38 protein-coding genes (1 of these 38 running past the window's edge) are annotated in these 57,671 nt (G+C 41.0%); 15 read left to right on the top strand and 23 right to left on the bottom strand.

The features are described from left to right. From AACW45_RS14115 to rppA, 4 genes are all read right to left on the bottom strand, one after another. Positions 1–941, bottom strand: partial view of a peptide ligase PGM1-related protein gene (locus tag AACW45_RS14115; RefSeq protein WP_190633224.1) — the 5' portion only. The gene continues 667 nt to the left of window position 1, outside the view; the window shows 941 of its 1,608 coding nt (coding positions 1–941); its start codon is at positions 939–941; the stop codon falls past the left edge of the window. Between the two features lie 502 nt (positions 942–1,443). Then, a complete protein-coding gene (locus AACW45_RS14110; RefSeq protein ID WP_190633223.1) occupies positions 1,444–4,749 on the bottom strand; it encodes a CHAT domain-containing tetratricopeptide repeat protein in 3,306 nt (1,101 codons plus the stop codon). A gap of 27 nt (positions 4,750–4,776) precedes the next feature. After that, entirely contained in the window at positions 4,777–5,175 is a 399-nt protein-coding gene (locus tag AACW45_RS14105) for a hypothetical protein (RefSeq protein ID WP_190633222.1), read from the bottom strand. 357 nt (positions 5,176–5,532) lie between these two features. Beyond that, the gene (gene rppA / locus AACW45_RS14100; protein ID WP_190633281.1) at positions 5,533–6,225 is read right to left on the bottom strand and encodes a two-component system response regulator RppA; all 693 of its coding nucleotides are present in this window, start codon (positions 6,223–6,225) and stop codon (positions 5,533–5,535) included. Positions 6,226–6,301: 76 nt separating this feature from the next. Here rppA and hisG point away from each other — a divergent pair, with 76 nt between their 5' ends. Both hisG and AACW45_RS14090 read left to right on the top strand, forming a co-directional pair. Continuing rightward, positions 6,302–6,949, top strand: a complete 648-nt coding sequence (hisG, locus tag AACW45_RS14095; protein WP_190633221.1) for an ATP phosphoribosyltransferase — start codon at positions 6,302–6,304, stop codon at positions 6,947–6,949. Between the two features lie 70 nt (positions 6,950–7,019). Next, positions 7,020–8,369 carry a glutamine synthetase family protein gene (locus AACW45_RS14090; RefSeq protein ID WP_190633220.1) on the top strand — a complete coding sequence of 450 codons (1,350 nt, stop codon included), beginning with the start codon at positions 7,020–7,022 and terminating at the stop codon, positions 8,367–8,369. A 226-nt stretch (positions 8,370–8,595) separates the two neighbouring features. On the opposite strand, the gene AACW45_RS14085 is transcribed toward AACW45_RS14090, so the two are convergent. Next, positions 8,596–8,808, bottom strand: coding sequence for a hypothetical protein (locus AACW45_RS14085; RefSeq protein ID WP_190633219.1), 213 nt, complete (start codon positions 8,806–8,808; stop codon positions 8,596–8,598). 432 nt (positions 8,809–9,240) lie between these two features. Here AACW45_RS14085 and gyrA point away from each other — a divergent pair, with 432 nt between their 5' ends. The 5 genes from gyrA to AACW45_RS14060 all read left to right on the top strand — a co-directional run bounded on the left by gyrA (position 9,241) and on the right by AACW45_RS14060 (position 14,885). Then, positions 9,241–11,841, top strand: coding sequence for a DNA topoisomerase (ATP-hydrolyzing) subunit A (gyrA, locus tag AACW45_RS14080; RefSeq protein WP_190633218.1), 2,601 nt, complete (start codon positions 9,241–9,243; stop codon positions 11,839–11,841). Positions 11,842–12,184: 343 nt separating this feature from the next. Beyond that, positions 12,185–12,475, top strand: a complete 291-nt coding sequence (locus tag AACW45_RS14075) for a nucleotidyltransferase family protein (protein ID WP_190633217.1) — start codon at positions 12,185–12,187, stop codon at positions 12,473–12,475. Next, the gene (locus AACW45_RS14070; RefSeq protein ID WP_190633216.1) at positions 12,472–12,804 is read left to right on the top strand and encodes a HepT-like ribonuclease domain-containing protein; all 333 of its coding nucleotides are present in this window, start codon (positions 12,472–12,474) and stop codon (positions 12,802–12,804) included. The genes AACW45_RS14075 and AACW45_RS14070 overlap by 4 nt, the downstream gene beginning before the upstream one ends. After that, positions 12,801–14,366 (top strand): apolipoprotein N-acyltransferase, encoded by a 1,566-nt coding sequence (gene lnt / locus AACW45_RS14065; protein ID WP_190633215.1) that lies wholly within the window; start codon positions 12,801–12,803, stop codon positions 14,364–14,366. Before AACW45_RS14070 ends, lnt begins: the two co-directional genes overlap by 4 nt. Positions 14,367–14,549: 183 nt before the next feature. After that, on the top strand, positions 14,550–14,885 hold the full coding sequence (locus AACW45_RS14060) for a DUF4870 domain-containing protein (protein WP_190633214.1): 336 nt from the start codon (positions 14,550–14,552) through the stop codon (positions 14,883–14,885). Positions 14,886–14,915: 30 nt separating this feature from the next. On the opposite strand, the gene AACW45_RS14055 is transcribed toward AACW45_RS14060, so the two are convergent. From AACW45_RS14055 to glyS, 3 genes are all read right to left on the bottom strand, one after another. Then, entirely contained in the window at positions 14,916–18,266 is a 3,351-nt protein-coding gene (locus AACW45_RS14055; protein ID WP_190633213.1) for a CHAT domain-containing tetratricopeptide repeat protein, read from the bottom strand. A 1,376-nt stretch (positions 18,267–19,642) separates the two neighbouring features. Then, a complete protein-coding gene (gene murD, locus AACW45_RS14050; protein ID WP_190633212.1) occupies positions 19,643–21,016 on the bottom strand; it encodes a UDP-N-acetylmuramoyl-L-alanine--D-glutamate ligase in 1,374 nt (457 codons plus the stop codon). 88 nt (positions 21,017–21,104) lie between these two features. Beyond that, entirely contained in the window at positions 21,105–23,255 is a 2,151-nt protein-coding gene (gene glyS / locus AACW45_RS14045) for a glycine--tRNA ligase subunit beta (protein ID WP_190633211.1), read from the bottom strand. 246 nt (positions 23,256–23,501) lie between these two features. Between glyS and AACW45_RS14040 the strand changes: the two genes are divergently transcribed. Continuing rightward, on the top strand, positions 23,502–24,431 hold the full coding sequence (locus tag AACW45_RS14040; protein ID WP_190633210.1) for a hypothetical protein: 930 nt from the start codon (positions 23,502–23,504) through the stop codon (positions 24,429–24,431). 904 nt (positions 24,432–25,335) lie between these two features. After that, the gene (locus AACW45_RS14035; protein WP_190633209.1) at positions 25,336–25,530 is read left to right on the top strand and encodes a hypothetical protein; all 195 of its coding nucleotides are present in this window, start codon (positions 25,336–25,338) and stop codon (positions 25,528–25,530) included. A gap of 521 nt (positions 25,531–26,051) precedes the next feature. Here AACW45_RS14035 and AACW45_RS14030 read toward each other — a convergent pair. Further along, the gene (locus tag AACW45_RS14030; RefSeq protein ID WP_190633208.1) at positions 26,052–26,420 is read right to left on the bottom strand and encodes a hypothetical protein; all 369 of its coding nucleotides are present in this window, start codon (positions 26,418–26,420) and stop codon (positions 26,052–26,054) included. Positions 26,421–27,492: 1,072 nt separating this feature from the next. Between AACW45_RS14030 and AACW45_RS14025 the strand changes: the two genes are divergently transcribed. After that, positions 27,493–29,460: a cellulase family glycosylhydrolase gene (locus tag AACW45_RS14025; protein ID WP_190633207.1), complete on the top strand. Its 1,968-nt coding sequence runs from the start codon at positions 27,493–27,495 to the stop codon at positions 29,458–29,460. Between the two features lie 158 nt (positions 29,461–29,618). Here AACW45_RS14025 and AACW45_RS14020 read toward each other — a convergent pair whose 3' ends face one another. Together AACW45_RS14020 and AACW45_RS14015 are read right to left on the bottom strand one after the other, a co-directional pair. Further along, the gene (locus AACW45_RS14020; RefSeq protein WP_190633206.1) at positions 29,619–30,578 is read right to left on the bottom strand and encodes a 50S ribosomal protein L11 methyltransferase; all 960 of its coding nucleotides are present in this window, start codon (positions 30,576–30,578) and stop codon (positions 29,619–29,621) included. A gap of 157 nt (positions 30,579–30,735) precedes the next feature. After that, a complete protein-coding gene (locus AACW45_RS14015; RefSeq protein ID WP_190633205.1) occupies positions 30,736–31,230 on the bottom strand; it encodes a GNAT family N-acetyltransferase in 495 nt (164 codons plus the stop codon). 549 nt (positions 31,231–31,779) lie between these two features. Here AACW45_RS14015 and AACW45_RS14010 point away from each other — a divergent pair. Further along, on the top strand, positions 31,780–32,691 hold the full coding sequence (locus AACW45_RS14010) for a hypothetical protein (RefSeq protein WP_190633204.1): 912 nt from the start codon (positions 31,780–31,782) through the stop codon (positions 32,689–32,691). Positions 32,692–33,106: 415 nt separating this feature from the next. Here the strand turns inward: AACW45_RS14010 and AACW45_RS14005 are convergent, their stop codons facing one another. Continuing rightward, positions 33,107–33,658 (bottom strand): pyridoxamine 5'-phosphate oxidase family protein, encoded by a 552-nt coding sequence (locus AACW45_RS14005; RefSeq protein ID WP_190633203.1) that lies wholly within the window; start codon positions 33,656–33,658, stop codon positions 33,107–33,109. Positions 33,659–33,836: 178 nt separating this feature from the next. Here AACW45_RS14005 and AACW45_RS14000 point away from each other — a divergent pair, with 178 nt between their 5' ends. Then, positions 33,837–34,775 carry a carbohydrate ABC transporter permease gene (locus AACW45_RS14000; protein ID WP_190633202.1) on the top strand — a complete coding sequence of 313 codons (939 nt, stop codon included), beginning with the start codon at positions 33,837–33,839 and terminating at the stop codon, positions 34,773–34,775. 685 nt (positions 34,776–35,460) lie between these two features. Here AACW45_RS14000 and AACW45_RS13995 read toward each other — a convergent pair. From AACW45_RS13995 to AACW45_RS13955, 9 genes are all read right to left on the bottom strand, one after another. Beyond that, positions 35,461–35,838 (bottom strand): response regulator transcription factor, encoded by a 378-nt coding sequence (locus tag AACW45_RS13995; protein ID WP_096647586.1) that lies wholly within the window; start codon positions 35,836–35,838, stop codon positions 35,461–35,463. Positions 35,839–36,023: 185 nt separating this feature from the next. After that, entirely contained in the window at positions 36,024–39,404 is a 3,381-nt protein-coding gene (locus AACW45_RS13990) for a PAS domain S-box protein (RefSeq protein WP_190633201.1), read from the bottom strand. After that, on the bottom strand, positions 39,388–41,388 hold the full coding sequence (locus AACW45_RS13985; protein ID WP_190633200.1) for a sensor histidine kinase: 2,001 nt from the start codon (positions 41,386–41,388) through the stop codon (positions 39,388–39,390). Before AACW45_RS13985 ends, AACW45_RS13990 begins: the two co-directional genes overlap by 17 nt. 8 nt (positions 41,389–41,396) lie before the next feature. Further along, the gene (locus AACW45_RS13980; RefSeq protein WP_190633199.1) at positions 41,397–41,681 is read right to left on the bottom strand and encodes a hypothetical protein; all 285 of its coding nucleotides are present in this window, start codon (positions 41,679–41,681) and stop codon (positions 41,397–41,399) included. Positions 41,682–41,835: 154 nt separating this feature from the next. Continuing rightward, positions 41,836–42,948: a sensor histidine kinase gene (locus AACW45_RS13975; protein WP_199331131.1), complete on the bottom strand. Its 1,113-nt coding sequence runs from the start codon at positions 42,946–42,948 to the stop codon at positions 41,836–41,838. 5 nt (positions 42,949–42,953) lie between these two features. Beyond that, positions 42,954–43,664, bottom strand: a complete 711-nt coding sequence (locus AACW45_RS13970) for a response regulator transcription factor (protein ID WP_190633198.1) — start codon at positions 43,662–43,664, stop codon at positions 42,954–42,956. Positions 43,665–43,795: 131 nt separating this feature from the next. Beyond that, positions 43,796–44,506 carry a LabA-like NYN domain-containing protein gene (locus tag AACW45_RS13965; protein WP_190633197.1) on the bottom strand — a complete coding sequence of 237 codons (711 nt, stop codon included), beginning with the start codon at positions 44,504–44,506 and terminating at the stop codon, positions 43,796–43,798. An 874-nt stretch (positions 44,507–45,380) separates the two neighbouring features. After that, positions 45,381–48,914 (bottom strand): DUF4912 domain-containing protein, encoded by a 3,534-nt coding sequence (locus tag AACW45_RS13960; RefSeq protein WP_190633196.1) that lies wholly within the window; start codon positions 48,912–48,914, stop codon positions 45,381–45,383. Positions 48,915–49,411: 497 nt separating this feature from the next. Next, a complete protein-coding gene (locus AACW45_RS13955; RefSeq protein WP_190633195.1) occupies positions 49,412–50,287 on the bottom strand; it encodes a ferritin-like domain-containing protein in 876 nt (291 codons plus the stop codon). 448 nt (positions 50,288–50,735) lie between these two features. On the opposite strand from AACW45_RS13955, the gene AACW45_RS13950 reads away from it, so the two are divergent. Then, on the top strand, positions 50,736–50,936 hold the full coding sequence (locus AACW45_RS13950; RefSeq protein WP_096642359.1) for a hypothetical protein: 201 nt from the start codon (positions 50,736–50,738) through the stop codon (positions 50,934–50,936). Between the two features lie 253 nt (positions 50,937–51,189). On the opposite strand, the gene glnA is transcribed toward AACW45_RS13950, so the two are convergent. Continuing rightward, positions 51,190–52,605, bottom strand: a complete 1,416-nt coding sequence (gene glnA / locus AACW45_RS13945; protein ID WP_190633194.1) for a type I glutamate--ammonia ligase — start codon at positions 52,603–52,605, stop codon at positions 51,190–51,192. Positions 52,606–52,962: 357 nt separating this feature from the next. Here glnA and apcB point away from each other — a divergent pair, with 357 nt between their 5' ends. Further along, the gene (gene apcB, locus AACW45_RS13940) at positions 52,963–53,472 is read left to right on the top strand and encodes an allophycocyanin subunit beta (RefSeq protein ID WP_096642357.1); all 510 of its coding nucleotides are present in this window, start codon (positions 52,963–52,965) and stop codon (positions 53,470–53,472) included. A gap of 277 nt (positions 53,473–53,749) precedes the next feature. On the opposite strand, the gene AACW45_RS13935 is transcribed toward apcB, so the two are convergent. Next, entirely contained in the window at positions 53,750–54,229 is a 480-nt protein-coding gene (locus tag AACW45_RS13935) for a hypothetical protein (protein WP_190633193.1), read from the bottom strand. 473 nt (positions 54,230–54,702) lie between these two features. Between AACW45_RS13935 and AACW45_RS13930 the strand changes: the two genes are divergently transcribed. Then, positions 54,703–57,671, top strand: a 2,969-nt coding sequence (locus AACW45_RS13930; RefSeq protein WP_190633192.1) for a WD40 repeat domain-containing protein, incomplete at its 3' end; no start/stop codon positions are given.

Raw genomic sequence — 57,671 nt, 5'->3', positions numbered from 1 at the left:
GGTGTAATCCGTCCTTGAACGCTGGGCGATCGCTTATTTTCTCCTTCCACAAAAGCCTCGACAATTGCGCCTAATTCAGAGATGCGTCCGGAAAAATTAGCCCAGGTTTCTTGAGATGCTTGAAAGCGCAAATTTGCAAAGCGATCGCTAATTGCTGCGACTCGTTTAGCACTAGAAGCTTCTCCTGGTGCTACATTCATCATTGGTCGTAAATCTAGTAAAGCATTTCCCTCACCGGAAATCCCTTCATTGAGTTTGACTACCATTCTTTGTAATGTCGGTTGGCGTTCCCACAAATCGCTAGCTGCTTGCGCTAAATCTTGCGCACTCCATACCCTTTGACTACCATCTGGATGAGGTACGCCACTTTCTGCAAATATCTGGCGACTACCACTTTTTGACCCCCAAATCTGCAAATCTGGGGCGGCTGCATACAGAGGTACGCCCAATTTTAACGATAATTCTGCTTCTAATGATGTTGAATTGTAACAAACCATAAAGGCTTGTTCTGGTCTGAAAGCTTGACGAATTCTCTCTAGCAAACGCGGACGTTCTAAAATTTTTTGACTCAGGGGTTTAAGGGAAGAATCGTAAGTAGAAAGTAACAGTAACCGATTCCGGGCGTGGGAAAAAGGAATTCCTGGTAACAGTTGCAAATAGTAATCAATAATACTTGGATGCAACGGCATTGATGTTACATAAATTAACCGAGTGCGAGGATTTCGCAACCGCATTAAAGAAAATAATAATCGTTCTTCATAATGTTCGCAGCCTTCTACTTTTTGTAGTTCTCGCTGGTCAATACTTAAGGAAGGAATAATTAAAATATCGGCTTCGCTGTTGTCAAACAGTTCGATAGTTTTCCAGCGATCGCGCAAAGTTGATTGCAGACGACGAAACCGATCAACTCCATCTATCTCTGACACGTTTAATGTTACCATAACCCCTTCCCTGTCTTGCTTTCAAGACTGCATTATTAATATTTTACATCTTGATGATTGCCGCTAATACAAATAAAAATAACTAAAAAAGTTTAGAAATTGAAATCATGACAAAGACAGATTTTTCTTTCACAATTCTTAACTTATCTGTATATTTCTTAGTCAATTAAGATTGCCGCACAGTCTCATAATTATTGGCATTCTTGGCGTCTTCTTTACGAGATGCTGCACATTAGCGGGGAGCATCAATATGGCTTTATACCATACATTCAGCTTGGTTAATATCCCCATTGAGAGTGATTTAATTACGAATTACAAATTAAGTAACACCAATTTAATATCAAAATGCAAGTAATTATTTTGGCAGATAAGGATCTGAAAAAAACTCCGCGTACCTTTGCGTGAACCTTTGCGTACCTTTGCGTTAAAAAAAATATTACAGACAAGGGTTATCGCCTCTCTAATGATAGCCCTTGCCAGTATTTTCATTACGCCGACCTGCTTAATTCCATTCGCCCAAAAATGTAAACGCCGCCCAATAATTAGGATTACGCCATTTCTCTTGCTCCCACATTTTTAATTGCGTCGCCCGCAATGCCTGAGAAGCTGATTTATTTTGCTGCCACATTTGCTTGTAAAATTCTTGCATAAACTCAGATGTCCCTTCATCGCTGACTTTCCATAAAGACACTAGTAAGCTTTCTGCACCTGCATACATTAATCCCCTTGTCAAGCCTACCAAGCCTTCGCCTTGAATTTCTTTACCTAATCCGGTTTCGCAAGCACTCAAAACAATTAAATCTGCTGGATAATCAAGGTTAAATAAGTCTGTTAATCGCAGATATCCGCGAATATCTTTACCTTGTTCGTTTACCAGGGAAAGTACAATTCCTGATAATTCTGGGTTAGCATCGTTCACAAAGCCGTGGGTAGCAAAGTGTAAAATTCGGAATTGATTGAGATTGCTGCTAGTAGCTGTGGTGTAATTTGCGGCAAAATCTAATAATTGCAGATTTTTGGCATTAGGTACTAGTTTAAATATTGTCTCTGCTTCTGTGCGAGTACCTAAAAGTCGCGTCCAAATATCACGATTTAAAATATCAGCAGAACGCCTGAGTTGAGAACGTTCTAGTTCTAAATTAACAGAATCTTGCTGTTTTTGCTGTTTATTTTGGGCGCTGGTAACTCTTGTATCAGTAGCGTTGTATACTGGGTCAGCGAGGATAGCTAAGGCTTGGGGTGCTTGTGGACGATTGGCGAGTTGTTGGCGTTGAATGGCAATGGTAGATGCGGAAGGTAAGCTGACAATTTCGTGATTTACTAGTAAAGGTTGGTAATTGAAGCTCTGATCGTCAAGTGAGACACAAGGACGAAATATACTTCTATCAGTTTCACAGGAATTTTTGGGTTTATCTTGTTGTTGTGGTGTGGAGCTTGGTTGAAAATTTAAATCAGCCAAGGCGGAAAAGGGAATATATTGCAAAGCACCATCAGCGACAATCACGAGGCGTTTTGTGCCTAATTTATCTTTGACAGGTGCGAGAATCTGTTGACTGAGTTCTGTTGCGGCGACATCAATTTTGCGGTTTTTAATCCCAGTGCAGGGATTTTCTTTGTTAGTTACAGAAGGCGGTTTAGAGGTATTTTCGCTAATTAAACAAAATAAATTGATGGCGCTTTTTTCTATTTCTTGTTTTTTAGGAAGTTCGTAAGTATCGAGGGAATTGGGAGAAACTACCCATAAAAAACTGCGATCGCTACCTAAGGAATATTGTAATAGTAGGGTATCTTTATCGAGTTGTTGCTGAATTTGGGCTAAAGTTAGGGGTTGGGGGTATTTGAGGTTAGCGTATTGTGGGCTAGTTTGGCGGATTTTGGTTTCTAATTCTTTTTGTTGGCGGAGAAGTTCATCAATTTCTGTTTGTAATTTCTCGGCGTTGGTTTTGAAAATTGGGTTGTTAATTTTTTCGCTGTTAACTATTTCAAACCTGACTTTTTCTTTACCATCAATTAAAGCTTGTATGCGGCGTTCTTCGGCTAAAAGTTCGGGGTTTGCACCTTTGCGGATATTGGCGCGGGCTTCGGTTAATAGTTCTACTAGTCCTCTGGCGCGAGATGCTTCGCTTGTTTCGATGGCTTGGGCATTGTATCCTTTTGATGGGTCTTGTTTGTGCAGTTCCATCAATAAATCGATTTGGAATTTATAGTAATTTTGAACTGTGGCGAAGTAGGAAGTACGTAAGTCTGAGTTTTTGACGTTGCTGCGGATATTTTCGATGATTTCGATTGCGGCTTTGATGTTGGTAAGTGCGGTTTCAGGGTTTCCTAGTTTGCGTTGGTTGATGGCGATTAGGTAAAGTGCATCTGCTTCGCCTGTTTTATCTTTTAACTCACGCCGTATTTTCAATTCTTCATTGAGTGTATTTATCGCTTGCTGATAATTGTTTTGTCGTCCATAAATTATACTGATATCGCCTAATATTCGCGCTTCTCGAATGCGTAAGCCGGCTTTGCGATAATGTAACAAAATTTTTTGAGAGATATCTAATGATTTTGTGTAATCACCTTTTGCTCGATATACACTACTAAGAATACTGAGAGAAACTTCTTCTTGAAAAGAGTTTTGGCGTGATAGTGCTAATGCACGATTAGCAAAACCCAATGCCTTATTGTAATTTCTTAAATATATATGTGTTCTCGCCAATCCATGAAGTATGCTGATTTCAGATCGATAATCATCTTTGCCTAATAGTGATAGCGCTTGATTATAAAATTGAATTGATTCATCGTATTTATCTTGTGTTTGATAAACGATACTAATAAACAATAAAGTCCGAATTTGTCCAGTCTTATCTGGTAGACGATTGTATATTTCTAAGGCTTTTTTGTAAGTATCAATACTTAATTTATAATCACCTAGAAATTGTTGAATTAGTGCAATTTTTCCAAGGGTACGAGCTTCCATTCTAGGATTTGGTATTGAATTTGAAATCTTCAAAGCATTATTATACTCATTTAATGCTAATTGGTAATCACCTTGCGATGCATAAATATCAGCTTTTGCGTCAAAAGTAGAAGCTTGTCCATCCTTATCGTTAACCTGAAGAGTAAGCGCTTCATCTAGATAATCTAATGCTTTTTGATAATCTCCTGAAAAAGTTATGTAAAGATTAGCAATCACAAGAATAATGCTTGATTCTAAATATGTATTACCAGCTTTTTGATAAAGCTTTCTAGCTTGCTGATTGTAATAAATTGCTGTTTTATAATCACCCTTTGAAGCATATATAAAACCAATATCTGTTAGGGTACTAGCTTGGTCAGATAATTGAGATCCTGCCTGTTGATGCAGTCTTAATGCTTCTTTTAAAGAGTTTAGAGCATTTTCAATATTTCCTAATTGACCTTGGAGATATCCAATATCACTTATTAGTATAGCTTGTTTTTTTAAATCTCTTCTTTGGCGTTGGATTTTCAAGGCTTGATTGTAATAATTAATAGCTATTATATTTTTACCTGCCATTGAGTATATAAAGCCAATACTAGAAAGCGTGTCTGCCTCTCCAGATAAATCTTTTAGTGTTTCTCGATAAATTTTTAGTGCCTTGTTTAATAAATCTAGAGCCTCTTTTGTATTTCCTAATTTATGCTGAACAGTAGCAAGTCCTTTATAAGTCATTGCTAGTTCATTAATTTGTTGATTTTTTAGAAATATTGACGTTGCCTGTTGGAAATAATTAAGTGCTTTTTCTGGCTCATCAGTATTAGTGTAAACAGCACCAATAGCAACAAAAACTTTTGCTAACAAAATATTATTTTTAATTTCGCGGGAAATTTATAATGCTTGATTAAAATATATTAAAGCATTTTTACGATCATCAATATAATTGTAGGCAGTGCCAATAAAAAATAATATCTCAAATTCATCTTGGAGCAATCTTAATTCCTGAACAATTTTTAAAGCTTGTTGATATTTATTTATCGCCTGTTGATATCCTTCTTTAGTTCCCTTCTTCTTTAACTCCTCTGCTTCTCCAACTAGCTTTACACCCTGTTGGTATAACTTTTGTTGTTCTGCATTCAAGGGAACTGAGGGCGTAGGCGCTGGTTGCTGGGCAATTTTTACGCCATGACTCCCCAAACTAGCGGCTGTTGACTCGGATAATAAAAGCAGGGCGAAAAATAAAGCCGCAGCGCGAGATGCTAAACTAGGAAGTCTTTTAGACTTTTTCATGAGGTTTATACTGATTTTTTCTACAAATCAATATATTTCTCAGTGGTATGAGGTTATGCAAGTTTACAGAAACTTTAAATATAAATGTAGTTATGCCAAATTCCCGTTATTTACCTCTTTATCAAGTTTATTAGCCTGCGTAGGCAGGCTTTGTTTGTATAGCCCCACCCTTGAGGGTGAGGGCGGAATTTCGGGATAAGTGAGGGATATTACCTCTAATATTGCGCTGTTAAGCCCAAAAACTTTAACCTGCGTAGGTTGGGTTGAGGAACGAAACCCAACATTTACGTCACTTCGTTGGGTAGCTTTGTACAGATTTCTATGACTTAATTTTGAATTTTGAATTTTGAATTGGTATTACTCACCTGTAATAACACCAAAGCGATAACCTTTACCATAAACGGTGTGAATTAGCTGTGTTTCGCCTGTAACTTCAATTTTTCGCCGCAAAAGTCGAATTAAGGCGGCAATTACGTTACTGCTTGGCTGCTCTTCATCTGTCCAGAGATTTTCCATAATCTGGGCGTGAGTTAATAATTGTCCGCTATGTTCCATGAAATATTGCAGCAATTGACTTTCTTTTTGCGATAGTTCAATTACTCGTTCTTGACGATAAGCTATTTGATTGTCAATATCTAATTCTAAATCGGCGACGATTAAACGTCCTGTAGGATTACTGTATGTTTCAGCGCCAGCACGACGCAACAAGGCGCGGACTCTGGCTAACAACTCCCGCAATTCAAAGGGTTTGACTAAATAATCGTCTGCACCTGCGTCTAAACCTTCAACTCTGTCATCTAAAGTATCTTTAGCGGTGAGAAACAATACGGGTGTGGTTTTACCTTGGCGGCGTAATTCTTGACAAATTTCTAAACCTGTCTTTCCTGGCATCATCCAATCTAAGATTAACAGGTCATAATTGCCTGTTTGCGCTAAATTACTACCATTGATGCCTTCATCAGCCGCATCTACAATATAGCCCTCACGGGTTAAGACGCGACTCAAGGGGCCAGTTAATTCAATTTCGTCATCAACTAATAAAATTCTCATAATGCTGATGGTGAGCATATCGAGATATTCTCAATATTGATGAACCGCCGATATGCCAAGGATACCAAGAACGATAATGTTGACTGTTGCATTGCCAAAAGGGGAACTACTGAAAAATAGCATCCGCCTACTGCAAGCTGTAGGATTGGATTTTAGCGCTTTTTTAGACTCAGGAAACCGCCAACTTCAAATTGTTGACGCTAGCGGAAAAGCGAAAGGATTATTAGTGCGGGGTCAGGATGTGCCGGTTTATGTTGAATATGGTCAAGCACAAATAGGTATAATCGGTTATGATGTGCTGCGGGAAAAACAACCCCAGGTAGCGCATTTGGTAGATTTGCATTTTGGAGGTTGTCGGATGTCTGTAGCTGTGAAAGCATCCAGCCCTTACAAATCGCCTTTAGATTTACCCGCACATGGTCGAGTAGCTTCTAAATATGTTAACTGTGCCCGTGAATATTTTCAAAGTTTGGATTTACCTGTAGAAATTGTGCCGCTATATGGTTCTGTGGAACTAGGGCCGATTACAGGAATGTCAGAGGCGATTGTGGATATAGTTTCTACAGGACGGACTTTAAAAGAAAACGGTTTGGTAGAAATTACAACTTTGTATGAAAGTACAGCGCGGTTGATTGCTCACCCGTTGAGTTATCGCCTGAATACAGGTAATTTACATCAATTAGTGGAAGATTTGCGATCGCATGTTTTGTCTGCGGTTAGCTAGGGGCTAGCAGAGGACAATTGTACAGACGCGATTCATCGCGTCTCTAACAAATGACTATTGACGAAAAACTATGAGTGGACAATATACGTTTAAAAAAATTAAGAAATCTCTTCAGGAAGCTGGTGTAAAGTTTGTCCGAATTCTGTGGTGCGATAATGCGAATGTTATTCGCGGTAAGGCTGTTCATGTTGAGATGCTGTCTCACTATTTTGAGCATGGTGTGGGCATATCTGCTGGGGAACAGGGGATACCTGTAATGTATGATGCGATCGCACCTGATAGTGGTGTAGCGCCAGTAGGGGAGATTCGCTTAGTACCTGATTGGGCTAGTTTGACGCCTTTGCCTTATGCTCCCGGTCATGCCCGCGTTTTAGGAAATATGATACTTGATGGGCAACCTTGGGCTTTCTGTCCGCGAAATTTCTTAATTCAAATGCTAGAGGCGGCGAAAAATCAAGGTTTGGAAATTCAAGCAGCTTTTGAAAATGAATTTTATCTATTAAAACATACAGATACGGGTATTGCACCGACAGACTCGACAGTATTTGGGGCGACGCAATCAATGGATATTAATCGAGAAGTGATTGATGGTATAGCTGATGCCTTAATTGCTCAGGGAATTCCCGTAGAACAGTATTACCCAGAATCAGGCCCCGGTCAGCAAGAAATTTCTGTACGCTACACTGATGCTTTAGAAGCCGCTAATTGGCAAATAGCTTTTCGAGAAACTGTCAGAGCGATCGCGCGTCAACATCATCTTACAGCTTCTTTTTTACCAAAAATCTTTCCTGATGATGCTAGTAGCGGTTGTCACATCCACCTCAGCCTGTGGCACGATGGCAAAAATTTATTACCTGATACTCAAGGTGTCTGCGGTGTTTCCCAAATAGGTAGAGCGTTTATTGCTGGTATTTTAGAACATTTACCAGCACTGATGGCGTTAACTACCCCTAGTATTAACTCATACCGCCGCATCCGTCCTCATACTTGGAGCGGTGCTTTTCGTTGTTGGGGATTAGATAACCGGGAAGCATCTGTGAGAGTTCCTAGCGATGCGGGTTTGGGTAGTTCGAGTCATTTTGAGGTGAAAACCGTAGATGCATCAGCTAATCCTTTCTTAGCCTTAGGCGCAATCATCGCGGCGGGATTAGATGGTGTACAGCGAGGGTTAGAACCGCCAACCCCAGTGACAGAAGATCCGGGAAACTTATCTATTGAACAACGTACAGCCAATAGTATCGATGCCTTACCGACAAATTTAGGAGATGCGATCGCGCACCTGAAACAGAATAATGTATTATTAAATGCCTTAAATCCCCAACTAGCACAAGCCTTTGTGGCAGTTCGTCAAGCTGAATGGCAAGCAATGAAAGATTGGGAATTAGACGCAGAAGTCAAGCTGTTATTGGAAAGATATTAGTATGGAAAATACTTCCGATTCCGATAGACGGTTAACAGGTTTTCCTAATAATATTCTATTTAGTCACCAATTCCTTTGTGCGCCAAATTAAAGAAGGATAAAAGCCTCTGAATTGATTTATTCCGTGGCAACATTAATTCAATATAGCGGATTTATCCATTTGTTCTTCAATGGGCGGATTTTAGATTTATCCAACTAGCTGGCAATGTTTGAGTCAATCGAATTACTATTCCTGTAAACTTTTCCATAAATTGTGCTTGTCAGCAATATGTTTAGCAATTTGTGCCTGATTTAAAGGTATAACTGTCGTCCCAGGACGAATTGGTTGTAATAGAGAATTTAAACTGCAAGATCTCATACTAGCTTTGCGATATACGCAACCAAAACTGATACCTGGGATGCGAAAATAATCACCAATGTGTAATTGTTGGAATCTCATGGGAGCTTAAACCTATGAAGATAATATTTGCTTAATAATTTAGATATTTATCTAATATTTGCTCGGACATGTCTATAGTTTAGTCAAGATAATTCTTTTGCCAAGGGTCTGATTTATTATCTCTGTGTAGCTATAACGCCTGCTGTATAATCGTTAGCTTATTTTTGGCGGTGAATTTTGAATTCCTTATAGTTGACAGGCTCTTTAGTTAGATGCGCTTAACTATCTGCTAAAACCCTCGCCAGTACGGTCATTGATTATTTTTTCTTTAGGCTGCTTTTTAGCCCTGGGACTTACCTCTCCAGGCAAGAAAAAACAAGATGTGCTAGAATTGTACCAGAATATAGCAATTATTCAAGAGTAAATTAGAATAATTTTGCATTTTGTCAACTATTAGGGCTAAAATCTGCGATTTTTGGAGTTATTTAGGTTATGACAACCTCACAGGAGAGGATTATCCCGACAGATCTGCGGAATGAAATGTCCCGGTCTTATCTGGAATACGCCATGAGTGTGATTGTGGGTCGGGCGCTGCCAGATGCCAGGGATGGTCTGAAACCTGTGCATCGTCGCATCCTCTACGCAATGCACGAGCTAGGTTTAACGCACGATCGCCCGTTCCGTAAATGCGCCCGTGTGGTTGGGGAAGTTCTCGGTAAATATCACCCCCACGGCGACACAGCAGTATATGACGCCTTGGTGCGGATGGCGCAGGATTTTTCCATGCGATCGCCCTTAATCAACGGTCATGGTAACTTCGGTTCCGTCGATAACGATCCCCCAGCAGCAATGCGATACACAGAATGTCGCTTGCAGGCGTTAACAGGCACCGCCTTACTTCATGATATCGAATCGGAAACCGTAGATTTCATCGATAACTTCGATGGTTCCCAACAAGAACCCACCGTTCTCCCCGCCAGAATTCCCCAGTTACTCCTCAATGGTTCCTCTGGGATTGCTGTGGGGATGGCGACGAACATCCCCCCGCACAACTTAGGCGAATTGATTGATGGATTAGTCGCCTTAATTCACAATCCAGAAATCACCAATCTGCAGTTAATGCAGTACATCCCCGGCCCCGACTTCCCTACAGGGGCGCAAGTTTTGGGAACGGGGGCGATTAAAGAAGCTTACACCACCGGGCGCGGTTCCATTACCATGCGCGGTGTCGCGAACATCGAAACCGTTGAACAAAGGGGAAGGCCGGAAAGAGAAGCAATTATCATCACCGAATTGCCTTATCAAACCAACAAAGCGGCATTAATTGAGAAAATTGCCGAGTTGGTAAACGATAAACGCATCGAGGGAATTGCAGATATTCGCGATGAAAGCGATCGCGATGGGATGCGCATCGTTATCGAACTCAAGCGCGATGCTTATCCCAGAGTAGTTTTAAATAACCTTTACAAGCAAACCCCACTGCAAGCCAACTTTGGGGCGAATATGCTAGCTTTGGTGAACGGGGAACCCCAAACCCTCACACTCAAGCAATTTTTAGAAGTTTTCCTCGATTTCCGCATCGAATCGATTAATCGCCGCACCCGCTACGAACTGCGCAAAGCCGAAGAACGCGACCACATTTTACAAGGTTTATTAATTGCGCTGTCGCATTTAGACGCGATTATTAACCTAATTCGTCATGCTTCCGATGCACCCACAGCCAAAGGCGAACTCATCACCACCTATGGACTCTCAGAAGTCCAAGCCGATGCGATTTTGCAAATGCAACTGCGGCGGTTAACAGCCCTAGAAGCCGATAAAATTCGTCAAGAACACGAAGATTTACAAGCGCAAATTGCCGATTTGCAGGATATTTTGGCAAGAAGGGAACGAGTGCTGGCAATTATTGAAGAAGAAATTACCCACATCAAAACCAGCTTCGCCACTCCCCGCCGCACGGTAATTACCCATGCAGAAGGTGAAATTGACGACCTTGACCTAATAGCTAACGAAAAAGTTCTGATTTTGCTCACAGAGCAAGGTTACATCAAACGGATGCCCGTTAGCACCTTTGAAGCCCAAAGCCGCGCCACCAGAGGAAAAGCCGCCGCCAAAGTTAAAGATGATGACACCATTGAGCATTTCTTAACTTGCTGCGATCACGATAGCGTTTTATTCTTTAGCGATCGCGGTGTCGTCTACTGCTTAAAAACTTATCAAATTCCCGTAGGTTCCCGTACCAGTCGCGGTACGCCTATTGTGCAATTGCTACCCATCCCCAAGGAAGAAAAAATCACTTCCATTGTCCCCGTCGATGAATTTAGCAGTGAAGAATTCTTGGTAATGCTCACCAAAGGCGGCAATATCAAGAAAACCGTATTAGAAGCATTTAGTAACATTCGCGCCAACGGTTTAATTGCGATTTCCTTAGAAGAAGGCGATCAACTGCGCTGGGTACGACGCGCCAGGGTAGAAGATAGCGTCATCGTCGGTTCCCGTCACGGGATGGCAATACACTTTAGATGTAACCACGAACAACTGCGTCCTTTAGGTAGGGCGACTCGTGGTGTCAAATCCATGAAACTCAAAGCTGGTGATGAATTAGTCGGGATGGATATCCTTCCCGCAGCGATTCTCGACACCCTCAGTACAGTCACAGAAGGCGAAACCGACATCGAAGAGATCGTAGAAATCGAAGACACCGAGAATGAAGAAATCACAGAACTACCAGCTAACGGTAGTACTGGCCCTTGGGTGTTAGTCATTACAATGGGTGGATATGGTAAGCGCGTCCCCGTCGCTCAATTCCGCTTGCAAAACCGTGCCGGTCAAGGTTTAATGGCTACCAAATTCAAAAACCGCAAAACCAAAGACCAACTAGCCACCTTGCAAATCGTCAATAGCGACGACGAAATCATGATGGTCACCAATCGCGGTATTATAATTCGGCAAGCCGTGAATGCAATTTCCGTCCAATCGCGATCGGCTACAGGCGTCAGAGTACAGCGCCTAGACGAAGATGACGCCATCACCGGAGTAGCCATAGTACCTCCTGATACAGGCGATACAGGCGAATTAGAAGAGGCAGAATAAACCTAATCAAATCAATAGGTGAAGTATCAAACCGCTTGGATGGTGTAGCAGCAAGGTAAACTTCTTGCTGACAACTACCAAGCGGTAATTATTTATTCATTAATACCAATTACAGCAGTTTTCACCTATTTGAACCACATCTGTGGTAGGGAACATCGAAAATCTTGTGGTACATACAATAATTTTACTGGTGCCGTGCCCCTACAGCGTGGTCTATTTACCTGAAAATTGCTGTAAAAAAAGAATGCATCTGATTGTAGGGGTATGGCAATGCCATGCCCTCTAGAATATATTAGTGTGCCGCAAACACTATTATTTCTAAATTTTGAATTGGGATTCAGCTATGGGAATTGATGAAATACTTAAAGCTCATCGCGAAGAGATTTTACAAATTGCTGCTAAATACGGGGCTTATAATGTGCGAGTTTTTGGTTCAGTGGCTAGAAAAGAAGCAACACCAGATAGTGATGTGGATTTTTTAATAGAACTTGAACCACAACGAACCTTATTAGATCAAATTGCGTTGATGCAATCCTTAGAAGAATTGCTGAAGCGTAAAGTTGATCTAACTGAACCTGACAATTTACATGAGTTGATTAGAGAGAAAGTGTTACGGGAAGCCGTGGTTTTATGAGAGACGATCGCTTGTACTTGAGCAATATTAAAGAATGCATTGAACGCATCGAATTTTATACTTGTGATGGTAAAGAAGCATTTTTGCAAACAATAATAATTCAAGATGCAGTAATTAGGAATTTTGAAATTATTGGAGAAGCTACAAAGCGTTTATCTCCAGAAATTAGAGCCGCTAATCCAGATGTACCTTGGCAGCAAATAGCTGGTTTTAGAGATGTGCTCATTCATGATTATTTAAAGGTAAATTTAAATCGAATTTGGGGTGTGATAGAGCAAAATTTGCCTCAACTCAAAACAACTGTTGAAGCTATTTTGCCAGACTTATGAATTATCAAATAAAAAAGCTATTTTCATCTGTTAGCCTTTACATTTTATCCCTCATCAGTGGGGTATTAATGGGGCTGACGGTAGCCCCTTTTGGTGCATGGTTCCTCGCATGGATAGCCCTCGCGCCCCTGTGGGTATTAATTGTCCAACATAACCAAGAATTAGCAGGTAAAAGGCGAAAATTTCTCCTTTTACCTTTATTTTGGGGTATCGGCTATCACGGATTAGCTTTATTCTGGATTACTGGTATACACCCAATGGATTGGCTAGGCGTTCCTTGGTTAGCGAGTTTAGCAATTACCAGTTTTTGTTTGACATTTGTTACCCTTTGGGGTGCCGCAATAGTAGTTACTTGGGCTGCTTTAATGGTGCGTTTTGCCACACAGAAGCCGCTTTTACGAGTGCTAATTGGTACAGCTATTTGGTGCGCCTTAGAAGGAATTTGGAGTGCAGGCGCTTTGTGGTGGAGTTCCCTTTCATACACCCAAAGCCCGTATAATTTAGTAATTTTACACCTCGGTCAACTCGCCGGGCCGAGTACCATCACCGCCGCCATCGTCGCCTTTAATGGCTTAATAGCCGAAACCTGGATTAAATACAAAACCTCCTCCGCGTCCTCTGCGCCTCTGCGGTTCATTAATTCATATCTTTTCTTAGCAGCAGGACTATTCATCACCCTACACCTAATCGGTTTTAGCTTATACAACATTCCCCTCAGCAAAAACCCAGAACAAGCCTTAAAAATCGGCATCGTGCAAGGTAACATTCCCAACATTATTAAACTTAAACCAGAAGGATTACAAAGAGCGATCGCAGGTTACACCAATGGATATTTAACTCTAGCAGATTCGCGAGTCGATGCCGTCCTCACCCCAGAGGGAGCCTTACCATTTTTCCAGCGCGACTTAAGCCGAACCCCCATCATCGCCGCTATCAAAGAAAAAGGCGTAGTTGCTTGGATTGGCGCATTTGGGGAACGAGGACGCAGTTACACCAATAGCTTATTTACCTACACAGCTAAAGGTGAAGCCTTGAGCCGCTACGACAAAACCAAACTAGTACCCCTGGGCGAATATATCCCCTTTGAGGCAATTTTAGGACAAATTATTCAACGCCTATCACCCCTAGACGAACATCAAGTACCCGGTTCGCCAAATCAAGTATTTGATACCCCATTTGGGCGGGTAATTGCTGGCATTTGTTACGATTCAGCCTTTTCTTATCTCTTCCGCCAACAAGCCGCCGCCGGGGGACAATTTATTCTCAGTTCCTCCAACGATGCCCATTATACAGCCGCCATGCCCTACCAACACCATGCACAGGATATCATGCGGGCGATAGAAACCGATAGATGGTCAGTAAGGGCGACAAATACCGGATATTCAGGTTTTATCGACCCTCACGGTAGAACTTTGTGGATATCTGAATATAATACTTATCAAATTCACGCCGAAACCATATATCCCAGACAGACACAAACCTTATATGTGCGTTGGGGAGATTGGTTAACACCCTTGTTATTGGTTTTGAGTTTATTGGGCTGGCTAGGGGTTAGGGGTTAGGGGCTAGCAATGCAAAATATATAAGGTGTTGAGGCGTTGGGTTTCGTTCCTCAACCCAACCTACATTTTCATATTAATTTTGAATTTTGAATTGGTATGAGGGATTATGTTCAGAGAGTGATGGCGATCGCAATTTGGAACAATAAAATCAAAGGGTGAACCAAACTACAGGGATTGTAATTCATGGAAGACTTTCCACAACGGAAGCTGCTATCTGCCCTCAGTCATGGAGCGATATTTTTTAGCTCTACAATTGTTTCTATTGGCATACCCATCGCCATTTTATTGATTAGCAACGACCCAATTGTCAAAGATAATGCCAGAGAATCGCTAAATTTTCACATCAACCTTTATATTTACGGAATTATCTTTGGCTTGCTAGTTCTCGTCGGCATTGGCATTTTTTTATTAGCTGGTTTATGGGTAGTCAGTATAATTATGCCAATTATTGCCATAGTTCAAATTTTAGGCGATCGCAATCTCTCCTACCGCTACCCCTTTATCTTCCGCCTCATATAACAAAAAACACCCCCCTATCCCCCTGCCTCCTCACCTCCACTCCCCCTGCAACGTAAACGCCGCCCATTCATAGGGACTGCGCCCCTCTTGCCATAACTTCAACTGCGCTGCACGTAACGCCTCAGCAGGCTTTTTATTTTGCTGTAACATCTGCTTGTAAAACTCCTGCATTAAGATTGACGTACCCTCATCGCTAACTTGCCACAGCGATACCGCTACCCTTGCCGCACCTGCATACATTAAGCCCCGTGTCAAGCCTACCAATCCCTCACCATTAATATTTTTACCTAATCCAGTTTCGCAAGCACTCAAGACAATTAACTCTGCGGGGTAATCTTGGTTAAATAAATCTGCTAACCGCAAGTAACCGCTAATGGCTTTACCTTGTTGATTAACTAAAGACAGTACAATTCCTGATAATGCTGGTTGGTCTTGATTGACAAAGCCGTGAGTAGCAAAATGTAAAATACGGAATTGATTTAAAGCTTTACTCGTTGCCCAATTGTAGTTAGCATCAAAATTTAAAGCTTCTAAACTGCTTCCTGTGGGAATGAGTTTTAAAATTTCCTTGGCTTCTGTGGCGGTATTGACGAGCCTTTGCCAACCATTGCGGTTTAAACTTCTGGCGGAACGTTCTAAGGCGGAACGTTCGAGTTCTAATTCTAAACTTGATTGAGATTTGTCTGATTTTGTTGATTTTGTTGATGTGGCTTTTAATCGCGGATCGTCAACGCTGTATACTGGGTCAGCGAGGATAGCTAAAGCTTTAGATGCAGGTTGACGGTTAGCGAGTTGTTGACGTTGAAAGGCTATGCTTGATGCTGAAGGTAGACTAACAATTTCATGGTTAGCTAATAGGGGTTGATAATTCCAATTTTGTTGTTCAATTGAGTAACAGGGACGAAAAATACTCCGATTAGAACAGTCATTATCTTTTGGTGTTTCTGTTGCAGGTTTTGGCGTTGTGGAATTTTGGGCAGCATTTAAATCAGCCAACGCCGCAAAGGGAATATATTGTAAAGCACCATCAGCGACAATTACTAAGCGTTTTTTACCGAGTTTATCTTTTACAGGTGAGAGAATTAATTGCGTGAGTTCTTGAGCGGCGATATTAATTTGCTGAGTTTTGAGATTAGCGCAAGGATTTTCTTTATCTGTTGCAGAAGGGGGTTTAGAGCGGTTATCGCTAATTAAACAAAATAAATTGATGGCGCTTTTTTCGATATCTTGTTGTTTAGGAAGTTCGTAAGTATCGAGAGAATTTGAACTTACCACCCACAAAAAGCTGCGTTCTTCTCCTAAGGAATATTGTAAAAGTAAGGTGTCTTGATCTAGTTGTTGTTGAATTTGCGGTAATTTGAGAATATCTTTGTCTGGATCTGGGTTTTTTAATTTCGCGTATGCTGGGTTAGAAGTACTAATTTTTGCTTGAATTTCTTGGTATTGGTTGAGGAGATTTTCTATTTCTGTAGTGAGTTTGGCAATTGCGGTTTTGGTGATGGGATCGTTTTTATTGGTTGAACTTTGTAAATTTATGCGCAGGGTATCTTTAGCATCAATTTGCTGACGTAAATCTTGTTCTTGTGCTAATAATTCTGGGTTTGCGCCTTTGATAATTTTGGCGTTGGCTTCGTTTAATAATTCGATGAGGCTGCGGGCGCGGGAGCGTTCGCTGTAATGTAGGGCTAATGCATCGTATCCTTGTGATGGGGATTTTTTGTGCAGTTCCATCAGCAAATCGATGTGGAATTTGTAATAATTTTGCTTGGTGGCGAAGTAGGATGTACGAAGGTCTTTGCTGTTGATTTTGGTGCGTAAGTCTTCGATAATTTTGATAGCTGCTTCTACATTGGTGCGAGATGCTTGGAGATTTCCGCGACTCCGTTCTAAATAGGCGAGGTTATAAAGTGTAGTAGCTTCCGCGCTCCTGTCGCCCACCGCCCGATATAGTGGGAGTGCATTGTTGAAATATTCCAATGCCTTCTGCTTTTCCCCTAAATCGGAGTAAACTAAGCCGATATTATTCAGGGTTCTAGCTTCCCCAGCCCTGTCGCCCACCGCCTGCCTCAGTGGGAGTGCATTGTTGTAATATTCCAATGCTTTCTGGTTTTCCCCTAAAGCGTTGTAAACTAGCCCGATATTATTCAAGGTAGTAGCAACGCCTGCCCTGTCACCCACCGCCCGATATAGTGGGAGTGCATTGTTGAAATATTCCAATGCTTTCTGGTTTTCCCCTAAAACGGAGTAAACTCGCCCAATATTATTCAAGGTAGTAGCTTCTCCACCCCTGTTGCCCACCGCCCGAAATAGTGGCAGTGCATTGTTGTAAAATTCCAAAGCCTTCTGCTTTTCCCCTAAAGCGGAGTAAACTCGCCCGATATCATTCAAGGTAGTAGCTTCCCCACCCCTGTCGCCCACCGCCCGCCTCAGTGGAAGTGCATTGTTGTAAGATTCCAATGCTTTCTGGTTTTCCCCTAAATTGGAGTAAACTCCCCCGATATTATTCAAGGTAGTAGCTTCTCCACCCCTGTTGCCCACCGCCCGATACACTGGGAGTGCATTATTGTAAAATTCCAATGCTTTCTGGTTTTCGCCTAAAGCGTCGTAAACTCCCCCAATATTATTCAAGGTAGTAGCTTCCCCACCCCTGTCGCCCACTACCCGCTTCAGTGGGAGTGCATTATTGTAAAATTCCAATGCTTTCTGGTTTTCCCCTAAAGCGGTGTAAACTTGCCCGATATTATTCAAGGCAGTAGCCTCTCCACCCCTGTCGCCCACCGCCTGCCACAGTAGTAGTGCATTATTGTAAAATTCCAATGCTTTGTGCTTTTCCCCTAAATCGGCGTAAACTCCCCCAATATTATTCAAGGTAGTAGCTTCCCCACCCCTGTCGCCCACCGCCCGCCTCAGTGGAAGTGCATTGTTGTAAGATTCCAATGCTTTCTGGTTTTCCCCTAAATCGGCGTAAACTTTTCCGATATTATTCAAGGTAGTAGCTTCCCCACCCCTGTCGCCCACCGCCCGAATCAGTGGTAGTACGTTGTTGTAATATTCTAATGCTTTGTGCTTTTCCCCTAAATCGTCGTAAACTTTGCCGATACTAACCAGTGTAAGAGCTTCCCATGCTTTATCCCCGGCTTTACGCCACAATATCAGCGCTTCTTGCCATTTTTCTCTTGCCTGTCGCAGTGATTCTGCTGTACCTTGTTGGTAAAGCGCAAACCCTTCTTCAGTTGCTTTCATCGCTGCGGCACGGGTTGCATCTTGTGTTGTGGTTGGCTGCTGGGCAATTTGCGTCAGTTTAAATGTGGCGTTTGCTCCCACAGACTCGGATAATAAAACCACACTCAGCAAGCAGGTTAAAGTGTAAAGCCTATGCATAATTCGTAATTCGTAATTCGTAATTCGTAATTTGTAATTTGTAGGGGCGGGTTTATTTGGATCATCGTTAATCAGCAGGGATATATGTAAACCCGCCCCTACCGTATTTGTAATTGGGAGGTAGACAAGTTATCCAGGCGTTTGGGTGTGAATCTGTGTCTGGATTGGGGATAATTGGGATTATTAAGTTATTTTCAGAATATATACTGAGCTAATGGGATTTAGTTTAAAGCTTGGGTGAATATTGGCTGAGGCTGGTTTCAGTTTTGGCAACAAATGCAAAATATATTGTCTGCTCATGGGTGTTTTTCCTCGCTTTTTTCATATATATCTTTGGTGGGCGAGTACTTATGTAATTTTTGCGTTGTGATGGGGACTTACAAAAAATAAATTACCCAAATTCCGTAGTGCGAGCAGCGTTCGACTGAGCGCTCACGCCGAAGTCTTGCTCGCTTTTGAACACCAGCGAGCGAGACGTTTGTCCTTCGGACACGCTACGCGAACGCACTACAAATTGATTGGGTATTTAAAAAATTGGATGTCCCATGCTAGATATAGGGTATTTCGCGTCAATTATGGATGTAGGGGCATGGCAATGCCATGCCCCCCGCGTCTACCCAATTTCAAGCAATAATTAGGCAATTTTCGCGTTGTGATACCAGATACAGGGTATTTCGTGTCAATTATGTATGTGATGGAATGATATTGTTTGCGGATGCGATGTTGACGACAAGTCTACCCAATTTCAGGGAATAATTAGGCAATTTTTGCGTTGTGATGCCAAATATAGGGTATTTCGCGGCAATTATGGATGCGGGCGGGGGGCATGGCATTGCCATGCCCCTACAATTGTATTGTCGGGTGGTGGGATGATATTGTTTGCGGATGCGATGTTGACGACAAATCTACCCAATTTCAGGGAATAATTAGGCAATTTTCGCGTTGTGATGCCAAATACAGGGTATTTCGCGGCAATTATGGATGTAGGGGCATGGCAATGCCATGCCCCCCGCGTCTACCCAATTTCAGGCAATTATTAGTCAATTTTCGCGTTGTGATGCCAGATACAGGGTATTTCGAGGCAATATGTATGTGATGGGATGATATTGTTTGCGGATGCGATGTTTACGACAAGTCTACGCAATTTCAGGTAAGAATTAGGCAATTTCAGGGAATAATTCGTCAATTTTCGCGTTGTGGTGCCAGATATAGGGTATTGCGCGTTCATTATGGATGCGGGCGGGGGGCATGGCATTGCCATGCCCCTACAATTGTGTTGTTAGGCGATGGGATGGATTGATTTTCTAGGCGATCGCCTTTTCACACGATACGAAATGATAATTTATACCAAATTGTCGGGATGCGTTCACCCGGCTCTAACGATTACCTACCCAATCTAAACAAAGCTGACGGAAATGCTCGCCGCGTACTTCAAAGTTAGGATATTGGTCAAAACTAGCACAAGCAGGAGAGAGCAAAACTACCGAAGCTTGATATTTCTGCGCTAATTCTGCCGATTTGGGGACGGCATTTTCCATCGTTTCGACAATTTCGTAATTATCATAACCCACCTCTTGCAACCTTTGAGCAAAGGCTGGGGCGGCGTTACCAATTAATAGCACGGCGGCGGCTTGGGCTTGAATTTTGGCTAACCAGCCTGTATCATCGCCGGCTTTGGCTTCGCCACCGGCAATCAAAATTGCCGGACTTTGCACAGATGCTAAACCAACTTCGGCGGCGTCGTAGTTGGTGGCTTTGCTATCGTTGATAAAATCAATTCCTTCCCAAGTGCAGATATGTTCTAAGCGATGGGGAACGCCGGGAAATTCACTCACGGCGCGAGAAATTGCTTCAATTTCGATTTCTCCTAACCGCGCAGCTGCAACAGCCATGAGGAGATTTTGCTGGTTATGTTCTCCTACCATGCGCAAGGCGGAGACTTCAACAATTGCTTGGGGTGTGGCGGTGGCGGTTAATTTCTCGAATACCCAGCCATCTTGTATATAAAAGCCTTTATCGCCTATAAGGTGTTCTTTACCTTTAACGCTTGTCCAATAGGCATCAGGCCATTGACTTAAGCCGACTTTGTTTAAGTAGGCATCATCACCATTAAATACTTGCAATTGGGAATTGTGCAAGAGTTTGGCTTTGATGTTGTAGTAATTTTCTAAAGTTTTGTGACGGCTGAGGTGATCTGGGGTGAATGTTGTCCAGACGCCAATGCGGGGCGCTAGGGTAATGGAAGATTCGATTTGATAACTGCTGATTTCGCCAATTACCCAATCTGGTAATTGTTCCGCCAAAGCTACTTCACAGGCTGCGTAGCCAATGTTACCGCAGGCGGGAGCGTCTAAGCCAGCAGATTGAAAAATGGCGGCGATTAAAGCTGTGGTGGTAGTTTTACCATTTGTACCAGTAATACCTACCCAAGGTTTAGTTTGCAAATATCGCCAAGCCAGTTCCATTTCCCCGATAGTTTCAATACTTAATTCTCTGGCTTTGATTAATACCGGAATATCCCAGGGAACACCAGGACTAACAACTATTAATTGCGGTAAATCGACATCATTTAATTCTAGGGAATGCCCTAGTTTTACTGTGATGTTTTCTGTAGCAAGTTCTTGTTGTTGTTTAAGGAGGGTTTCGGAGGTGTTGCGATCGTTTAGCTCCACCTCCCAGCCTTCCCTTTGCAACAATCTCGCCGCAGCAATCCCGGATTTTCCTAATCCAATGATAGAGGCTCTAGGCATAGATTGTGTATAGCACCGTTCCCTGGTTAAGCATTAATAATGGTAGCGTTTCTGAGCAAAAATTACACCTAGTTTTTGTTGATTTGGGCTACAAATTTTTGACGATCGCACCAAAGTCAGCTAAAACACGGGCGTGATTGCGCAGCAGTCCTAACAAATTTAACCGGTTGCGCTTAATTGCTGGATCGGAATCCATAACTAAAACACTATCTGCACCATCAAAAAAGCTACTCACAGTAGGAGCAATTTCGCCTAAGGCTGTGACTAACAGTTGATAATTGCGCGATCGCGCGGCGGCTTGTGTTTGCGGCACTAATTCGACTAAGGCTTTGTAAAAAGCTGCTTCGGAAGACTTTTGGAAGAGTTCCTCACGGACTAAGGTTGTGGGGTCTAATTGTTGTGTATCTAAATCTCCTTGCGCCGCTAAACGTGTGGAACGGTTAACAGTTTCATAGATGGTATCTAAAGTACCATCACGACGAATTTGTTGCAGGTATAAAGCGCGATCGCGGACATCTAATAAATCCTGTAGTGCCCGTTCGGTATATTCGGGGTCATTCTCGCCTAAAACTGCATTGACTAAATCGTAATCAATCTGTTTTTCTTCTTGCAATAAGGTACGGATACGCTGTAAGAAAAATTCTCGCAGATTGGCGATTAATTGGGTTTTATCTTTGTCATACTTAGCAACAAAATCTGCGGTGATTTGCTCTAGTAAATCAGCTAAATTTATGCCTAAATTTGCCGACCAGGTAATATTAATTACCGCATTTGCTGCCCGCCGTAAAGCAAAGGGATCGGAGGAACCGCTAGGAATTAAACCTAAGCCAAAAATACTGACTAAAGTATCTAATCTATCGGCTAAACCGACAATTTGCCCGGTAAGAGTTGCAGGTAAAATATCATCGGCTCCCCTGGGTAAATAATGCTCAAAAATCGCTTTGGCAACTTCTGGCGTTTCTCCACTAGCTAAAGCATACTTTTCGCCTATTACTCCCTGTAATTCGGGGAATTCATAGACCATTTGGGTTACTAGGTCAGCTTTACAGAGTAAGGCGGCTCTTTGGATATGTTGGCTTTGATTTTCTGGTAATTGTAGCTGGCTGGCGATTTGGGCGGCGATTTTAACGATGCGTTCTACCTTCAGCCGCAAGGAACCTAAATCTTCTTGAAAAGTGACTTTTTCTAACTGTGGTAAAAAGCTTTCTAAGGGCTTGGCTAAATCAGTTTTGTAGAAAAATTGCCCATCAGCTAGTCTGGCTCTGATTACCCTTTCATTACCTATCGCAATAATATCGGCTTTACTGGGATCGCCGTTAGAAATTGTGATGAAATTAGGTAATAATGCTTGATGCTTTTCATCCTGGAAAACCGGGAAATAACGCTGGTGACTGACCATGACAGTGGTAATCACCTCAGTAGGTAAGTTCAAAAATTCAGCTTCAAAATTACCCACAACTGTTGAGGGATACTCGACTAAATTTGTAACTTCCGCTAATAAATCCGGGTAAATTTCCGTAGTTCCACTTAAATTAGCAGCTGATACCTGCACTTGTTCTTGAATTGTTTTCGCGCGTTCCTCGGCATTAACTACAACAGAAGCCAAGCGAAGCGTGGTAACATAATCTGTAGCTTGGGAAATTGTGACCGTTTCCGGATGCAAAACGCGATGACCGCGAGAAATGCGATCGCTCTTCACCACCTTAGAAGCATTTACCAACTCAATCGGCAATACCGCCGCATCCAACAAAGCCACCAGCCAGCGAATCGGGCGCGAAAATCTTACATCCCCATCACCCCAGCGCATTAATCGCTTACCTTCTAACCCCAAAATCCATTGAGGAACCAGTTCTGTTAATATTTCCGCTACCGGTCGTCCGGGAATACTTTTGTTAACAAAGACAAAATCCCCTTTATCTGTCGGGCGAATTTGCAGCGCGGCGATTTCCACACCTTGCTTCTTCGCAAAACCCAAAGCGGCGGGTGTAGGTTGTCCATCTTTAAAAGCAGCTTGGGCGGGAGGGCCTTTAATTTCCTCTTCCCTGTCTGGTTGCTGGGAAGGTAAACCCTTGATTAATACCGCCAATCGCCGGGGAGTACCGTAAACTTCCACAGCATCGCTAGTTAAACTATTTATAACCAAACTTTGCGGAATTAGCGATCGCCATTGTGCCAACGCCCCACCGAGAAAACCTGCGGGTAGTTCTTCTGTACCAACTTCTAATAAAAAATTCGCCATAGGACAACTTTGGTAAAACAGCCAGTTTCAACAGTTTACAGAAAGTCGGCGGGAAAACCCACTGTTTTCAGGGTGGGGAACAATTGTAGAGACGCGATTCATCGCGTCTTTGCTTTGCCCCATGCCCCATGCCCAATGCCCAATGCCCCATGCCCAATGCCCCATTTTGTGATATTTTGCGATCGCATCCGCATTTTTTAGCTCGCAAGTTGGATTCTATATACAGTTGTTGTGAGGGCTAGTAAAATGCCTACCGATTATATTTTGTTTGTGCATGGGGTAAAAGTTTACGATCAAAAGGTATTTGAAGGATTATGTCAGCTTCTAGTAAAGGGCATTCAGGAGTCAATTACCGATAAATCGCGGACGATTAAGCCAATTTTCTTTTTCTGGGGAGATTTAAATTTACCCGCACAACAGGAATTAGTCACCAGAATCGAAGCTTCTTCAAAGTGGAATGAATTTTGGTTTAGAGATTTTCGTACAGAACAAATACTAGAATTTGTCGGAGATGCAGCACTTTACTTAAGTCGCCATGTAGGTACCCAGGTAGTGCAAAGGTTTCAACAGCAAGCTTTTAGCCAACTGACAAATGTGCAAACAAGCGATCGCTTACATCTCATTACCCATAGTTGGGGTACAGTTATCTTATTTGACATTCTCTTCGCTCGCCGTTGGGAAGATCCCATTTTAGATGAGTCGGTGCGTAACAGCGTCAAAGCATTGCGTAACATTCTTTTTGGAATAGATCCCAATCCTCAAAGCGGAATTCCCATCGCTAGTATTCACACACTGGGTTCGCCATTAGCATTATTTAGTCTGCTGAATATTAGCGGTAACGTTAACGGCGTTAGTACTCACGATCTCACACCCGAACTCAGCACCCTGTTAGCCAATTTACATAACTTGCGACAAAAACCCCTAGCTTGGTGTAACTTTGCGCACCCCGGCGATCCCATTGCTTACCCCTTAGAAGGACTCAAGCCGATGCTTTTAGCCAGCAGCAAGGACTATGTAGACATCCAAGATGTCATCACCGATAAAGGCAATATATTTAATATGCCTTTTAGACAGAGATTATTACCATTATTCTGGGGTGGTGAAGCACATGGTAGCTATTGGAAGAATCCCTTAGTTAGTCAAACCATTAGCGAAGTCATTCGCAGCACAGTTTAAATTTAATCCTGTGCTTACACCCCACATCTGTCCTAGGGAACACCGACAATCTTTTGGTACATACAATAATATTACTGGTGCCGTGCCCCTACAGCGTGGTCTAGGGACATCCAATTTTTTTAATACCCAATAAATTTGTAGTGCGAGCATCTTGCTCACTTTTGAACACCAGCGAGCAAGACTTCGGCGTGAGCGCTCAGTCGAACGCTGCTCGCACTACGAAATATGGGTAATACCATTTTGGATTTTAGATTTTAGATTTTGGATTGTGGAACATCTATTGGATAAGCGTTTCAGATTTCCATCTGTCGCAATCATTTTTCAAACTGGTATAATTTATTGTTTGTAAGGGACTTCCAAGAAATAAATTATCCAATCTTGTGGGGTGGGCAGCGTTCGACTGAGCGCTCGCGCCGAAGTCTTGCCCGCCTTTGACTATGGGCGGGCGAGACGCCCACCCCACAATAAATAGTTGTATATTTTTTTATTTGCAAGTCCCTAAGTCCCCTATTTACCTGAAAATATAGCTGTAGCTAGATAGATTAGGACATCAACCTAAGATAAAACCCTGACAATAAAAGGCTTTTAAGTCTGTCAACAGTCAACAGTCAACTGTCAACTGTCAACAGCTATAGCTGTAATTTGACACCAATGACGCCCATCCCAGAAAAGCGCTTCGGCGCATGGCAATGCCAGTGCCCCTACAGTCAACGATAATTTGTACCTCAGCAACTGGCAATTTGCTATATATTTAATTACGCCGATCTACTTATCTGAAATTAAAATTTCAATTAAATCTAAATAAAATTTTCTTTAAGTTATTAAGTAACGTCAATCACAGTCTTTATATAACATATATTTTATTAATTAATAAAGTCTGCATCTAATACTTTAGGAAAATGCTTTGATTAAGAACATCATAGCTTTTATAGCTAGTTTAGTTTTTAGTATTGCAGCAAAAATCCTGCTGGAAAAATTAGTTAAAGCACATCATTTACCTACATTTCAGACTTTAAGTATAGCTATTTTCAGTAGTTATATTTTGATGATGCTGAGTATCTTACAAAATATTCTGGTTAAATCTAAACAAGGTAAATAATAACCAGAAAAAATGTGACACATTGTAGGGGTCAATCAATTTTTGATTTTGGATTTTGGATTTTAGATTGACCCCATGCACGCCACTTGACGCCAGTCGCCTCAAGTCGGGAAACCCGCCCACAGCGCTGGCTCCTTTAATCCGGGAAACCCGTCCACCGCAGTGGCTTATGAATGCAGGGGCTTCAATTAAAATTTTTTGATTTTGGATTTTAGATTTATTCCACGAATAAATTCGGGGGCTACCCTGCGGGAACGCTACGCGAACAGACCAGTTTAGATTTTAAATTTTGAATCTTCAATCCAAAATTTAAAATCTAAAATCTAAAATTCGCTGAGGCAATGCCTTGCCCTCTAGAATATAATAAAAATGTCACCCCAGAATTGATTGGAGTGACTTCAAGCCCTAAGATGATGTATTACACACAAGATTATTATCAGGTAAATACTCAGAATTTCTCTCTATCAAAAGAGAGTTAGTTTTTATCATAGTATCTACCGTAAGTCATACAGCTTAGACAATTACTCCGCAGATGTATCTGTTTGGTTTGTTTCTATACGTGATTTTTTGCGATCGGATCTGCGCGTTCCCCCAGCCATCCCGTACTCATTGCTATTTTTGCCATAGACAGAGGCAATACTCAGCAGCATTTTCTCAGAATAAATGTTGATATCGCGTTCTGCTTCCAATAATGCATTCAGCGTGATATCAACCATTGCTCTGGCTTGATTGTATGCCGTTAACTTGTCTCGCAAATCAAGAATTTTTGTGTTGTAATTAATAACTGACAAACCTTTACCCAAGTCTAAGTGAGAATCGATCAATTGCATTCCTTCTATCCGTCGTTCAGCTTTGATGAGTGCAGGGGAGTTACGCTTGCGCTGCGCCATACAATTGTCCTATTTGAATAGATTGAACCCTGATTGTGTTTTATACTGAGTTCTTTTGACACTCTTACCATAATCAAAAATTAGATACACTAGCCACAGTAAACATACACAAGTTTTTAGGCATGGATAGCAGTAAAACCTATAAAATGGGGTAGTTTTGCGGAAATGAGTTTTTAAATGCCGTGATATGAGTTGTTAAGTTAAAATCTGAGTCAAAAAGTTACTTTGCCAGTCGTTAGAGTTAAAATCTGAGTCAAAAAGTTACTTTGCCAGTCGTTAGAGTTAAAATCTGAGTCAAAAAGTTACTTTGCCAGTTGTCAGAGTTAAAATCTGAGTCAGAAACTTACTTTGCCAGTCGTAATAGTTAAAATCTGAGTCAGAAACTTACTTTGCCAGTCGTAATAGTTAAAATTTGAGTCAGAAACTTACTTTGCCAGTCGTAATGCACATTTCCGTCCAGTGTCTCCTCGATCTATGAACCCATTCAGAGCATATTAGTAAGGTAATATCTGCTGTATGCTTGCGTATAAATATAGTATAATATTTATCATTTTCTAAGTATTTTTGCTATTTAGAGACAGCTTTTTTAAATTTTCCGTGGCTGTGAACAAACCTAGCAAGCTAGTCTATGGGAAAAAAATAAAGCGCAGTAATATGGCTATTAATTAATCTAGTGAATATCAATAGTTATTGTTTCCTTGCTCATGGGTTATTTTACTTCTAATTGTGCTGTCTAACCTGCTTAAATTCTCTACTCTCGGTTGTGAAACATATTAATCCGGCTCAAGACATAGCTATATTTTTCAACACTTTTCTTGGGTAAATATATAGCTGTAGCCAGATAGATTAGGACATCAAACTAAGATAAAACCCTGACAATAAAAGGCTTTTAAGTCTGTCAACAGTCAACAGTCAACTGTCAACAGCTATATAGCTAAAATCTCAAATTTTTCCAATAAGTGTGTAAGCAAATATCAGGAGATTTATTAATAAATAAAATAAGTGTATCTGACATTGTTGTAATTTGTTCAAGCTGTAAATATTGGATGGTTATTCATCAGATTTTTATAAAATGCTAAATAGCAATTCAAACTTTTCCAGCGTTCAGGTAATCAGAAATAAAATTTTTGGACTCAATGGACAAGAATTTATTACCCAAGGACTCTATGGTTTCACTTGGAATGAAATACGCGATATTTATTTAGATAATGGAAGTTATAATGCTATTAAATATGTTTTTAATGGCTTAAACAATGATAATAAACTAGGTTCTACACAGGATAAGGAAAAAATAGACCAGAAAATTACAAATATTTATACGATTCAAAATGCGGTAGTCATGTTTGAAACAGGCGATCGCATGATGGGGTATGAGAACAATAGCAAGAATATTGGGGCTAAGTTAGGTCAAAGCCGCAATCAGGATTCCAGAATACCAAGGGAATATAGATCTAATCTTACCAGAATTGATATTAACCAAACAAATATCAATCCCATCTTACCACCCTTAAAATTTGCTAACTTTAAAACAATTGGTAATAGAATTTATGACCCTAATGGAGAAGAATTTATTGCCAAAGGTATCAATTCCTTTACATGGGATCGGAGCTATGATACTTATTTAAAAAGTTGGGGATTTAATACTATCAGAGTTCCTAATTATTTATTAGGTAGTTATAATCAACCCCACCCAGCAAAAGATAATTATCAAACAAACCACAAAATTGTTGATGTCTATACAAGTCAAGGTGCGGTAGTCATTTTTGACGCTCACGATCGCATCGGTGGATATTACGAAGGCGATCAATGGGAAATTCTCAAAGACTATTGGCGCGCAATGGCGAGAGAATTTAAAGATAATCCTTATGTTTGGTTTAACTTACATAACGAACCCGGAAATAGCAAGGCTCAACCGGAAAAATGGGTAAATTATCATCGTCAATTAGTTGATATTATCCGAGGCGAAGGTGCTAAGAATGTAATTGTCATTGATGGAGAAGCTTGGGGACAAGATTATCACACCCGGACAATTGCTAACGCTGCTCAAAATATTATGGCAGGTAACGAAAATATTGTCTTTTCTATCCATGTTTACGATCAGTGGGTAAATAAAGATATTGGCGCTTATTTCGATCAACTCCAGGCGCAAGATATTCCCATGATAGTGGGTGAATATGGCTCGGAAAATATCGGCAAAAGTGTTATTCAAGCTAGTTCTAATATGATGGTAGCAGCTCAGTCACGGGAAATTGGCAGAATTGCTTGGGTAGGAATTGCTAATGATAATAATGATTTGACCTATGGAAAAGGTGGTCATGCTTATTATTTTAATGGTACTAACACAGAAATTTTGACCGAGTTAGGTAATTTAGCTTGGCAAGATTTGCAGCGCACTGAGGATTTAGGTTATGCAGATCATAACTTTTGGACGCGCTTTACCAGTCCCGACAAAGCTTCTCTAGCAGATCAACAAGGTGCTTTTGGCATTGTGATCACTAACGTTTCTGGTAATAAAAATTTCGCCAATCAATCCAAATCTAGCATCTTTATTTCGGGTGATATTGGTAACAATAAATTCCAAACAGGAGATAAAGACGATGTATTAATTGGTGGAGAAGGTGCTGACAGACTTTCTGCTCAAAATGGTAATGATTTACTAGTAGGTGGTAAAGGTGATGATGACTTAACAGGCGGTTCTGGGAATGATGTTTTTTATATTGATGGTAAAGATGGCGGTAAAGATGTAATTACAGACTTTAACCCAGAAAATGATGCGCTTTATATCAATAATATTCTGCAAGTTGCCCAAGCTTGGACTAAAGCTGGATTAGACAAAACTAACCGTTATGGACATTTGGGTGCGTTGCGCGTGACAAATTTAGAAGATTTAGCTGATTTAAGCAAGTTGCTAAATCGCATGGGAGGGAATTTTGGAGCTTACACTACTAAAAATCAAAATCAACTAGTTTTAGATTTAGGCGAAACTATAGTGCAGCTAAATGGTTTAGGCGATAAGGTGAAAATAATGCCAACACCATGAATAAATAGGTTGGCGCAGTGAAAGAACCTTAGATGTAGAAAGAATTGGCTGATTTAAATTTTGGGTTTCATTTAAGAGAATTGGTTTTATTATGGCAGCGCAATTAAAGATAGCTGCTCACGGCTATGATTTGTCGTTGGTAAGAATTACAAAGCTATTTAATTTGATTTCAATCTATAGGCTAGTGCTACCCATTCATTTTGTCGCTCACAATCGACATATTCAAATCCTAAATCTGTGAAGGCTACAGCTAAATCTTCCTCATAATCATCGGTAAAACCAGCTAAAATTACTAATCCATCATTGATATTAGTTGTACATAGCGCTTTTTGATAATCAGCAGCTAAAGCAATATGAAATCTACCGGGAATATTGGCAACGATTAAGTTAAATTGATTTGTCGCGGTAACTGTAGGTACATTATTAATAGAATCTCCCCCTAACCAATGTCCTAAGTCGCTACCACATCCTAAACTACCTTCGGTGACGGTGACTTGTTGCTCTACATTATTGCGTAATACAGCGTCTTGAGTTGCTTTAACAGCGATGGTGTCATTATCTAACGCTAAAACATTTGCCCCCAATTTAGCGATCGCAACACTTAAAATCCCAGAACCCGAACCTAAATCCAGAACCTGCATCCCTGGGGTAACATAACGTTCAAGTAATTTGAGGCTCAATATCGTTGCTGGATGTAAACCACTACCAAAAGCCAAGCTTGGTTTAAGTCTTAAAGTAATTTCCTCACATTTACAGGTATAATTTATATCAGCAGACACAACAACAAACCTTTCCCCAATCCGATGTATCAACGAACTCGCAATTTCTGTATCTGCTGGTTTATCTTCTACCACAGCCATCTGCAAATGAGTAGCCATTCCCGTGCGCTGTAATGGCGAGAGTAATTGCGCGATTTCTGCGCCTAGGATATCTGCATAAACATCATTGGGTAAGTATAAACTGATAGTAAATACCCAGTCTGGTGCAATTTCCTCACTCTCAACTTCTGTATACGTTTTAATATGAACGTCGCTAGTAAAATTATTTTTAGCCAGTAGGGTACATACCCAATCAACCGCCTCATTTGTGGTATCGAGGCTTAATTCCATCCATGACATAATTTAGTTCCTAGTCATTATGTTAGAGACGCGATGAATCGCGTCTGTACAAGAAAGATAATTGTCATTTGTAGATATTATCCTCCTTGTCTCCCATGCCTAATGCCCACTCGCCCTGAGCGAAGCCGAAGGGATACCCAATGCCCAATGCCCATTTTTAATCACTCACGCGCAAGCCCATAATTACTAAATCGCGTTCAACACCATCAAGTTCAGCGATATTGGGTAAATGTCCCCAAGGTCGAAAGCCGAAATTGGTAAATAATTTTAAACTGGGGTGATTATGGGCAAAAATAAAGCTAATTAAAGTTTTTAAACCTAAATTAGGGCTTTGTTCAATAGCTTGTGTTAGGAGTTTTCGCCCTAAACCGCATTTTTGAAAGTCTGGCTGAATGTAAATGCTAATTTCCGCAGTCTTATTGTAAGCTGGTCGCCCGTAAAAAGATTGAAAACTCAGCCATCCGGCAATTATACCGTTTTCTTCTACCACCCAGAGCGGTCTATGAGAAGGCGATCGCCCCCGAAACCAATTCAGGCGACTTTCTACCGATACCGGCTCTAAATCAGCGCTGGCCATGCGGCTAGGAATTGCAGCATTGTAAATTGCTACAATAGTAGGTAAATCATCTTCATTTGCATGGCGGATAGTCATTGCTGCCGGGTTTAGGGGAATTTTTCTAAAAATAATTAAAAATCATACAGCCTTCGAGCCAGTAATTCTATAGGTTAGGTTAGAAATAGTTATGTTGCTGATATCAGGTTAGCAACAAGCGATCGCTATCATCTAACTCTTGCCAAAGCAACAACTATCGGCTGTTTCCTCTTTTCTCATCTACAGCCTATAAATTTACCGTTACTTTCACTACAATTTTTTCCCCCTGAAACTGTATTCAATTTTACTCTTTATTATCTAGTAAACAACTCATAGATATACCTCCTTTGATTATTCATCCATTAAAATTATCAACCCATAAAATCACCTACTTATACCAAAACCCTCCAAAAATATAGAACCCAAAAAACTCTGCGTACCTTTGCGCTAACCTTAGCGTACCTTTGCGTTAAATAAAAAAATCTACAACCTCACAAACAAATAGTCTTCAACATATTCCTTCCCCCATTTCCAGCTAAAGATAGAGGGTTAAAACTTTATCCATAGCTAGAATATGCGTAATTAGAAATATCTAAAACTTAAATTAAAATGTCTATAAATTCTCCCCTAAAGGATACGGAAATCACCAAAAAAAATCCGCATAATCTAGAATTTGAAATTACACTTTTTATAGCCAGACTTAAAAATGGTGTTTGGCTAGCGGGAATTCCCTCATGGCTTTTTGGCATCACAGATAGAAGCTTCGCCGCTTTTGCTGATGGTTATATCTCTGCTTTAGAAGTATTCCAATTATTTACAGCTTCATTCTTCTTTGTGAGTTGGCTGTATTTAAGACCAGAAACGGATTTACAGAATATTGATGGATACCTTTGCCCGACTCAAAATAATCGCTTTGAGTTAAAAAAGCGGCACATGATCAGTCAAGAATATATTTTGCCAGTGCCTTATTTGTGCCAAATTTATCATTTATTGAACTTAAAGCATTTAGAAACTATCCACAAGTTTAGTCTGAACAATTTAAGAGTAATTAATATTAGCTCATTCCAGAAGACAGATGGCGGTGGTACAATCAAGTTTCAAACAGTATTAGACTCTCCATTAAACGCTTTAAGAATTTGGCGACAGCCAATAGTTGAGGTAGATTTAATTTTACATACGCCCTATACCATTGAACTAAGTATTCCCGTCTATAATGGTAAAAGAATCACCGTGATGTTTTATGCATTACCTCTATCTCAGCGAGAGCATCATCTATTTATAGAAATCTACAGCGATTTAGACTGGCCAAAACCAATACTACAAGTTTTATTGCATTTTGCTTCCTGTTTAACTTTATTTGAAGACTTACCTTATTTACGTAATCTCTACGAAAAAAATATTGAGCGTTTATTTCATCTGAGTTTAGCTTCTAATCATCAAACCATGTTGCTGTTTAAAAGATTTGTTGAATTATATGGTTCCAGCACAAAAACACCCAAATTATTGGAAGGAAGCAAGTGATAATTCGTAATTCGTAATACCCTTCGGGAAGCCGCTACTCTTCGAGAACGCTCCGCGAACGCGTCTACGTAATTCGTAATTTGTCACGAGTACAGATAATCGTTGATTGTAGGGGTATGGCTGTGCCCATACGTGTCAACTTAAGCAACAGATGGCTGATTGCAAGGCTAACCTACTCGCCTTGGAATGAATTCCAAGGGCCAAAAGCAAAGTTTACTAAAGTAAACTGGGGATAAGTGATAATTTTTAGTTAGCTTTAGCTTACTTTTGCTATTAGACTCAGAATTCATTCTGAGGCGGGCTATGGGTTTCGCGTTAAGTAGACACAGGTGAGTAGTGCCATACCCCGAAGCGCGTACCTCATTTACCGGAAATATGCTATCTGTAGGGTTAGCAATGCCAACTGTACTAATTTTTAGAGATGTGGTTTAGAGTTCAAAAAGCTCGATAAGCTGATCTCAATCTTCGTATCGACTAATTGATTACCAACTGCTAGGCGATTACCTGTCAGCCAAATCTGTTGAGGTTGGAATTGATAGATTCTGCGGGGGGAATCATGTAAATAATCTGCCACAGTGCGATTAAGTTGCTTATTTGCTCGCTTTTCTAGCAATTTCATCGTTTTTTCGATATCATCTGCATTTATCTCAGCCGCAGCACCAGACAAATATACACCTTCTGCCGAACCTTGAGCCACGCTGGAATTAAAAATAGCGATCGCAACTCGCCCAGAATTATGATAAATATTTTGTGAATGCTGGGAGACAATAGCCGAACTCCAGTATATATACCAGTGTTCATCATAAGCAAAAAATACAGGTGATGCCCAAGGTTCACCTGCTGGAGAACAAGTAGATAAAGTGCAATATATGTTATTAATAATCAAATTTTGCGCTTTGGCGATGATTTCTGGTTTTTCCGAGTCTATTGTATTTATCCATCCGTTAGTAGCGCTTGCAACCTGCATAAAAATCTTTTTCCCCTCCAAATAATTAATTTATCGCTAATTAGTTGCTCAAATACAATTATTGTGTAATATAGTTATTTTCTCTGACTTATTTTTTTTATTTTGCGTTGTTTAGATCCCCGACTTCTGGTAGAAGTCGGGGATCTGAATGATAAACTTAAACTAAAAAAATACTTTTATGCATCAATTATCTGCTAAAGATTGGCTGTTAATTAAACAACGACTAACTCCTTATTTATTTTTGCTACCAGCTTTAATAATTTTAGGTTTAACAGTATTTTGGCCTGCATTGCAAGCCTTTTATCTCAGTTTTACCAGTTATGAAGATATTGCTCAACCGCCACAATGGATAGGGATAAATAATTTTTTTAAGTTGTGGCGAGATAAAGTTTTTTGGCAAACTTTGACTAATACTTTTATTTATCTGGTTGGTGTAGTGCCAATTTTAGTAATTGCGCCTTTAGGGTTAGCAATTTTAGTCAACCAAAAACTCAGAGGAATGACTTGGTTTAGAGCAGCTTACTATACCCCAGTAGTAATTTCAATGGTAGTTGCCGGAATTGCTTGGAAATGGTTGTATGCAGAAAAGGGATTACTGAATCAGTTGTTACAAGGTTTAGGGATTGTGGCTGAAGGGATTCCTTGGTTAACTGATAATAATCCACCGATGAAAATTTTTGGTATTGTACCAATTTCTTTAGCCAGTGTCATGGCTGTGACTGTCTGGAAAGGTTTAGGCTACTACATGGTAATTTACTTAGCAGGATTACAATCAATTCCTGCTGATGTGTATGAAGCCGCAGCAATTGATGGTTCAGATGGTATTCGCAAACATTGGGATATTACTGTACCTTTAATGAAGCCTTATCTGGCTTTAGTGGCGGTAATTTCGGCGATTTCCGCTACCAAAGTGTTTGAAGAAGTATATATTATGACCCAAGGCGGGCCGCTAAATCGCTCAAAAACAATTGTTTATTATTTATATGAGCAAGCATTTAGTAATTTGGAAATTAGTTATGCTTGTACAATTGGATTAGTATTATTTTTAATAATTTTGGGATTGTCAGTTTTGCGATTAGTAATTAATCGGCAAGGTGGCGACAATATCACAGTTTAATCATTCCGGTTGTGGTAAATTAAGTAAATTATGCTTGACATTTTGCTGCAATTATTCTTGAGAATGGTTATTTGGAAATAGATAAGCGATCGCCGCACAACCAGAAGCAGTTAATAGGCTGACCAAAAATGCAGCTAATATGAAGGTAGACATATTCGATGATGAGTTGGTTGTAGTTGTATAGCAATTACCTAAATTTTCACTATCCTTGACGCTCAATCGCAGTCACAGAGACAGTAAAAAATCTGATGATTGGGAGTAATATGTCTCATCAATCTCAGCACAATAGAGGTAAAAGCTGATTTTTACTTGCACCAAAATAAGAGTTTAGTCTCTCACTATCCATGATTTAAAAACTAGGGTTTCTAAATCTTAAACTAGCAATTTGATATGACATCATCATGACTACCTTGTGTCAATATATTGTATGCGCAGCAATTTGCTTAATCGTTTGACTAATAAGTTTGTATATGATGCTACATTGCAACTTGTATAGAATCAAAATAATGGATATTTATGGTGATATTGTTTATTTTAAGTTAAAACAGCCAATTCTGCCAACATATAAGTTTATTTTCTCGATTTATACCCGATTAATCTAGCTATTCTCTCTCCCCTAGTCCCTATTTTCCAGCTAGAAACCTGCGGGAAACAGAAGACAAATTTTCGTCTTTATAAATCTTGGTCAAAAACCTAACACTTGCATTGATTTTTCTAGCACCTCTTTGGGGCGGAATGGTTTAGTCAGATATAAATCGGCACCTACATCAATACCTTTTTGCTTATCAAACTCCTGCCCTTTGGCTGTTAACATCACGATATAAATATCAGTCATTTGCAAATCATGTTTCACAGTATGACAAACTTCCAAACCATTCATTTTCGGCATCATCACATCAAGAAAAACTAAATTTGGTTTTTCAGTTTTAATTTTTTCTAACGCTTCTTCCCCATTTCTGGCGGTGAGTAGTTCAACACCCTCATCTTCTAGGGCTTCTAGGGCTTGTTCCATTAAAGTTACGATATTAGGTTCATCGTCAACAATCAAAATTTTTTGAGTCATATTATTTAGGATATTGGGCATTGGGCATTGGGCATTGGGCAATTCAATTTTGGATTTTGCGAAAAGTCGGAGCGCCGGCTTCCGGCGATCTGAACTTTTCAAGACGGATTTGTGATAGCGCAGCGTTAGCGAGTCCGCGAGCGTCTTTTGGATTGGGTTTGAATCTAAAATCTAAAATCTAAAATCTAAAATTCCTTATCCCCCTTCCCTCGTCCATTTTGGAAATTATCGGACAGCATAATAAACAATACATTTTCCAATTCCTTCTCAAACTTGAGAGTTTTCACTAAATCAGCTTCTTGGGAGACAAGAGCATCGATAATAATCATGTCAGGTTTGACTGAGAGGGCTTTGTTGATGCATTCTTGGGGATTGGAGGCTTCAATTACGTTATAGCCTTGAGTTTGCAATACATCCGAGATGGTTTTTAAAGTTGATGCGTTGCGATCTACAACTAACACCTTTTTACTGGAAGTACCTTGAGAAAGCAGCGAGCCAATTTCGCTACGGAGTTGTTCGGTATTAATTGGCTTGGTAAGATAGCGATCGATGCCAATATGGTAACCTCGTTCTTTATTTTCAATAATTGACAAAATAATGATCGGTATATCTGCGGTATGCGGATCGTTTTTGAGGACGGCGGCGACATCAAAGCCGTTAATTTGCGGCATCATTACATCCAGCAAAATTAAATCGGGACGGTGGATTTTGATTTGCTGGATTGCATCCATACCATCTTTGGCTTCGCGGACTTTATAGCCTTCATTTTCTAGTTGTTGGCGCAACAGTTCGCGAATATTGATATCATCATCGACTACCAAAATAGTTTTGCGGTTCTCATGCAAGACGGAATTGGTGACGATGACATGTTCTTTAAGCTGCTTCACCAATGCTTCGAGATTGAGATTAGCACTGGCTTTATGCTCGTTGGTGTAAAAGGGAATGAGGAAGGAGAATGTGCTACCTTTACCTGGTTCGCTTTCTACCCAAATTTTACCGCCGTGATGCTCAACAATTTGTTTGCAGATGGGTAAGCCTAAACCGGTACCTTTGGGTTTATCGGTGAGGGTGTCACCAACTTGGCGGAATTTCTCGAAGACTTTTGGCTGATCTTCTGGAGCAATTCCAATACCTGTATCGATGACGCTAACACAAACACCATCATGATGTTGTTTAAGACGACAGGTAATAGAACCAGATTGAGTAAATTTGACGGCATTAGATATCAGGTTGATCAAGACTTGCAACAGCCGATTGCGATCGCCTATTATTTGCGGTAATCCTGGTTCAATTTCCGTAATTAGCTCCAAACCATTAGTTTCAAATAATGCTGATGTGGAATTGCTTGCCCAGTCAATTAACTCACTGGGATCTACAGGCTCCATGTGCCATTCCACCTTCCCTGCTTCCATTTTAGCGATATCTAAGACATCGTTAATCAAGGATGTGAGCCGTTCAGCTTCGGAAACGATAATGTTAAGATTATCACCTACCCGCTTGATGGTTTTTTGCAATTTGCGATCGTCGGTTGTCAAGATGGGAAAGACATCGGTTTCGAGCTTTTCTTTAATAATTGAGGCAAAACCAAGAACAGAAGTTAGGGGTGTCCGCAGTTCGTGAGAAACCGTGGAGATAAAGTCTGTTTTCATCTTGTCAACTTCTTTTTCTGCTGTGATATCGCGAATTAGTAAGGCGGAACCAAAGCAGGTAGGCGGTTCATTTTCTACGGTTTTCTTAAAGATAGCCGTTGCAACTGCTTGCCCAATTTTTTCCTTAGCTAAGGCAATTTCCGCAGCAAATACCTCTTGGGGATGAGACTGGGTTTGTTCAATTAAATGTGCTAACCCGGATATCGGCAGTTCTCGATAATGTCCGTTGAGTTGGCTGGCTGTCAATCCATGCATAGTTAAAAAAGCTGGATTGAAGTGGGTAATTTGTCCGGTAACATCTGTTACTAATAAAGCATCAGCTAGGTTATCCAAAATCGCGTTTAAACCTTGAGCTTCAGCTAAGGTATTTTGTAGGGCTGCTGTGCGTTCGGCTACTCTGGCTTCTAGTTCTTGATTGAGTTGTCGCAGAGCGATTTCTGCTTGCTTGCGGGCTGTAATATCGGTATTAATTTCTAGGATGGCGCTGGGTTGCTGGTTGATGTCGCGTTGCAATGTCCAACGGCTTTGGACGGTAATTTGTTTGCCATCATGGGTAAGGTGTTGGACTTCTCCTTCCCAATTACCTTGCTGTAATAACTCGGCGAGGATTAATTCTTTAGGTTGGGGAAAGATTTTTTGGATAAATTGGTGAATGTATTGGTCTTTGACTTCTTCGCGCTTCCAACTATAGAGTATTTCTGCGCCTTGATTCCAATAGAGAATTTTGTCGCTCATATCACGCACAATAATGGCATCGCTGGAATGATTCAACATATCCAGCAAGCGTTGATTTTTGGCTTCAGCCAATTTGCGTTCGTGAATATCTGTACAGGTACCAATCCATTCGCGAATACTTCCGTCTGCTTCTAATACGGGAACACCACAAACTGAGAAATAGCGATAATTACCATCTTTACCCAAAAGACGATACTCAGTTTCATAAATACCTCGCTTCGCTACCGCCGTACTCCAAGCGTCAAAGGAATGGGGACGATCCTCAGGGTGAATAGCATCAATCCAACCCCAGTCAGCAACTTCTGCTTCCGTTTGTCCTGTGTAAGCCATCCAAGTGATCATTTCACTACTGATACCCAATCCTTCGGGAGTGGCTCCCCATACAATTTGAGAGGTAGCTGCAACTAGAGAGCGGTATCTTTCTTTGAGACGGCGATTTTCAGCTTCAGCTAATTTGCGATCGTGAATATCGGTACAGGTACCAATCCATTCCCGCACGCTCCCGTCATCTTCAATTACGGGAGCGCCCCAGACCCAGAAGTAGCGATAGTTACCATCTTTACCCCGGATGCGGTATTCAATTTGATATTGGCTGAGGTTGGCGACAGCCTTACCCCAAGCTTCACCAGTGTAGCCGCGATCGTCAGGATGAACAGCCTCAATCCAACCGCCGTTTTCTGCTTCGGCTAAAGTTTGTCCTGTGTAGGCGATCCAATCTTCGAGTTCAAAACAAATTCCTTCGGGGGAACTAACCCAAATAATTTGGGTGTTAGTCTTAATTAAGGAACGATATCTCGCTTCGCTCTGTTTTAAGCTTTTTTCTGATTGTTGGTGTTCTTGTTGGATCTGCTTAAAATCGCTAATATTCTCTACAATCGACCAAATTAGCGATTCTCCATCCTGCTCTATGATTTGTTCTGACACTTTGACGGGAACTAAATGCCCATCTTGATGAATTAACTTTTGTTCATGAGTCTGGTAGCGATCGCTTTGTTGGAGTTGTTCTAATATATCTGGCTCGATGGGGTAGGGGAAATTGAGAGTTTCCGAGACAGTACGCCCCACAATCGCCGCATAGGCGGGATTAATGTAAATTATTGTCCCATCCATACGGCAAAGTACCATACCCAGAGGACAGGATTCCAATAGCTGACGGCTGTATTGCTCAATTTGGCTGGACATAGTTGTTCTCTGAATGATGGATTGGGGTAGAGTTGGGGCAATAAAACCAAGACAATAAGGTGGCGTAAAGTTTTAAGGAAATCGGATGGCGTTGGAAAATTTCGTAAATCTGCTCAGGGGTAGCAGCTGCCACATCTGGATTGTGTTGGGAAAGTTGCTGTAGCATTTGAGTATGGCGTGCTAGCAGATCCGTTGGTTTGAGCATAGGAGTTGTGGAGGGAATAAAGCCTTCTGGATCGGCGCTGGGAGATGACTCTATGGGAGAAATTGCTGAGGCGACAGGGTCAGAAATATTACTATCTTGTGGTTCAACAGCTTCTACCATTGCCGCATTCACAGGAATCTGAATCCAAAATTCCGTACCTTGTCCTGGTTGAGAACGACATTTGAGAATTCCCTGGTGTTTTTCCACAACTATTTGATGGCTAATTGCCATGCCTAAGCCAGTACCTTTACCTAGTTCTTTGGTAGTAAAAAATGGGTCATAAATGCGCCGTATGACTTCCTCTGCCATTCCCGGGCCATTATCAGCAATGCGAATTACTACCCAGCGATCGCTTAAAAGTTCTGTGCGAATGGTAATTTGGGGTTTGGTAAGTTGTGCGGGATTGTTGATTATAGATTCTTCTAAAGCATCAATGGCATTAGAAAGGATGTTCATAAATACCTGATTCAACTGTCCGAGATAGCATTCAATCAGGGGGAGTGAGGCATATTCTTTGATAATGGTAATCTCTGAACGATTGCTAGCTGCTTTCAGGCGATGGCGAAGGATCATCAGCGTTCCATCAATGCCATGATGAATGTTGACGGGTTTCTTTTGAGATTCGTCATGGCGAGAAAAGTTTTTCAGCGATTGGACAATTTCGACGATGCGATCGCTCCCCATTTTCATCGAATCAAGTAATTTGGGGAGATCCTCCATAATAAATTCCACATCGATATTGTCTAGCTCTGATTCCAAATCTGCTGGAGTAACAGTTAAGAATTTTTGATACACCTGCAACAGATGTAATAAGTCTTGGGCATAGTCGGTAACATATCTTAAATTACCGCAAATAAAATTCACAGGGTTATTGATTTCGTGAGCGACTCCGGCTATGAGTTGTCCTAAGCTGGACATTTTCTCGCTTTGAATTAACTGGGTTTGGGCTAATTGCAAATCGTGGAGAGCTTGTTGCAGTTTTTCGGTTTGAGCTTTGGCTTGAGCGGTAGCTTGAATACTGTGTTCGTAAAGTAACGCTTTTTCAAGAGCGATCGCAGTTTGGGAAGCAAAGATACTCGCCAGTTTCAAGTGTTCTGCTTTGTAAGCATCGATCCGATCTGCACCAATAGCGATCGCGCCTAATATCCGTTCTCTAGCGCGTAAGGGTACGCAAATCAACGCCTGAATATTATTCTCTCGCCATAATCGCGGATCGGCTGGTACATTATTGATCAATTCGGCTCTACCAGATTCAACAATATCCCCGATAATTCCCTTACCCGGTTCTGGTGGATTTTGCCGACAGAAATCGCCAAAATCAGCCAAAGTTTCAAAAGCTGTAGCATCTGCATTCAAAAGTAAAATTGTGCCGCCAGAAGATTCCATTAATTGACTCATTTCGTGCAGCACGAGTTGAGCAATTTGTCGCCGATCTAAACTAGTGGTAAGTTGAGTAGAAATATCTTCAAATAAATCAATTTCCTGATATCTTTCTAATAGTTCTTTCGCCAATTCTTTCTTTTCGGCTTCTTGCTTGGCTAGCAATGAAAGCAAATTCGCCACTAAAGTTGCTGGTTGTGCGCCCACAACCCAACCGATGATTTCTCCTGATACTTCAATGGGATAGCGGTTAGCAACCAGATGCTCTCCCATAGTCAAGATTGTTGTACCGTCTAGTAGTTCCACCGCGATCGCTATGTTGAATTGATTAGCGAAGTTTTGCAACAAAGATGGTAACTCTGGTTTATTGAGAATTCTTTTGAGGTTAACTGCGGACATGAAATACCTCATTGACAACAGATAGGTTGCACCCATAACCCGCTATTTTGCAAGTTAAGGATTTCGCTGCGATCGCTCAGACAAAATTTTGTATTGATATCGTCAACTACTCGATCAACTTCTGCGATTATTTGCGCGCCAAAACTAAGAACAGTTGACTCAGCATCGCTATGTATTCGCCTAGCATCCCTGGAAAACAAAAGCATTACCATAAAAGTCTGGGAATATATTAATTTCTTATTAAGAGTTAGTTTTCCCAGAAAGCTTGAAGGCGTAACATTAGATTTGGGCATTGGGCATTGGGCATTGGGAATTGGGCTTTTAAGTTGCACAATCCATTGTGAGGGCTATTGACTGTTGACTGTTGACTGTTGACTGTTGACTGTTGACCGTTGACAGCCTATTAGTTATGCATTTAGACGCCCAGTAGCTTAAACCAACCTCGTCTCAAGCTAAAGGTAGAGAAAATTCAAATTTACTACCCAGTCCTTTTTGACTTTCTACGTGAATTTTGCCGCCTTGGAGTTCAACTAGCCGTTGAGAGATAGTTAAACCAATACCTGTACCCCCAGAATGGCGATCGCGCGATGTATCCGCACGCCAAAACCGCTCAAATACATGGGGTAACTCTTCCGGCGCAATTCCAATACCTGTATCTACAACTGCAATCCACAGGTATTTTGAGTCAATCCTAATATGAATGGTAATTGAACCTTGAATGGTATAACGGACTGCATTACCCAGCAAATTTACCAGTATTTGTTCGGTGCGATCTAAATCTGCTAACACATAAGGCAGTGTAGGCGGGCATTCTAACAGCAGGGTCGGGCCATCTTCTAATAATTGGTCGGTAAATTTTTCTACTATGGCTTCTAACAAAGGACGGATATTGACGCGCTGGATATTAATCGCTAAAGAACCAGCTTCCGCCTTAGAAAGTTCTTGCAGGTCGTTCACCAAGCGCTCTAAACGCTTAGTTTCTTTGGCTAATCTGCGATAAACATCTGCTGATGGTTCAATTTCGCCATCAGCAAGTTGTTCTAAGTAACCGCGAACAACTGTTAGGGGTGTTCGTAGTTCATGAGTCATATCTCCAATTAATTCCCGCCGTCTAGTTTCCACTCCTTGTAAACTATCAGCCATGCGGTTAAAACTCGCACCTAATTGGTTAATTTCGGGAATATCAGATATGGGTAATCTGGCTTCAAAATCACCGGAAGCATACTGTCGGGTAATTTGCTCCATATCGGTCAATCCCTGCATAATCCGGCGAGATACCCAGTAACTTAATCCCCCAGCTGCTGTTGTCCCCACTAATACTGACCACAGAGTACTGCGTTGCCAAGCTATTTCAAATCCTTGCACTAATTCAGTGCGGATATCAATTAAATCTACCCCTTCATCTTCTAGTCGTTCTAGGTGGAGAACAAAAAACCGGGGAGAGGAGATTTTACTAATGATCACCAGACTAAATACGCCTACTACCATCACTACCAAGTGTGAAAATAACAGGCGTGATGTTAAAGGTAAGGACTTTGTCCAAGGCCAACCCTTTTTCATAATGTTTAGCTCATGCTGGAATCATCAAATTTATAGCCTACTCCCACAACAGTTTTAATAAAAGTAGGATTAGATGGATCTGGTTCAATTTTTTTCCGCAATCGCGCTATATGTGTATCAACTACACGCTCATCACCAAAAAAGTTATCACCCCAAAGTTTGTCAATTAATTGGCTGCGGTTCCACACTCTACCGGGATTGCTGACAAAGGTAGTTAATAAGTTAAATTCTAAGGTTGTTAAGTCTAATACTTCCACCTGTTGAGAATCTAACTGACGGCTAGCTGTACGCTGGTCTACATCGACAATAAAATGTTGGCTGCGATTGACTTGATTTTGTCCCCCTTGGCGGAGACTACGGCGTAACAAAGCGCGGACTCTCGCCACTAATTCTCTGGGGCTGAAAGGCTTAACCATGTAGTCATCAGCACCAGTAGATAAACCAATTACGCGATCGATTTCCTCACCTTTAGCTGTGAGCATTAAAATATAAGGATCTTTTACACCTGGTTTTTGGCGAATTCTGGCACAAACTTCTAACCCATCTAAACCAGGAATCATTAAGTCTAAAATAATTAAATCTGGTGGTTGCTCTTGAAACATCCGCAAAGCATTGACACCATCACGGCTAATTCGGCAAATAAATCCTTCTTTTTCTAAAGTTAATTGGATTAATTCCGCAATTTCTATTTCATCTTCAACTATTAAAATATCCATTTCTATTAAAGAAAGTATTATACGCAGAGAAATTCCCAAATTTTAATTTTCAACTAATCATCTGACATATTGTTTATCGCATTTTGTCAATATGTCGTTAGCAAAACTTTTCAATCATCTCTTGAGTCCTGTTAAACAGTAGAATTGGATAAAGTGCGATAATTGTATCCCGATTTAGCATCTTTTTGAATGTATTGTTTAATGCTATCTAAGTCAATAAAATAGTCAGCGACATCAATCAAGTTATCGCTAGTCATCGCCCGCAAACTGACAACTTCTACCCTCGCACCGGTGCTAGTTACAGCATTGACTGCATAAGCTAAATCGCCATCGCCACTAACTAATACCGCAGTATCGTAGTAGGGCGCTAAATTTATCATATCTACAGCAATTTCTACATTCAAATTCGGTTTTTTATAACTCTCTACAGGTTGGAATTCTTTAGTGACGACGCGATAACCATTCCGCCGCATCCAAAACAGAAAACCCTGTTGCTTTTCTTGAGAACGCAGCCGGATTGCTGGTGGTCTTGACATATCAATACCAGTATAGAAAAAAGCCCGTAATAAACGGGAATTTTCTGTTAATCTACAGAGTAGTTTGAGATAATCAATTTCTAAACCCACTTGCAAAGCTGCATGAAAGAGATTGATTCCATCAATAAAAATAGCTACGCGCCCGCGATGAATTCCTTGAAACAGTGAACTTGATGCTGTGGAATTTGGTTTTTTAAGTAGGGAAATTTCTGGTTCATGATTGATGAACCGTTGTTCTTTGCCAGATAAATCCTCATTTAGAGGTTTATCTTTATCTTTTTCTGTGGTAAATGTATTAATATTCATTGGCCGATCCCTCTAGATTATCTAGTACAAAAGGTTTTTGGGCAAGTTAGCGGTGAAGATTCAGTACTAATTTATTAGCCTAGCAATGCTGCTAAAAATTAATAATTCATTAAGGTTTACCATCTTGGTGTTGTAGATTTGCCACTACTTACCGCAAAGTTAGGTAAATTCCTGTAAAGGGCAATTCGTTATTATCTTTTTAGATTTCAGATATTTCTCCTGCTTGGTTTATTTATGCACCTGCTATCCTAACAGTAAATACCATACTGTTAATTGCTGCTAATAAACCTGATCGCTGGTGATAGTGCAGATTTGCAGTAAAATATCTAAAATTTATGACATATTGTCAAGTTAGATTTAACAAAATTTCCCCAATATTTATGAATAGACTGCTATTTATCCAATCAAACTGACTGTTAGTTTTGCACAGAACACGCAGATTCAAGGCGTTCAGAGGACTGTGACTGAAGCGCTTGAGCAGTCTATTCACCTTTATTTGTATTGTACATCCATATCCAAATTAGCTAAAGGGAAAATTGGAATGGGGCATTGGGCATTGGGCATTGGGCATTGGGCATGGAAAAAGTAGGTGCAGTAATACCAATTTGAAAAAAGAATGCGACAGATGGTAGGGGCATGGCATTGCCATGCCCTCTGGAATATTTTTGATGTGCCGTAAACCCTATTTAAATTAGATAAGAATCCCCCAGCCAGAGTTTTAGCCTGGTGGGGGAAGGTTGTATTAGGGGTTAGGGGTTAGGGGTTAGGGGTTAGGGGCTAAGGGCTAGGAATTTTAGATTTTAGATTTGCGATTTTGGATTCCAATCTAAAATCTAAAATCCAAAATTGTTTCCAATGCCCAATGCCCAATGCCCTATACTTCTGGATTCTCTTGTGAGAATTTCTTATGAATGCTTCTAGTCTGTCCGTTAGCAGAAGTTGCTGTCATTAGATATTCGATTAAGCTGTCAGAATAGGGAATGCGGAAATGGAAAGTACCATCTGGCTTGAGTTTGATGGGATGTCCGGCGATGTTGACGGTTGCGTCTGGTTCGGTTGCGCCGTGGATAATGATTTCTGCGTCGGCGACAAACCAAAAATCAGGGTAGGGACGGCTGAAGACGCGCACGGTGCTGGAACGTGCTAGTGTTACCCAAGGTTCGCTTTCTTGTTGATAGCCAATTTCGACGATGTAATCTCTATCGCTGTTGGGAATGGCGACAAAGCGATCGCCTGAAAATACCTCACAATCGTACTGTTGTACTAGCTGGGGATGTTGATAACTCAGGTCGAGACTGGTGACATCGTACAGCTTAATTGTCAGTTGGGAAATTTCACTATTATTTAATAGTTGCTGTTCAGCTTCAGCAAAGTACCAAGTCACATAAGCCCATTTGGCTGTGCGGGGTGTGAGTGTAATAGTACTTTCTAGCGGTTCAGGATCTGTCTCTAGTAAGCCAGCATTTTCTGGATCTTCTGTACCAACTGGACTGAAAAAGCGCACGGTTTGCGATCGCGCGATCGCTATCCAATTTTCGCCATCTGCTGCATAGCCAATTTCGGCGATGTAATTGCGATCGCTCACAGGAATTTCGATGACGCTACTTTCAGTGGCGCTGTCAAATTCATATTGCTGGATAAACTGCGGGGTTTGGTAGCTGAGATCGATTCCCGTGACATCATACAACCGCAAGCCTAATTGACGACCTGATTGTTGCAATACTTGCTTGTTGACATCAGAAATTTGCCATGAGACTTGAGCCGATTTTGCACTTTGATATGTGAAGGTAATACTGTCTTGGAGATTATCGGCTAAATCATCATCATTATCTTCACCGGGTAAAGCGGGGTTGCTAAATACACGCACAGTCGGGGAATGGGCAATTTTCACCCAGCGATCGCCTGTTGTGACATAGCCAATTTCAACAAAGTAATTGCGATCGCTTGCGGGAATGGCTATAAAGCGATCCTGTGCTGTATCGTCACATTCATATTGCTGCACCAAATGAGGAGTCTGATAACTCAAATCGATATCAGTCACATCGTACAGTCGCAGCGCTAACCGGGAATCAGCATCTTCTATTGCTTGTTTTTCATTGTCGGAAATGTGCCAAGATGCATAAGCCCATTTTGGTGTATGGGGTCTGAGGTTAACGCTATCCTTGACATTACCATTTGTCGCTGCACTAACTTCTGCTGTTTCTACTGGTGCATCGCTGGTATTATCATTAACTTCCACATCTGGATTATTGCCAGAAATTGATGCCCAAGCGCCAATTCCTACACCTGCTGCGGCGGCTGCGCCACCAGCTAATGCGCCTAAGTTACCCAGAGAAACATCTTCTGGTGCATTTGCAGATGTTTCAGCTGTTTGTTCTGGGAAATTCGAGACGATTTCGATGATTTCTTCTTCTGTATCGTCAGGGAATGATTCTGCTGCATCTGCAACCGCATCTAATGCTGAGTCTTGAACATCAGCTGTATCGGGAATTGTTGCTGCTGTCTCAATGACAGGTAAATCTACATCTGTTGTTTGTTCGGGAATGTCTGGTAAATCTGGGATTGTCGCGGCTGTTTCAATCACAGGTAAATCTACATCTGCTGTTTGTTCGGGAATGTCTGGTAAATCTGGGATTGTCGCGGCTGTTTCAATCACAGGTAAATCTTCAGCTGCTGTCTGTTCCGTCACATCCGCGACATCGGGAATTGTCCCTGCTGTTTCAATCACAGGTAAATCTTCAGCTGCTGTCTGTGCGGTAACATCTGTGGGAATTGTCCCGGCTGTATCCATCACAGGTAATTCAGACTCTGGTGCATCCCAGATAGAATAATTGCTGTTACCGATAGAAGTATTTTGCTCGGTAGAATTGGCTGCTGCATCAGCAACACCAGCTGCTATGGCTGCACCTCCTAAAGCGGCACCGCCAATGGACGCGATCGCATCTACATTATTAGACTCTAACTGCGGTTGTTCTTCTGCGGCGTTTTGGATATCCGATGCTACTACTTGCTCTCCAGAATTCTCAGTACTTAGAGATGGTTCTTCCTCTTTGGCTAAATCGCTGTTAGTTGCTGGGGCTTCTGGTATATGGGGATAAGAAGTATTTACAACTGCTGCTGGGGCTTCTGTATCCCATGCATTGTCTTCATTAATACTAACATCCTCAGTCGATGTACTTGCAAATGTTGGTTGTGATGGTGGTGCAGTCGGTACTGAGTCTACATCCTTATCTGCTGTTTCCGCTTCTGGCGAAGGTTTTTTGCGGGAAAACACAAACCAGCTACCCAAACCACCCAGTAACAACAAAGGTAGTAGAATTAACAATGGTGTTGGTAAAGTGCCATTGTTACTCGCAGCAGAATTTACTGATGACTCGTTAGGCGCAGCAGTTGTATTTGCATCGGCGGTGGTAGTTGTCGCCTCAGATACAGGTGAGGTATTAGTTGCAACCGTTGTAGCTTCTGGTGTTGGGGCGTTCGCGGTAGCTAATGTAGGTAATTGTCCTTGAGCGATCGCGGCGGCTTCTGATGTTCTGGCTGTTTCGATGGCTTGGAGTCCTGGAGGTGCGATCGCAAAGCCTAAAAAACTAGCCGCGCCAAGGCTGGGATTTTTCTTGTAGACGTAAACTAAAGGTTGGGAAAAGACATATTTCTCATCTGTAGGCGTAGCTTTATCTATGGGGACAACCCGCACGCCAGGTATTTGCGATACTTGATTAGCTAAGGCATAGCTAATCCCGTCATTACCCAATTGTTTGACAATTTCTACAGTATTATCATCAGTGACTTGAGTTGCTGTAGAGCCTGTAGCAAAAGTAGCCGCCTTAAAGGCTGGATAAGTCCGAAAAGTATTGCGAGTGTCGCTAGTTGTCGGGCGATCGATCAAGCGGATTTTACCCTTAACACCGCCAACTTCCGACCAATCTGTAATTCTTCCTCGGAAAATCCGTGCAAATTCTCTACTACTCAAGCCACCTTGAAAAGGATTGTCCGCACTGACAATCACCGCTATTTTTTCTCGGTACAAGCGCACTTGCTCTAAACCTTGTGCCCGTTCTTCTTTCGTCAAGCCACGACCTAAGGCGGCGATATCTACACTACCATCTAGTACAGCTTTCAGTGCCGCCTCAGTACCATTCGCTTGAACTTCAACCTTCGATCCAGAAAATTGCTGTTCAAAACTTTGTTTGAGGTTTTGGTTGATTGCATTCAAGGCACTTGAGCCATCAATCCGCACTGTAGTCCCATTTTCTACTGTTGTTGGTAAGGGAAAAGCGGGAGCATCAGTTGCAGATTGTGCCAGTATCTGTTTTGGTACTAAGAGATTCACCGCCATAGGCATAGTTCCCACAGCCAGCAGTAATGCCAAACGGAATATTGCACTATCTTGTTTCGATTTTTGCCACATATGCTCCTTATCAGGGTACAGAAATACAGAAATTCGGCCAGCTTTAACGTTATGTTTATATACGATTAAATAGGAGACGCGCTAATTATACATCTCCATAAACTTTCTTCTAAATTTACTTTGAACCTGATTCTGGACGTAATACTGCGTCTAACTTTATCTTGTCTGCCCTCCAGATTCATAGACTGTTTATTTTTTTTAAAGTATCTCAGCTGTAGGTTTTCAGCCAAGTTTGCAGAGATAGCTGCTGAAAGTTGACTGTTGACTGTTGACCGGGTTTTATTTTAGCTTGATGTCTTAATCTCTCTGGCTACAGCTATCAGGGACTTGCAAATAAAAAAATATTCCAATCATTAACTTACCAAATCCGCAACTCGTAGGGGCGGGGTTACCCCGCCCCTACAATTTGGCATAATTTATTGGTCAATGGTCATTTGTTAGAGACGCGATGAATCGCGTCTGTACAATTGTCCCCCTTGTCCTCCTTGTCCTTCTTCCTAGCCCCTATTTTGAACGCCATTGAGGAACATGGGCACGAATTTCTCCATAAAAGCTTGGGGATCTCGTTCCCATGCTTTTTGGGCAACTTGAAGCCTTGTAAATTGCAATTCCGGTGCTAGCAATGTTTGTGGTAACCGTTCCATTAGATATTGGGGACGTTGCCATACAGGTATAGTATTCGCCACATCCATTAACTTAGCAACTCGTCGCAGTTCTGCACCTAAGGTAATATCCATCCCGGACTCAAAAGCCGCTTGTTCAATTGCTGCATACTTGCGCTTGGCTTGCTCAACTTTTTGCCGATGTTCTGGGCTTTTGTCTGCTATTTGTGCTAACCAACGATTACCCCAGCGCACATGTCCGGCTTCCTCTGGCAAAATCCTTTCTATGGTTTCGCGAATTTTAAGATTTTCTTCAGTTTGTGGTGCTTGTTTTAATGCATAGATGTGAGCAGAGAAATACTCACAACCACGCTTTTCGGTAATGTTAATTGCTGCTAACCCAGAAATTACAGCGTCTTCTAAGTCAGTTTTGGTATTGAAGTAGTCTCGATCTATGAGGCGATCGAATTCGTCGATATAAGAAGTCCCTGGTGGTTTGCCAATATCTGCCCCTAAATCTACCAGCAAATCTGTCAGCCACATAGCATGACGCGCTTCATCAGCTATATGGTGTGATAAATCCTTAATCAGTTCCTTGGGCTGTCTATCTAGCTGTTCAATTACCTCTGTCAAGTCTTTACAACTGCGTTGTTCGCTGTATCGGTAGCGGTTGAGGATAATTAAATGCAATTCGCGATCGCTTACTACTCTTTTGAGAATATCGCGCGCGCTCATTCCGTTCGGAGATTTTCTGGGATAGATAACTGTCATAGTTTGATTAACTTTTGTTAACTATGTTTTCATCTGCTTTTGATGGTAACTTAGTTACCTTTGATCAAACAGCAGCAATCTGGAGAATCTTACTTTTCAGTAAAATCCCTGCCTTCTAGAGAATCAACTCATCGCCAATTTCCCAGAAATTACGGTTTTGGACTTTCTGAGAATTTCCTCCTCAAATATAAATAACTGTAATAAACCAGCAATTGACCTTAAGACAGGCTTATATCTTTTTTGGAGAACATCCTGAAGCTAGATGCCTATGTACAATAGGCATTTGCGGCTGATGCCATATAGTTTTCTTCCGCGATAAAGTAATATTTATTGTTAAGTTTTGTTGCAAAAAGCTATTTTGTAGCTGTTGTTACAGAATTGTTTGCTATATTAATTAAAGAAAGACGAAACCAATTATTTATAACTAAAAAATAGAGAGGACTAGGTTATGTCTATTGAAGAAAAATCTCGTGCAATTATGGTGCGTCAATATCAAGAAGTTAAGAAACGTCAACAATCGATGCTGATGCGTAGCGCACAAGAACTTGGTCTTCCTGAAGAAATGTCTCATTATTGGAATCCTATTCAAGGTAAAGTAGACCAAGCTTCGCGTACTCTTTATGGCAGCAGCCACGCTGGTATGAGTTAGGTTGCAAGTGTAATTTAGCTGAGTTCAAGGAGAAAAAAATACACCATGACTGATAAATCAGGTGTCTCAGCTTTAATCAAAAACCCCCTTAATTTAAAAGGAGGTTTTGCATCCTGATAACGATTAACTTCAAAAAAAAGCCACCCCTAAGGGTGGCTTAAAAATTAGCAGCAAGAAATATTCAGTTGCAAAAGGTAGAAAACTTATCTCTTCAGCTTTCTTTCCTGATGCCTACTGATGCTAGTTATGAAAATTAGCAATCGTAGTACAGATAAAATTCGTAAGGATGAGGACGTAGTTGTAACTGCTTAACTTCGTTAACTAGCTTGTACTCAATCCAGTTTTGGATAAAGTCTTCTGTGAATACACCAGTATCTGTTAAGAAAGCATGATCGTTTTCCAGCGCTGACAATGCTAAATCTAGAGAACCGGGCGTAGAAGGAATCTTCGCCAGTTCTTCTGGAGATAGTTCATAGATGTTCTTATCTAAAGGTTCGCCGGGATGGATTTTATTTTTGATACCATCAATACCAGCACAAAGCATAGCAGCAAATGCTAAGTAAGGGTTAGAGGTAGCGTCTGGACAACGGAACTCTAAACGCTTGGCTTTGGGGTTATTACCAGACAGAGGAATCCGCACAGAAGCAGAACGGTTACCTTGGGAGTAAGCCAAGTTAACTGGTGCTTCATAACCAGGTACTAGACGCTTGTAAGAGTTGGTGGTGGGGTTGGTGATTCCCAATAATGCTGGTGCGTGTTTGAGGATACCACCGATGTAGTACAGTGCCATGTCGCTCAAACCAGCATATTTATCACCGCCAAATAGGGGTTTACCATCTTTCCAGATAGACTGGTGACAGTGCATACCCGAACCGTTATCACCAAAAATTGGTTTTGGCATAAAGGTGACGGTTTTACCATATTTTCTGGCAACGTTCTTGATGACATATTTGTAGGTCATCAGCCAGTCTGCTGCTTCGATTAGCTTACCAAATCTAAAACCCAGTTCGCATTGACCACCGGTGGCAACTTCGTGGTGCTGCTTTTCAATGGGTACGCCGCAAGCTGCCATTGTTAACAGCATTTCTGTACGGATATCTTGGAAGCTATCAGTGGGCGGTACTGGGAAGTAGCCTTCTTTGAAGCGTGTTTTGTAACCTAAGTTGGGACTTTCCTTTCTACCTGTGTTCCAACGACCTTCTACAGAATCTACATGGTAGTAGCCTTCGTTAGCGGTTTGGTCATAACGGACATCATCAAAAATGAAAAATTCGGCTTCAGGGCCAAAGAAGGCTGTGTCACCAAGTCCGGTAGAAACTAAGTAGTCTACGGCTTTTTGAGCAATTACGCGGGGACAGCGATTATACCATTCGCCTGTGCGAGGTTCTTTAATGCTACAAATTATACTTAGTGTTGGCTCTTTCATGAATGGATCGATCCAGGCAGTGTTTGGATCGAGAACCATTGTCATGTCTGACTCTTCGATGCCTTTCCAACCCCGAATACTGGAACCGTCGAAAGGTACACCATCAGTGAATGAACTCTCATCGATTTGGTTATGGTACACAGTAAGGTGCTGCCATGTCCCCGGTGCATCGATGAATTTCAGATCAATCATCTGAATTTTTTCGTCTTGAATTCTTTTCAAGACTTCTTGTGGGGTTGTCATTGTTACTCCTTCTCTGCCAATTAAATAAACTCAACCTAGAATCTTCAAAGCTTGCTGACCCTGCTGAGATGAACCCAATTGTGACACACCTGGAATATCCTAATGATAGGAGATTAAGAAAATTTGTAGTTTTTGTTACAGTTCTTTTAGTTTCCGAGTTATTTAACCTTTCTGTAACATCTGTACAAAACTCAAACATATCATCTCATAGGGGGCAACTTTGGCATAAAATCCTTAAGTAGCGGATAGATTGTTTTGTGCCGAAATCTATATTGTAATTGGCACAAAAAATGACTGTGCATAAAAACAGCCAAATAAATATCAAACCATAGATAGTATTGATTGGGAGAAACCAGAATGCGCGATGCAGTAACAACTTTAATTAAGAATTATGACGTAGTTGGACGGTATTTTGACCGGAATGCGCTCGACAGCCTTAAATCCTACTTTGATAGTGGTACTGCAAGAATTCAAGCTGCGGGAGCAATCAATTCCAATGCAGCTGCAATTGTCAAGCAGTCTGGTGCTAAATTATTTGAAGAATTGCCAGAGTTGATTCGCCCTAGCGGGAATGCTTATACAACTCGTCGTTATGCTGCTTGTCTGCGGGATTTAGATTACTACTTGCGCTATGCTACATACGCGCTAGTGGCTGGCAATACCAATGTATTGGATGAGCGGGTACTACAAGGATTGCGCGAAACTTACAATTCTTTAGGTGTACCCATCGGCCCCACAGTACGCGGCGTACAAATTATGAAGGATATCGTCAAGGCACAAGTAGCAGCAGCAGGCGTGGCTAATACCGCCTTTGTTGATGAGCCATTTGACCATATCACTCGCGAATTGAGCGAAACCGATATCTAAATCTCTGGGGCGGGCAATTGTCCACCTCTTAATCATATTAATAGCGATCGCTCTTCACAATTTTTGGAGCGATCGCTTTTTTCGTAATACATAAAACTGCGATTAATCCCAAAAATTAAAGCATAAATTAACATTTGCAGACTTGCTAATTAATCTGCTTTTGTCAATGAGCAATTTTGCTGATAAAAAAATATCAATGGGGGTCTTCAATTTAGAATTGTAAAATTTTGAATTCCCCAAGGGTGAAGATGGCAGCGAGGAAAATTAATTACAAAAATTAATAATATTCGATCAGTAATGGCCCTTCGGGAATGAAGCGAGAGGTAAAGTTAGTTTTTTTACCTAAAGCTTTTAAAGCAGCTACAGGGATGGGTGCTTTTAACGGTTTTAACTCTTTGACTTCCCAAAAAATTGCCCAAGTCGGTTTATCTGTTGCAGTCGATGGCGGACGAAACTGAGATTTACCTGCATATCTCCCATTACGCGAATTGCCATGCCCAATATATAAACCTTGCCAAGCAGCTTCTGAGTTTAGCGGTTGATTAACACAGTTAGAAGCGTAGATTAATACTTCTACTTCTTTATCTCCCCGTAATTCATCAGCTTTACGGAAGACTTCAAAAGCCATGCTACCAAAAGCGACTTTAATAGTTTCGTCGCTGAGTTCGTTTTCTAGCTTTTCCATTGTTTCCAATGCAGATAGCAAGTGCATCTCCGGAACAGGTGCCAGAATCGCGAAGGAATTTGTTTTAGCCATGTTCTGTCCCCATATCTTAGCCTTGTCATTATAGTGACGTTTCTGGGAAACGGGCTAATATTTTTGTTGGGAGCATCCCAAATGCGTAAACATATACTTTGTCATTGAGTGCATGATGAAGTGAAGCAATAGAATAGCAACTTAAAAAATTAGAATGTTACCTAGAGCTTGGCAGACTTTAGCTTGCTCGAAAAGATAGAGTTTTTAATTAACTAGATAAATATAAATTAAATATAAAATTTATGTGTATTACTTATTACTTAAAATACACTGTAAAAGCGATCATTAACAAATAATTCCTATAAATAAATTAACTTTTATAATTTCGTATCAGAACAGAAGATTCTTCAATCTTCATTGTAGGCTAGGCGATGCCGATTATATGACAAAGATTTCAGAACTTAAATAAGAATCATCTATTAATCTACTAAGGAAGAATCATCTATTAATCTACTAAGGAAGCTATAAGTTTTATGTTTATTATTGATGATATCATTAGCGAATTAGTGGCTCAGGGCTTGCAAAATTTACAAGATAGAGCCAATCATAGCGAAATAATATTAAAAATTTTGCACAAGGTGGGACTCAAAGGAGATGAACCACCAAATGATTTTGAAGGTGTTTATCGTTATACTTTAGTTGAGTATGGCTTAGGTAAACCAAAAATTATTTTAGAGTTATTTAGGCAAAAAGAAATCGAAGATAACTTTCAACAAGCATTTAACCAAAATAAAAATTTTAATTTTCCCGCATTAGATAACTATATTGCGGGTTATGCTATTGGTGATGAAATTAAACGACAAAATCTTGATTACCAAAGAGAAGTCAGGGAATTTGCTCGTTTATTTATTGAAGTTGCTAAACGAGCTAGAACTACAACAGAAATTTTACAAGACCATAAATTAGATAGTTTACAACTTACGCTAACTCAAATTCGAGAACAGGTTAGCCATCTTAATTTACCAGCAATTCAAGAGCAAATTAACCAATTAGCACAAAGTTATCAGCAATTATTACCACCGTCGCCAGTAGCAAGAGAAACAGAATTAGCAAAAAGTCTGCGTGATTGGTTTAATGCACTGGGTTATAAATTTGAACCAATTGAAATTTTAGAAGCAGAATATTTTGCTTGGGTAATTAATATCCCGAAACGGCGGGGTTATGACCGGATTTTTATTCGGGGTGTAGAGGGAGAAGCAAATATTAATGATGTGAATGCGGTTAAAGCAGGGATAGAACAATATAAAACTGATGAAGGTTGGGTGGTTGCGCCTGGGAGAGTGAGTAAGCTAGCGAGACAGGAAGCGCAAAAAAATCAGAATTTAGGGGTTTATTGTTATACCTTAGATGAATTAATTGAGGCTGATGCTGATTTTGAAGGGTATTTTGTATGGCTAGAGAAGCAAGTTACAGAAAAAGGAATTGATAAATATTATGTGCCTCTGGCTTGTATTAAAGAAGAAGTTGATTTAGCTACTAAGCGGCGTATTGGCATTAGTCACTATGGCAAGTCAGATGGTTGGATTGACCGCTATGTTAATAACTGGTTAGCCGATCCAGTGAAAGAACATTTATCAATTTTAGGGGAATTTGGTACAGGTAAAACTTGGTTTGCGTTTCATTATGCTTGGGAGGCTTTAAAAAAATATCGTCAGGCTAAAGAAGATGGTTCACCTTTACCGCGTATTCCTTTAGTAATTCCTTTGCGGGATTATGCTAAAGCGGTGACAATTGAATCTTTATTTTCTGAGTTCTTTTTTAGGAAACATCAGATTGGTTTGACAAATTATTCGGCTTTTGAGCAGCTAAACCGGATGGGTAAATTATTATTAATTTTTGATGGCTTTGACGAAATGGCTGCAAGGGTAGATCGTCAAGCAATGATTAATAATTTTTGGGAACTTGCTAAGGTAGTTGTTCCAGGTGCCAAAGCGATTTTAACCTGTCGGACAGAACACTTCCCCGAAGCGTTGGAAGGACGTAGATTATTAAATGCTGAATTAAAAGCTTCTACTGCCAATTTAACTGGAGAACCACCGCAATTTGAGGTTTTAGAATTAGAAAAATTGGACGATGAGCAAATTCGACAAGTTATAGCTTTTAAAGCCAAAGCAGAAACCGTTGATTATATTATTCACAATCAACAATTGTTAGATTTGGCGCGTCGTCCGGTGATGATTGATTTAATTATTGAAGCATTACCAGACATTGAAGCGGGAAAACCTGTAGATATTTCTCGTGTTTATCTTTATGCAGTGCGTCACAAGATGGAAAGGGATATTACATCAGCACGCACCTTTACCTCAATGATGCAGAAGTTATATTTCTTATGTGAATTATCTTGGGAAATGCTGTCAACGGAAAGGATGACTCTTAATTATAAAGAGTTTCCCGACCAAATTAGGCGTTGTTTTAGCCAGGAAGTACAGGAACAAAAAGATTTAGACCATTGGCATTATGACATGATGGGGCAAACCATGTTAATTCGGAATGCTGATGGTGATTATTATCCTGCGCATCGGTCTTTATTAGAGTTTTTTGTGGCATATAAATTCGCTAGAGAATTAGGTATTTTAGCAAATGATTTTCGTGACATTGTTGATGATATGCCCTATGACCAGGGTATCAATGATGGTAATTTAACTCAAACCTTTGGCAAAAATCTGTTAGCTAAAGCAGTGTTGGACTTAATGTGGCCCATGTTGTCAGCATCAGCTAATCAACGCCTGTTAGAGGTAGTGAAAGCGACCAAAGGCAAAACCGAACTAGAAGCTGGTTACCTTGGTAGTAATGCAGTGCAGTTACTCATTAAAGGTAATCGTTTTGCTTTAGAAAGACAGGATTTGAGTCAGACAGTGCTTCCAAATGTAGATTTTAGTTCAGTGAGTTTGCACAGTGTTGATTTGACTGGGGCAAATTTACATGAGTCGGTCTTTGCTAAGGTGTTAACTAGGGTTTTAACAGTTGCTTTTAGTCCTGATGGGAAACTCTTGGCGACAGGAGAGGAGGATGGTAGGGTCAGACTGTGGAATGCTATCACAGGCAAGGAGTTATTAACCTTAATAGGTCATGACAGTTCGGTTAACTCAGTAGCCTGGAGTGGGGATAATCTGACTTTGGCTAGTGGTAGTCGTGATAATACAGTCAAACTCTGGGATGTGCAGACAGGGGATTGTCGCCTGACTCTGGCTGGTCATGACAGTTCGGTTAACTCAGTAGCCTGGAGTGGGGATAATCTGACTTTGGCTAGTGGTAGTCGTGATAATACAGTCAAACTCTGGGATGTGCAGACAGGGGATTGTCGCCTGACTCTGGCTGGTCATGACAGTTCGGTTAACTCAGTAGCCTGGAGTGGGGATAATCTGACTTTGGCTAGTGGTAGTCATGATAATACAGTCAAACTCTGGGATGTGCAGACAGGGGATTGTCGCCTGACTCTGGC

Origin of the sequence: Calothrix sp. FACHB-168 (genome assembly GCF_963889195.1) — a bacterium.
GTDB lineage: Bacteria > Cyanobacteriota > Cyanobacteriia > Cyanobacteriales > Nostocaceae > Aulosira > Aulosira anomala_A.
This window is presented reverse-complemented; position numbering and strand designations above follow the sequence as displayed.

Coding starts and splice junctions, on each gene's coding strand:
- AACW45_RS14105 (WP_190633222.1), bottom strand. CDS start 5,175: ATGAAAAAGTCTAAAAGACTTCCTAGTTTAGCATCTCGCGCTGCGGCT.
- rppA (WP_190633281.1), bottom strand. CDS start 6,225: ATGAGAATTTTATTAGTTGATGACGAAATTGAATTAACTGGCCCCTTG.
- hisG (WP_190633221.1), top strand. CDS start 6,302: ATGTTGACTGTTGCATTGCCAAAAGGGGAACTACTGAAAAATAGCATC.
- AACW45_RS14090 (WP_190633220.1), top strand. CDS start 7,020: ATGAGTGGACAATATACGTTTAAAAAAATTAAGAAATCTCTTCAGGAA.
- AACW45_RS14085 (WP_190633219.1), bottom strand. CDS start 8,808: ATGAGATTCCAACAATTACACATTGGTGATTATTTTCGCATCCCAGGT.
- gyrA (WP_190633218.1), top strand. CDS start 9,241: ATGACAACCTCACAGGAGAGGATTATCCCGACAGATCTGCGGAATGAA.
- AACW45_RS14075 (WP_190633217.1), top strand. CDS start 12,185: ATGGGAATTGATGAAATACTTAAAGCTCATCGCGAAGAGATTTTACAA.
- AACW45_RS14070 (WP_190633216.1), top strand. CDS start 12,472: ATGAGAGACGATCGCTTGTACTTGAGCAATATTAAAGAATGCATTGAA.
- lnt (WP_190633215.1), top strand. CDS start 12,801: ATGAATTATCAAATAAAAAAGCTATTTTCATCTGTTAGCCTTTACATT.
- AACW45_RS14060 (WP_190633214.1), top strand. CDS start 14,550: ATGGAAGACTTTCCACAACGGAAGCTGCTATCTGCCCTCAGTCATGGA.
- AACW45_RS14055 (WP_190633213.1), bottom strand. CDS start 18,266: ATGCATAGGCTTTACACTTTAACCTGCTTGCTGAGTGTGGTTTTATTA.
- murD (WP_190633212.1), bottom strand. CDS start 21,016: ATGCCTAGAGCCTCTATCATTGGATTAGGAAAATCCGGGATTGCTGCG.
- glyS (WP_190633211.1), bottom strand. CDS start 23,255: ATGGCGAATTTTTTATTAGAAGTTGGTACAGAAGAACTACCCGCAGGT.
- AACW45_RS14040 (WP_190633210.1), top strand. CDS start 23,502: ATGCCTACCGATTATATTTTGTTTGTGCATGGGGTAAAAGTTTACGAT.
- AACW45_RS14030 (WP_190633208.1), bottom strand. CDS start 26,420: ATGGCGCAGCGCAAGCGTAACTCCCCTGCACTCATCAAAGCTGAACGA.
- AACW45_RS14025 (WP_190633207.1), top strand. CDS start 27,493: ATGCTAAATAGCAATTCAAACTTTTCCAGCGTTCAGGTAATCAGAAAT.
- AACW45_RS14020 (WP_190633206.1), bottom strand. CDS start 30,578: ATGTCATGGATGGAATTAAGCCTCGATACCACAAATGAGGCGGTTGAT.
- AACW45_RS14015 (WP_190633205.1), bottom strand. CDS start 31,230: ATGACTATCCGCCATGCAAATGAAGATGATTTACCTACTATTGTAGCA.
- AACW45_RS14010 (WP_190633204.1), top strand. CDS start 31,780: ATGTCTATAAATTCTCCCCTAAAGGATACGGAAATCACCAAAAAAAAT.
- AACW45_RS14005 (WP_190633203.1), bottom strand. CDS start 33,658: ATGCAGGTTGCAAGCGCTACTAACGGATGGATAAATACAATAGACTCG.
- AACW45_RS14000 (WP_190633202.1), top strand. CDS start 33,837: ATGCATCAATTATCTGCTAAAGATTGGCTGTTAATTAAACAACGACTA.
- AACW45_RS13995 (WP_096647586.1), bottom strand. CDS start 35,838: ATGACTCAAAAAATTTTGATTGTTGACGATGAACCTAATATCGTAACT.
- AACW45_RS13990 (WP_190633201.1), bottom strand. CDS start 39,404: ATGTCCAGCCAAATTGAGCAATACAGCCGTCAGCTATTGGAATCCTGT.
- AACW45_RS13985 (WP_190633200.1), bottom strand. CDS start 41,388: ATGTCCGCAGTTAACCTCAAAAGAATTCTCAATAAACCAGAGTTACCA.
- AACW45_RS13980 (WP_190633199.1), bottom strand. CDS start 41,681: ATGCCCAAATCTAATGTTACGCCTTCAAGCTTTCTGGGAAAACTAACT.
- AACW45_RS13975 (WP_199331131.1), bottom strand. CDS start 42,948: ATGAAAAAGGGTTGGCCTTGGACAAAGTCCTTACCTTTAACATCACGC.
- AACW45_RS13970 (WP_190633198.1), bottom strand. CDS start 43,664: ATGGATATTTTAATAGTTGAAGATGAAATAGAAATTGCGGAATTAATC.
- AACW45_RS13965 (WP_190633197.1), bottom strand. CDS start 44,506: ATGAATATTAATACATTTACCACAGAAAAAGATAAAGATAAACCTCTA.
- AACW45_RS13960 (WP_190633196.1), bottom strand. CDS start 48,914: ATGTGGCAAAAATCGAAACAAGATAGTGCAATATTCCGTTTGGCATTA.
- AACW45_RS13955 (WP_190633195.1), bottom strand. CDS start 50,287: ATGACAGTTATCTATCCCAGAAAATCTCCGAACGGAATGAGCGCGCGC.
- AACW45_RS13950 (WP_096642359.1), top strand. CDS start 50,736: ATGTCTATTGAAGAAAAATCTCGTGCAATTATGGTGCGTCAATATCAA.
- glnA (WP_190633194.1), bottom strand. CDS start 52,605: ATGACAACCCCACAAGAAGTCTTGAAAAGAATTCAAGACGAAAAAATT.
- apcB (WP_096642357.1), top strand. CDS start 52,963: ATGCGCGATGCAGTAACAACTTTAATTAAGAATTATGACGTAGTTGGA.
- AACW45_RS13935 (WP_190633193.1), bottom strand. CDS start 54,229: ATGGCTAAAACAAATTCCTTCGCGATTCTGGCACCTGTTCCGGAGATG.